A 57,671-nucleotide genomic window follows, 5' to 3' on the forward strand; every position below is an offset into this window, starting at 1 on the left:
GTATACGAAAAGGTCTACAGGCACTGGCTCCATCATAACCGATCGAGCAGGGGGCAGCGTGCTGCATCCGGAAAGTGTTAACGCACTGCCGTTACAGCAGGCCGTGTAGTTTTGTATCCTCGAGGGCCTCCCACAGTTCGTGCAGTGTATCCACATCCAGGGGAGAATCTGCCTCGCCAAAATTACGGCAATGGCCCTGTTCGAATCCGGGCCAGTCGCTGCCAGGATTTCCGGATTCGGCAAAGTTCAGCCATGCATTGCGCATGGTTTCACTAAGGATATGTGGCTCGCTCTGGCCACCATACAAGTGCTGTAACGAGGCATCGTCGTGTGTACCGAATACGTAGCCGAGTTCTGCGGCATGGCAGGCCCCCAGTAAAGGCTGCGCATTGAGTGGCTGGGCAAAGTGATAGTGATAGCGCTTTCCGCGGTGGGCTTTAAGCAGGCGCAACCCGGGAACAGTAAATACCATATCGGTCAGCATTAAATTCCAGGTGCGGCTCCACAGTGGCCAGGGGTTTTCCATCTGGGATTCTGCACGCCGGCGATAGTGATCCAGTAGCGGGGTCAGCAGGTGGTCGGGAAGAATCGACTGGAGGTGCCCGCGAATCTGCTGGTCATCCAACGTCAGGGTTTCCGGACGCGCTGCGCTGAACAGATTCCATTCGTCGCGATTACTGCCCACCATTATGGAAACTTCCGCGCCAGCACCCTGGCGCAGGGCGTCCACGGGAGACTGTATGATCAAGTCTCTATCCAGTACGGGTTTGAAAGGAAGGTGCCCCCACTGAGGACCGGTATCGGGGGCGTTTAACAGGGTTTCCTGCACCTGGAGTATCTCGCGGGTGGTCGGGGGCTGTTGTAAGGGCTTCCCGTTCCGTTGCGCCATCAACTCTGCGCAGAATCTGTCGGCCAGCTGTGCGGCTCTTTCCGGGGTGTGGAAGACACCGGGATTTCCACTTTGCACGATCGCCTTATGGAACAGTTGGCCTGTCAGTGGCTCCTTATCACTTCCCCGGGCCGCGAACAGGGAAGCGATACTCATGGCGCCTGCGGATTCTCCGAACAGGGTAACGTTGTCCGGGTTGCCGCCAAATGCCGCTATATTTTCGCGAACCCAGTGCAGCGCGGCGATCTGATCCAGTAGTCCCTCGTTACCTGTGGCGGGGATGTCACAGCAGTCTCTCAGTCGCAGGAAACCCAGCGCCCCCAGTCGGTAGTTCAGCGTGACGACAATCGCACGACCGCTGGCAGCCAGATACTTCCCGTTGTATAGGGACTGGCAACCTGAGCCGAGATAGAAGGCGCCTCCATGTATCCAAACCATGACGGGCAGGATTTCCTGCTGCGGTGCTGCCGGCGTGTAAATGTTGAGGTAAAGGCAATCCTCGCTGTCGGGTTCCTCACCATTGGGGCCCTTGATCTCGAACAGGGGAGAGGGGTTTTGTGGTGCGGGCATCCCGTACCGAGTGGCATCACGTATGCCTTCCCATCGGCCAGGTTTTTGAGGCGGCTGCCAGCGCCTTTCCCCCACTGGAGATTGCGCATAGGGAATACCGAGAAACTGCTGCACTCGGCCCGACGGGTCCAACTTGCCTTGCAGGGCGCCGCAGGGGGCATTGACGACGGGGTGCTGCCTGGAAGAGCGCGTGGTCTTGGCGGCGTTGATATTGGAGCCAGAAGTGGGGAGACCAGAGTTGGGCATAGCGGGAAGTATCCATTTCCATTCAGCTAAAACACTTTACTGGCAGCCTGAAACGCAGGCTGCGTACAATAGACTCAGTATAGAAGTTGTCATATTGGTAAGGGTTTCTGCCTGATTGTGACCAAACTATTTCCCGGTAAAAAAATACGAAATAGCTGGGCAGCCCGGTTGCAATGAATACAAACTCAGATATGATTAAAAATTCCTGTCAAGATATTGCCGTTCCAGCTTTCCGGCATCTGACGGACATCCTTTTTGATAACCCTCTGTGAGAACCTTGTGAACCTTTCTTTTGGCCTGAAACTAACGACCGAATGTCGCTGGCAGAGCACGCTTAGCTCTGTGTCGGCGTGTATGTGTTGGTCGCGTTCCTATTGTCAGGGAAGTGTTTCCGCAGTTTCGGATCTTGCTGGTGGTGTCAGTAAAGCCCTGATCGTATTTCCGCGTCTGATGTCCGTAAAAATGCTAGCCAAGCACCTGCGTAAACACCCGGCAACTATTGCTGTGTGCTCTGCTGTGGCGATCCGAGTGCGCGATATGATTACCTGACAGTGAACTGATTTAGTGTGCTGGAGGGTTTGGTCAAACCCTTCAGGAAAAACCCGGAGGGTTCTGCCCTCCGGGTTTTTTTATGCCGTGAATTTAGGAGAAATCGGCGATGGACAGGCAATGGTGGCAATCTCTTTACCGCTTACCGCCCTTGATATGGATAGTATTGATAGGCAGTTTCTTTGGGCGCGGCACCTATTTTATGGTTTGGCCGTTTCTGGCAATCCTCCTCCATGAAAAGTTTGCCCTGAGCCCGGGAAATATCGGGATCATTCTCAGTGTATCCGCCATGGCGTCCGCTCTACTGGGGTTTTACGTTGGTGCCATGTCGGATCGCTATGGACGACGCAATATCCTGATCCTGGGGACTGCGATCAATGCAGTGGCGTTTTTTATACTGGCCGTGGCGGAAAGCCTGTCCACGTTTGTTCTTTCGATCACCCTGTGTTCGATCGGCCGTGCGATCTGGGAACCACCCGCCGGTGCGTTATTCGGCGATCTGATTCCCGATAAAAAATGCCGCGAACTGGCGTTACAGTTTCGCTATTTCCTGGTCAACGTGGGTGCGGCGCTCGGACCGATTGTTGGCGTCTGGGCAGGCATCAGTGCGCAGCAGTCCACCTTTGGACTCACCGGAGTGAGCTATCTGCTGTTGTGCCTGGCGTTTATCTGGGCATTCAGCTATTCGGTTGCAGGAAAACACGCTTCGGCGCAGAAGCATACAGAGACCAGTTTCGCCAGTACGGTTCAGGTGCTGCGCCAGGATCGGGTTTTTCTTGTGGTTGTTTTTGCCAATATCCTCGCGCTGTTCATATACGCACACATGGACACGAGTCTGGTGCAATACCTGACCCAGATGCAGGCGCCTGCACTGGTCGGGTTGATATCCAGCATGATTCTGGTGAATGCGTTAACGATCGTGCTGCTGCAGTTTCCCCTGCTGCGATTGATGCGGGCACTGTGTGTCAACAATCGCATGATGGTCGGGATTATCATTCTGGCGGCAGGGCAGGTCTGGCTCGCGCTGAACCCGATCGATTGGCTCTATGGATGGTTGGGCGCAACTTTTATAGTGAGTGTTGCAGAGGCAATTCTGTTTCCCAATATGAGCGTTCAGGTAGACAGAATGGCTCCCAGTCATTTGCGAGGGAGTTATTTCGGTGCATCTTCCTTTTATTCCCTCGGATGGTCGAGTGCGCCTTTGGCGGGGGGATTCATCATCGAGTGGGCCGGTGGTAGCGCGCTTTACTGGGGCATGTTTGTTCTGTGTGGTTTCGTGTTAATCCTCTATCGTTACAGCCGCCAGTTAAATCGGACGCTGCCGGTTAAACCTTCGCAGCCGGACCAGCTTGCAGAAGTACTCGCAGAGATGAACGAAGCCAGGTTGGAGGTGGGAGATATTGCTGATCGGGAAGGAGCGCCGGTTTCAAAGCCCGCCGCCTGACCCTGCCGACCCTAAAGCCAATCGACCGTTGAAATGGCCCCGCAACCCGGGGCCTTTTTTCTTTCAATCTCCGCAAAGTTTCCGCTTGCATGAAATTTTGACGGCGAATTTCCTGTAAAGACGCAAATGTCTTCCTTCCGTTGGGGCGCCCTCCGGCATCCGTTAAAAGTTCCGCATAAACTGTGACGGGTGTCGAATTTGTATCGCTGAAATCTCTATATTGGCGCTGCAAAAATTGTCCATACATATATTCAATTGTCTGGTCACACGCCTCTGACTTGAAAAAGCCGAATAAGTGATCCATACCGAATTGTGATTGATTAAAAATTGATCGCTATGGGTGAAAAGTATACCCGCGGTTTGTGAGTTGGGAATACTGGATCACTGAATTTGGTCAGGGCCTCATCTGAGGATGTAGGGAAAACAGCAGGTAGGCAGGATGCAAACCCAAGTAGTCGACAAGTCGAGCGGCGTCCTGAGTTCGTTTGATTCCACGACAGTGGTTTTAGACTCTCCAGGATTCGTCAAGCTGGCGATGGCGCAGGAAGACATACTTTCCTTTTCTAGGTCTGGTGACGATCTGATTGTTCAGCTCGCATCAGGTGAAGTCATAACGATTGAAAATTTTTACCTCGCGGATGCGTCGAGTACCCAGAGTGATCTTTTTATCGAAGATCCAGAGTCGGGTGAGGTATTACTCGCTCAGCAGGGTGTCGATGGTTCCATATTTTCAATGGCGCAGGTCAGTAGTGGGGCGGATGTCGCCGGAGTGATCCCCCCCACTGGTGAAGTTGTTTGCCCATGGGTATGGGCCGGTCTCGCGGCGCTGGGAATAGGGGCGATAGCGGCTTCTTACGATAACGATGATAATCGTTCTACGTTCGAGGCATATAACCCGCCACCTCCACCTCCACCGCCGCCTCCGTCCCCCCCTGCGCCGCCGCCCCCGCCGCCTGCGGAGCCACCGCCGCCTGCGGAGCCGCCGCCCCCTGCGGAGCCGCCGCCCCCTGCGGAGCCACCACCGCCTGCGGAGCCGCCGCCCCCTGCGGAGCCACCACCGCCTGCGGAGCCGCCGCCACCGCCGGATGGCGACGCAGACGCGGACTCTGACGCGGATGCTGATGCGGATACAGACGCGGATGCCGATGCCGATGCGGATACAGACGCCGACGCCGACGCCGACGCCGACGCGGATACAGACGCCGACGCGGATGCTGATGCGGATACAGACGCCGATGCGGATGCCGACGCGGATGCGGATGCCGACGCCGATGCGGATGCTGACGCGGATGCTGATGCTGATGCTGATGCTGATGCTGATGCTGATGCGGATGCCGATGCGGATGCCGACGCTGACGCTGACGCTGACGCTGATGCCGACGCCGACGCCGACGCCGACGCCGACGCCGACGCCGACGCCGATGCCGATGCCGACGCCGACGCCGATGCCGATGCGGACGCCGATGCGGATGCCGATGCGGATGCCGATGCGGATGCCGACGCCGACGCCGATGCCGATGCCGACGCGGATGCGGATGCCGACGCCGACGCGGATGCCGATGCGGACGCCGATGCCGACGCAGACGCAGACGCAGATGCTGACGCCGACGCCGACGCAGACGCCGACGCCGACGCAGATGCTGACGCAGATGCTGACGCCGACGCCGATGCCGATGCTGACGCAGACGCCGATGCTGACGCAGACGCAGACGCAGATGCTGATGCCGACGCCGACGCCGACGCCGACGCGGATGCCGACGCCGACGCCGACGCCGACGCAGACGCAGATGCGGATGCGGATGCTGACGCCGACGCCGATGCTGATGCTGACGCAGATGCCGACTGCGATATAAATATCGATATCGACATCGATATTGATATTGACTGCGAGTGTGATGCGGACGCTGATTCAGACGCAGACGCAGACGCAGACGCAGACGCAGACGCAGATGCAGATGCCGATGGCGACGCCGACTGGAGCTACAGTTACGAGCTCAATCTGCATGGCTATGACATCGATATTGATATTGACGTAGACATCGATAAAACGGGCAGTCACAAAGATGGTGATTGCGAGATCGATATAGATGTCGATATTGATATTGACATCGAATGTGACGCTGATGCCGACTCGGATGCGGATGCGGATGCGGATGCGGATGCGGATGCGGATGCGGATGCGGATGCGGATGCGGATGCGGATGCGGATGCGGATGCGGATGCGGATGCGGATGCGGATGCGGATGCGGATGCGGATGCGGATGCGGATGCGGATGCGGATGCGGATGCGGATGCCGATACAGACGCCGATGCGGATGCCGATGCGGATGCCGATGCCGATGCGGATGCCGATGCGGATACAGACGCCGATGCGGATGCCGACGCGGATGCAGACGGTGATGCCGATGCGGATGCGGACGGTGATGCCGATGCGGATGCGGACGGTGATGCCGATGCGGATGCGGACGGTGATGCCGATGCGGATGCGGACGGTGATGCCGATGCGGATGCAGACGGTGATGCCGATGCGGATGCGGACGGTGATGCCGATGCGGATGCGGACGGTGATGCCGATGCGGATGCAGACGGTGATGCCGATGCGGATGCGGACGGTGATGCCGACGCGGATGCAGATGGTGATGCCGACGCCGATGGTGACAGCGACGAAGAGCCAGAGGATCTACCGAATGGTATCTCCTACGTAGCCTTTGAGTTACAAGATGGAAGAATCGTCAAGGTCGAATACGGCGAAGACACCGACATCAAGGATCCGAGACATCCGGAGACGTTGGAAGAGTGCATCCTGGAAGAGTACGGCTCGCCGGTAGTCGGTGAGTACATCATCAAGGCAGGTAACGAGCATTACGATGGAGACGGAAACCCGAGAGACCCTGAAGTCGATGGATGGCCAGTGAATATGGCCGGAAATGTGGGTGGTCCGGGTGTCGAAACTATCGCGCTTGAAGATCTCTGTGACGATGATGAGATGATGATGCAGACGGAAAGCGATGCATCCGGGTTTATGTCTGCAGAGCTCGCTTCAGAGCTGGATCAGATGGGTGAAGCGCATGGACTTGATCAAGACCAGGTCCAGGCACTGAAACAGTCGATCCAGGATCAGCTGGAGGATGCTCTGGAAGATGTAATCAGCCTGGCTGAACTTTCCGAAAGCAGTACGTCGGATGGCGGAGACTCGGATTCCCATCACCAGGATGGTGACGGGCAACCGTTGACTCTCGAGGACTTGGTCGAGGATCTCTTTAATGATGATTCTCTACCGGGGCTGGGTTCCAGCAGCTTCCTCGGGCAGAGTCTGACGGAAGTGTTTGATCCGGGAGAATCACCCGACAACTTGCCTCCGGATATGGATGACCCGATGAGAGATCTCTGGTCTCAAAATGGACACCATGATCTGTAGGTAAATTCACCATAAACAGCCCACTTTTTGGGCGCCATAAGCACCGGGCCAAAAGCCCGGTGCTTTTTTTTTGAACTAAACTTAGTGCGGCATTAGGTATAACTACCCGCACAGGTTTGCGCTTTCGGCATTCAGTTGCGGAATAAAAGTGAATAAATGTGAGCCAACAGTACGCGATGTTTTTGTCAGGGAAGGCTGCGCGTCGTATCGCCTGCCACATAGTCGGTGTTTCAGCTCTGCTGACACTGCCATTTTCATTGGCGGATGAGTCTGAGAATTCCTTTCAGACCATAAGCCCCAGTGACTTGCAGAGTGGATCTGACGCCAGTCCTTTCCTCAATGCACAGCCGCTCAACCCCTCAGTCACCGCCAGCTCAAATACCTGGCAGCTGGGTATCACCGAGGCCGTGCAAAAGGCCGTTGAGTGGCACCCGGCAATTGGCGAGTCCGTAGGCGTGTTACACCAGCAACAGGAAAATATTCGCAGGGCGCGATCCGGCTATTATCCGCAGGTCAACGTGGGTGTGATTGGTGGCTACGACAGCGAAACCAATGGTGATGGTGATGGGCATGCGGTCCAGTTATATCTTTCCCAGGTTCTTTATGACTTCGGGAAAATCTCCGGCAGCGTTGACTCTGCTACGGCCGGCGCGCGCGCGGCTCAAGCCCAGGTATTGCAGCAAATTGATGCTATAGCACGGGATACGGCGGAGGCAGCCATTGAAGTTCAACGTTATCAGGCATTACTTGAGTCCGCCGATGCGCAGATTCAGGGGGTGTCTGCTATTTCCCGCCTGGTCAAAATTCGCAGTGATCGTGGCGCGAGCACGCGTTCGGACGTCCTGCAGGCGCAATCGCGGATGGAGTCCGCCAGAGCCAATCGTCAGCAGTTGCAGGCGCAGCTGAACCGTTGGCGCAGTGTATTGCAGAATCTGATGGGCGTGCAGCAGAGCGTTGCGCTATCCATGGGATTGCCGGAACCAGTATTGAATGGCTGTTTGGTTGATCCCATGCAAGCCAATTACGCGCCTGCGGTACTGCTCGCGGAAGCGCAGCGGGCTGAAGCCGTAGCGCAATTAAAAGAAGCTCGCGCCCAGGCGTGGCCCACACTGTCTCTGGACGGCAGTGTAAACAGCTATCTCGATCAGGAATACGTAGACGCCAATGCGCTTAATGACCATGAAAGCGCGGTATTTCTCAACCTCTCCATGCCGATCTACCAGGGTGGGAGGATTTCTGCGAGCAAGGAAGCGGCGAGTTTTGCCATGCGCTCTGCAGAGGCGGCGAAAGACAATGCCCGGCTGACCGTGGCCCGGGATCTGCGCATCGCGCAGAGTCAGAGCCAGGGGTTGCAGCGGAGTATATCCATTCTCGAAGCGCGCTTGCGCGCAATTTCCGAGACGCGCGATCTCTACCGTCAACAGTACTCCTCCCTTGGTAGCCGAACCCTGATTGAATTACTCAATTCGGAAGAGGAGCTGCATCAGGCGCGGATAGAAAAAAACAATACCGAATACGACCTGCACAAATTACAGGTGGATTGCCTGTATACCGTAGGCGAAATCAGAAATGCATTTGATCTTCAGGGGCGTCCCATTCAGGGAGTAGAGGTACTGCCGTAAGCAGGATCGACGGCAGCGGTTTGCAGGAAGTGGCAGGAGCCGTATATGCAAGACTCCGAAAGTGAGCAGAAGGAATACACACCCTGGGTGCATGCGATACTGGCGATCGCCAGGCACTACCGGCTCGAGTTTTCTGAAGAAAATATCCGTATCGCTTCCCGTTGGGGGCAGCAGGAAACGGTGGAAGGCGTTGTGCGCAGCATGGCGCGGCAAGCGGGCCTGGTAGCCAGATTTACTGAGTTCGATAAATCCATGTTGAGCCCCTGGCGCTTGCCTCTGGTGGTCCAGTTACGCGGCGGACAAATTGGCGTTATCGAAACTACCGATGGCAAGGGACACCTCGCCGTTTCCTTCAGTGGCGACCGCGGTGCTGCTACGCGGATCAATGTCGAGTCCCTCGTTCCCCATATCATTTCAGTGGTGGTGTTGCGCCCGGCACACAATGTCGCTGACGCCCGTGTTGATGACTATGTGAAACCCCAGCAGAAACACTGGTTTCGCTCAATCATCCTGCGGGACCTGAAGCCATACGGGCATGTGATGATCGCCACAACGGTGGCGAACGTGCTGGCACTCGCGGGTATTCTTTTCTCCAAACAGGTTTACGACAGAGTCATACCGGCAGAGTCCACGCCGACTCTATATGTGCTGTTCAGTGGTGTCCTGGTCGCTGTACTGTTTGATTTTATCATGCGTATTAACCGCATCCGCGTCACAGATTTGCTGGGGAAACGTGCGGATATCCGTGTGTCCGACCTGGTATATGGCCATGCGGTGCGGCTCCGCAACAGCGCCAAACCAAAATCCACCGGTGCGTTTACTTCCCAGATCCGGGAGCTGGAGCGGGTGCGCGAAATGGTGACTTCGACCACCATTCTGGCAATGGCAGATATGCCATTCTTCTTTCTGTTTCTCGGGTTCCTCTGGTATGTGGCGGGGCCCCTGGCGTTGATTCCGTTGGGCGCTCTGGTGTTGCTGATTGTTCCCGGCCTGTTGGCCCAGAAAAAACTCGCGCGTCTCGCTGGTGAATCCATCCGCGAATCCTCTCTGCGCAATGCAATGCTGGTAGAGACGGTGCAGGGGATGGAGGATATCAAGGCGATGCAGGCGGAGCAGCGTTTCCAGCAACAGTGGAACCACTACAACGCCGTTACCGCAGAATCCAACCTGCGCCTGCGCGGCCTTATAGGTCGACTGGTGACGTGGACACACAATGTTCAGTCCAGTGTATTTGCCATCATCGTGCTGTTCGGCGCGCCGATGGTGATGGCCGGTGATATGACCACGGGTTCGCTGGTAGCAGCTTCTATCCTCGGTTCGAGGATGATGGCACCCATGTCGCAGATTACCCAGGTACTGAGCCGGTGGCAGCAGGCAAAGTATGCGTTAAAGGGACTGGATCACATCATGCAGCTGCCGGTGGATCACGCTGAAGGCAGCAAGCGCGTGCATTTGTCCTGCATCACCGGCAATTATCAGTTGCGTCAGGCGTCCTTTAAGTACGGCGCCGAGTGTGAGACTCCGGCGCTGTCTGTGAATGCGCTGAAAATTCGCGCTGGCGAAAAAATCGCGGTACTGGGGCGGAACGGTGCGGGTAAATCCACTTTGCTTCAGGCACTGTCGGGTATGCTGGAGCCGAGCGCTGGCGAGGTGATTCTCGAGGGTGTCAGCATGGGGCACATCGATCCCGCCGATACTCGTCGTGATATCGGCCTGTTGACTCAGAATGCCAATCTTTTCCACGGAACCCTGCGAGAAAATGTCACCCTGGGCGCCCCGGGAGCCACGGATAAGGAAATCATTGCTGCGTTGGATATGTCGGGAGCGCTCGATTTTATCCGCAAGCTTCCGAAAGGTATGGATCATGTGATTCTGGAAGGCGGGCTGGGGTTGTCTGGTGGCCAGCGGCAGTCCCTGCTGCTGGCGCGACTGTTTATCCGCAACCCCAGCGTGGTTTTACTGGATGAACCCACCGCATCGCTGGATGACGTCACAGAAAAACGGTTTATTGCCAAGCTTCAGCAGTGGGCGGAAGGCCGAACCCTGATATTTGCCACACACCGTACCAGTACCCTGAAACTGGCGGACAGAATCCTGGTGGTTGATAACGGGCAGCTGCTGATGGATGAAAGCAAAGAGGTGGCGTTGCAGAAGCTTTCCCAGAATGCCACGCAGAATGGAGCACGGCAGGGACAGGAAGTGTCCGGAGAAAAACTGTCGGACAGTGAACAGGTGAGCTGATGGCAAGAGAAGTAGCTATTACCGACCCCGAATCGTCGGCGATCAGCCGGCGGCAAGAGAAATCTTCCCAGGCTGCCAATGTCGCCATACTGGAAGCGGACTTTCACAATGCCGGTGCCCATTACGAAAAAGACTCTGACGATGCGCAGCTGACCCGATCGAGCCGGGTTATCTGGGTTTTTTTCCTGTTTCTCGTGTGTTTCGTTACCTGGTCTTACTTCGCCAAGGTGGATGAAGTGTCCAAGGGGCAGGGCAAAGTAATCCCTACTTCCCGGGCGCAGATTATCCAGTCGCTGGAGGGGGGCATTCTGGCCGATCTGAATGTCAAGGAAGGCGACATTGTGAAACCCGGCGAAGTGCTGGCGCAACTGGATCCGACCAAAGTGCGCTCCAATGTTGAAGAGGGAGAGGCACGTTATCGAGCGGCTTTGGCGAGTGCCGCGCGGTTGAGCGCAGAAGTAAATGGCACCGCCCTGCGATTCCCGGAAGAACTGAGCGGCTTCGAGGATCTCATCGCCAAAGAGCGCAGGCTGTATCAGACACGACAAGGCAGCTTGCAGGATTCCCTCAGTAGCCTGAAAGAGGCCAGGGACCTTATAGAGCGTGAACTATCTATTACCCGGGATCTGGTGAGTTCCGGCGCAGCCAGCAACGTGGAAGTGCTACGCCTCAGTCGGCAGAAATCCGAGCTGGACCTTAAGATCAAGGATGTGCGTTCGGAATATATGGTACGCGCCCGGGAGGAACTGGCAGGTGTGAGTGCTGAAGTGGATGCGCTGACTTCGGTGATCGAAGGGCGTGCAGATTCATTGACCAGGCTCACCCTGAAGTCACCCGTGCGCGGGATCGTCAAGGATATCGAAGTCACAACCATCGGTGGTGTCATCCCGCCGAATGGCCGTCTTATGGAGATTGTTCCTCTGGATGACCGGCTCCTGATCGAAGCCCAGATCTCCCCAAGGGATATCGCGTTTATTCATCCGGGACAGGACGCCAAGGTCAAAATCACGGCCTATGACTACTCCATCTACGGCGGCTTGGATGGGAAAGTAACCACTATCTCGCCGGACACCATCCAGGATGAAACACGACCTGGAGAGTACTTTTACCGGGTACTGATCCTGACGGACTCCCATGCTCTTATTAATCGTGCGGGAAAGGAGTTCCCGATTGTCCCGGGTATGGTAGCCAGTGTGGATGTCAAAACCGGCTCCAAAACCGTGTTTGATTACCTCGTGAAGCCTTTCAACCAGGCCGGTGAAGCGTTAAGGGAACGTTGAATCGCAGCCTCCCGGCCTGGAAGGCCAGCGAGGCGAGTTGCGGAGGGCAGGTATAGGGAAATGCCATGTATCGACAAATTTTTGCAGCCTTGTTGCTGATGATAGGCCTGTTGGAGAACGCGTCTAGCGATTCGAGAAGCCCCGGCGTCAAGTTGACGCTGGAGGCGGAGATCACTGTCACTAACGACACCAATGGTCCTCTCCATGGGTATGTCCATCGTATAGCGGCCCCGGTCGGAGATCACATGCAGCAGAAACTGCTCGGTATCCGGCACGATGAGGTCAGCGAATTTGAACGCAAATCGTTCAAGCATGAGGCCGGTGACTACGTGGAGCTGGAGTGGGATATTCCCGCCGACAGCAAGTCGACGAAAAAGGTTTATTTCGACTTGCTGGTTAAATCCTATGATATTTCTGGCGAACAGATGTCCGGGAAGACGTCGTCTCCTTGGAGAACTTCTCAGCGCGAAGCGCCTGACAGCATCTACCTTCAACCCGCGGAGTATATTGAGTCAGACAACGATCAGATCCTGAAACTCGCGCATCATATCCAGCGGACTTACAGCGATCCGGAGGCACAGCTGCGAGCCGCTTTCCTGACGCCCCAGCAAATGATCCAGTACCGGCGCCAGTCTACCCGTGGGGCACTCTATGCGGTGTCTGCCCGTCAGGGAGATTGCACGGAATACGCTGCTTTGTTTGTGGCGCTGGCCCGAGCCATGGGGTTTCCCGCGAGAATGACCTCGGAATTCCTGTTTACCGAACACCATACTTTCTCTCAGCCAAACCACCATGCCGCTGAGGTTTACTTCAACGGTCACTGGGTACCCGTGGATGCGAACCTGGCGCTGGACCCGAAATTCGGATACGGCTTTGGTTCCGGTGCCCACAGTAAAATTGTACTGAATAGAAACTCGGTCTGGGTCTGGTCCAATCTTTGGCCACGTGGAACCAGTAAACGACCCGGCAGTGTCGATGTAGATATGCAGTGGAAAATCTACGATATGCGGAGGGATTAAGCGTGTCCGGACAATTACCTGTGGATAGTGTGATACAGGAGACTGGAGAAAATGACTACTCCGATTCTCCTCTGCTGAACAACTGGGACGACGTGGGTATTCAGTTGTTATGTAACGCGGCAGCCCGCCAGGGCCTGGAGGTTCACTATCACCGGCGTCTGATTTTTGAGGTTTTCAATCAAAAACAAAGAGTCGTATTTCGTCAAAACTCGCCGGGAAACTCTGCGGTATTTACCTATTGTGCCCGCCAGAAGCAGATTGCCAAAGACATTCTCGCGGAAAATGGTGTGCCGGTGCCGTCAGGCGGGATATTTGAAAACTATGCGGCGGCGCTGCGGTATTTTGAGCAGGCCAAGACTGCGGTGACGGTAAAACCAAACGACGGATCCTCCGGTGCTGGGGTAAGCAGCAATGTTACCAGCGAAGCCGATTTCAAGGTTGCCTGGGCTTATGCGCGAAAGTACGGTCGACAGATCATCGTCGAGCAGAACGTATTTGGCCAGGATATACGGGTAATAGTGATTGCCGGTGTGGCGCAGGCTGCTTACGTAAGGATCCCTGCCCATGTGGTAGGGGATGGCGAAAGCAGTATCCGGCAGTTGGTCGATAGGAAAAATACACTGCGTAAAAGAAATCCCAGTCTGCGCCTGGACCCGATGAAACGCTTTGACTTGCTCGAACGGCAGGGTATCTCCTTTGATCACGTACCTGCCAGCGGTGAGAAGGTACAACTTACCACCGTGGCCAATGCGTCAGCAGGTGGGGAGACCGTTCAGATCTTCGACCGGCTAGATCGTGAGGTTCTGGCCGTCGCGGAACAGGCTGCACAATGCTTTCCCGGGTTGATTCAGGTGGGTGTTGATCTTATTTATACGGGTGATACGCAAGCTGGCAGCGCGGAGCAGCCCGAGTCGCTCCCGCCAGCCTACGTGATAGAGGTCAATTCCAATCCGGGTATCTGCGATGCAGTATTTCCCTCCTACGGTCGCCCGATCGACGTTCCGGGAAAGCTGATCTCGAGTGTGTTTTCCTCGGGGGCGCTGAACCAGGAAGGTCAGCCGCCGCTACAGATTGCGCTGGCCAGGCCTTATCGATATGGAGAGTTTGACCGCGCATTCCGACGTGGTGCACTGCGCTCGGTTGATCTGATCGCCCAGGCGGCCTACGCACACAACCTCCAACTGCAATCATTGTCGGATACGGTATTTTCCCTGGAGTCCCAAGAATCGCGATGTATGTTTCATGGAGGCATGCCGCAGAGTGTGCTGATGGTCACCAGAAAGATTACCCGCAATCGCAGCTGGATGGACGAGATACTTCCTCGCAGCAAAGGATTCAGCGAGGAAGGCAGCGCGCGCCTGAAACGTTTCCGTCTGCTGGTCGTGGGGCGCAAGCTGGTTTCCGTATTGCATATACGGGCAACCAATGGCGGTCAGGACTCAATGCGTGAAGATGTCAGTGATTTGGTTAACCCCAGCGTACTGCCTATTGTCGAGTCCACTCTCGCAGCGATTTATGATCCGTATATCGCTGGTATTGATCTTTTTGTGGATGATATTTCAGCGGAAATGAACGGACAGCAGTGGCTGGTTCAGGATGCTGTCTGTAATCCCCACTTGAGCTGGCACCACTTTCCTGATCGCGGGATGGGTAGGGATGTCGCCGGCGCCCTGGTGCAGAGTCTCTTCCCTGAGGTCGTAGCCGCGGAGCCCGAAATAAAAGGTGTACGCTTGCTGATCCAGGGTCGTGTTCAGGGCGTCGGCTTTCGCCGCTGGCTGAAGTTAATGGCGATCCGCCACAGTGTCAGCGGCTGGGTCAAAAACTTGCGCGATGGATCTGTAGAAGCGCTGCTCGAAGGTAGTCCGAGCGGCATTGCGGCACTTGAAAAAATGTGCCACAAGGGCCCCGCCGATGCGGAAGTCGATTCTGTCAATAGTGAGGAAACCCGCTGTACGGGCAGACTGGCATTTACCGCAATCGCCTGAATCCCGTGTTTGAATCTGAGTGCTTGCATAAAGGTTCGGATTGAGATGGGTGTGAGTAACCAGAAGGATATTGAGGTGGAGTAATGCACACCATTCGAACGGCATTTAGTACCCCGATTTTTATTCGGGATATCGAAGACTCTGACGGCGTTAATGATCGCCTGACGCATATTATCCTGGATATGGAGGCCAATACGCCCGGGATGAAGCGGTCAAACATTGGCAGCTGGGATTCCAAGAAGGACCTGCTCGAATGGCCGTTTGAGGAAATTCGAACGCTCAAGAAATGGATAGCCTCCGGCGTGAAGGAGGTGACCCTGAAGGCCACCAAGAATAAATTCAACCCCCATACCCAGGATATGCTGGCTCATGCCTGGGCGAACGTATCCCGTGCGGATAGTTACCGGAAGATCCACAATCACGAAGCCTGTACCTGGTCCGGTGTTTACTACGTAAAGTCGGATCTGGTCAAAGACAAAAGTGTCAGCAGTGGCAACATTGAGTTTCTTGACCCGCGGATGTTATGTATTTCCGCGGAGCTGCCCAACAGCAGCTTTGGAAGCCGGGTTCGCGTGGTGCCGCGGGCCGGCCGACTGGTTATCTTTCCCAACTGGTTGCTGCACTACGTCAACCCGGTGGAAGATGATTCACTGCGTATCTGTATCGCGTTCAATGTGAAGCTGGATACCAAGACCGTGCGCCGCCGTGCGGGCACAATGCAACCCATGTTTCGGCAGGCGAACGAGGAAATGTACACAGGTTTACAGCAAGGGGAGCCGCTGGCGGGCCTACAAGAACCGGTTCCAACGGTATCCGCAGGGGAGACCGAAAACGCCAGTCTCCCCGGCAGTCCTGATTAAGTTGACCATAGCCCGCCAGCCGTAGCGGCGGTAGTTGGGGGAGTCTACCTCAGGCGGTGACTCCCTCCCCCTCACTGATCAACTTTTTCAATACCGCTGGCAAACTGCCGAAGTCAGAATCCCGCCGGGATCCTTTGATCAGAATGAGGTCTCCCTCACTGGCAGTTTCCAGTAGAAAATTCGCCATTTCGCCAATGGTTCCGAAGTGCGGACCAAGTAGCGCTTCCGGTAGTTGCGTACGCAGATAGCGCATCTCTTCACCATGGGTCACGACCAGGTCTACACCGGATTCCACAAGTGGCTTGGCGAGACTACCGTGCAAGGCCTCGGCTTCGTCTCCCAGCGCCACCATGCGTCCCAATACGGCGATTTTTCGCTGGTTATCTGCCACAGCGATTTGTTTCAGTACAGAGAACGCATTCAGCATGGAACTCACTGTGGCATTCCAGCTGTCATCAATGATCTTGACGCTGCCTCGGGGAAACCCTAGCTGGATTTGATCCAGGTGACCTTCATCCAGCTGTAATTGCTCCAGTGCCGCGGCGGCCTCCGGGATCGGGCGGCCCATGGCGTAAACAGCGCACATGGCGGCGACCGCGTTGTTTACCATACCGAGACTGGGCGCAGGTATTGTCAGGGTGTGAGTTTCTCCCGCTACTTCGATCAGCACGCGACTGCCCTGGCTGTCTCCCTGGATATCGAGAATACGGACTTCGGCAGTATCACTGGTTCCGAAGATGATCACGCGTTTGGCGTGTTGTCGCGCTTTCTCCAGTACGTATTCGAAGTGCTGCAGGTGCTCGCCGACAATCGCTACCGAGCGGCCGATCAGTCCGTCGAAAATACGGGATTTCCACAGCGCGGTATCTTTTGTGCTTTTTACCCTGCTACTCGTTTGAGAGACCCCGATCTCGGTAACCATTGCAATTGTTGGGTGTATGCGCCGTGTGATGGGGCCCTGTTTCATCCACAGTGCGCTTTGTGCGACTTCAATAACCGCAGCTTGGTGCTCTGCGCTGAGACTGGCCAGCATCGACGGCGCTCCGACCCGGGAATTGTAATTGCCGAGACTGCTCAGCGCCTTCTGCCTGCCGCCCAGCATGTCCCTCAGCATTTTCACCGTGGAGGACTTGCCTGCAGTGCCGGTAATGGCAATTACATCGCCACTGTACCGGTAGCGGGCGGCCAACCCGAGTTCAATGATTGCCTTGATGGGATCCGCTACCTGCAACACCGGTAACCCTTCCGGTAATCCCGCAACCGGTCGCTGTACGATCACTCCGGAGAGGTTGTGGCCGGCACGCAAGGCGATTTCCGCTAGCTTTTCGTGCAGGTCCCAGGATGTATATTTTTCCGGGGAGCTGCGTTCATGGTAGGCGCGGTCGCTACTTTTATGAGCCACGAACATGGCGGGTGTGAGAGATTGTTCGATAAAGCTCTGCCCGGAAACCACACTTCGGGTAAACCAGCCCTGGGGCGGAGGCACCAGCCAGTCTCCCCCGGTCACATCAGCGATCTGTTGCGCGTTCCAGGTTTGTCCCGGAACCTGGCGAAAGATGCTCAGAGGAAACTCGTTGCGATAGGTTGGCGGCTCGCGTCCGTCGATGGTGTTGAACGCTTTTTGGTTCCTGCCAGCGACGCCGGGGCTTTTCGATGCTTTTTCCGGCGTCACGATTCTCAGAGTAATAAGCTCATCGTTGATGGGCACCGGATCGATAACCGTTTCCGAACCTTTTATGCCGATCTGGATCTGCAGTTCGCCGTTGCGTAATTGCCGGGAGGCCGGTGGCCGCAGCCCGTAGTAGTCTCGATAGATGACCCCGGTTTGCCAGCTGCCGGTGGGCATTTGCCAGTCACAGGGGTCGTGATCCATCGATTTGCCCCAGTAGGGCATGGAAGTTGGGGCAACCGGAACTGCGCGGATATCCAGGCGAAGGTTTTCTGTGGTTGTCTCTATGAGGGTCCAGAAGGTTTCCACAAAGATTAATTGCCGCCTGTCGATGATTTGCGGGCGGCTGCGCATCCCTATCAGACGCAAGGGACCAAATTCGCGCGCGGTAATCGCTGCATCCGAAGGCACCTCCCCAACAGTCCAGTTCTTGTTGGGGGGGCGCCTGACCTGGTCCAGTAACGCGAGGTTATAGCGGGTTTTCTGGGCGGGTGGCGAATCTGTCGATACCCGGTTCGGTGGGGTCAGTGGGCACTGCGCACTGCCATCCTGTAATAGGGACAACTCTGTCCCCAGCGCGCTGCACTTTTCCGCGTAACGCTGGCTTACCGCCAGTCCTTGGCGTCCGCCCAGCTGCTGGCTGAAACCGAAGCCGCAGCCAACCGGGAAGAACCTTATGTTTTCCACACCCCGTTGACTGAGTGCGAGTTGGAATATCCCGCTGTCCTTCAGCTTGCGATGCACGGAATCAAACAGCAGATCGCCGGCATCGTGAATAATCGGCCGGTTGTGGTAGATTTCTATTCCTTGCAGTACATGTGCGCTGGTGCCCAGTACCCCATCTGCCCCTGCATCAATGATGCTGTGACCAATTGAGATTTCGATCGCGGTAGGAGACTCTTCGAGGTTTGCACCCCAGTGCACTGCCACCAGCACTACTTGTGCCCGGGCGCGCACGGCAGCGATACGGGGTCTAAGCATGGCTGTCCAGGCTTCTGGGTCACGCAGGGGCAGGTAGGCACATCCCGGACTCCGGGTATTTGCGGCAAAGTGTTTCTGGGTGGCATCGATGGAAAAAATTGCCACATTCAGGTCGCCGGCTGGACGAATGGCGGGCGTCAGCGCGGCTTCCAGATTACTGCCGGATCCGGTGTGTGCGATCCCCAACTCATCCAGCCAAAAACCCTGTTCGAGTAACGCCTGGGTTCCGTAATCGCCGCTGTGGTTATTTGCGGTGGTCACCATGTCGATGCCGGCGTGGCAAAGAAGCCGCAACATTTCCGGGCGCGCGCGATAGTAGTAAGGTGATCCTTCTCCCTTATCCACACCTTGCTCACCGCTGGTAGCTACCACGCACTCCAGGTTGATTACACTCAGCTCTGCTTCACTCAGTGCCGGAATTTTTCCCAGGACGGTTTCCTCTCCCAGCTCCTCCAGTCGGTAGTGCTGGCGGCGGGCGAGATTGACGTCGCCGCCCCAGGCAAGTATGGGGTGTTCGCTTTTTACCGGTGCCGGCAGCGGGTTGCCTGTAGTCGCCGGGGAGAACTCCGGCGGGCAGCCGCCCTGCAGTAGATACTTCCTGAAGGCTACAAATCCGGAGAGGTAGTGTTCTACATCGTCGATCCGCACTCGGAAAGCGTGGTGGCGGATATAAAAGCTGCCGGTAATCTTGCCGGGGTTTTTGAAATACATGGCGTATTCCGGCCAGAAATACCCGTTCAACAAGTACATGGCGCGGGTGTGCAGGGCGCGGTAGAACTTTCGTAAATCCAGCTGTTTTAGCAGATGGGAAAATTCCTTCTCACTGCGCAAGCGCGTGACCATGCGCTCCGCGGCCATCATCAGTTCCAGCAGGGTAGGGAAGGTGGTGATACGCTCCAGCACAAAGTCCAGATACCCTGAGACGTTCTGTATGCCGAACTGATAATAGCGGGCTTCCGGGCGGTACAGCGTCAGTTCGTTGACACAGTAACTGAGCCAGTGATCGTGGGCTTCCCAGTGGTTGTTGGCAATGAAATATTCAAACGCTTTTTCAACGATGCCCAACCAACGGGAATCCTTGGTGAGACCGTACAAGCGCATCAGGCCGAAGGCCGCTTCGCCGTCGTAGTAGATGATCCGAAACGCATCCTTCACGGAGAGCTCCGGATATTTCAGTACATGGACAAACTTCCCGCTCGTATCATCCTGCATGAACTGTATGCCGAGGGCGAGCTGTTCCATTAGCTCACGATACTGCTGGCTGCCGGTCAGTTCGGTGTACTTCACCATTGCCAGCAGGCATACCGCATTGCCCCCCAGTTTGATTTCCCCGTTTGCCTCTACCAGAAATGCCGCTTCGTCACCGCCGGGCAAGCTGGTCTTTTTGATCAATTTGGTAGTGAGATGGTGCAGAGCCCGGTCGATGGACTTTTTAGCACGGTCCCCACCGGTGACTTCCCACCCTTCAATCATGGCGTAGGTAGAGCTGGCGTGGCGCAGGGTGTTGTAGGTACCGATGGCGCGATCAAAACAGCAGTGCCATCCGTATTCAAAGCGTCCGTTGGATAACACCTGGCTGGCGAGATAATGGGTGCTGGTGTCAATTAGCCGATGGCTGATGGCCTCATCCAGCTCCTCAATAATGCGGCGGCCAGCATTGCGGCCTGGCCCGTACAGGAGCTGGGGCGCGGTTTTGCTGTCGAGAAAAATACCCGCCGTGCTGAGCAGGGTGACCGGTGCCTGCTCTTCAAAGTTAAGCGGCGTGTTTTTTCCAAAACGCTGATCGGTATAAGCGCGAAACCGTTCTCGGTTAATCACCACGTGGGCAATCTTGTTGCCACCGTAGAGCATGGCGTTGCCGTTCAGCTCCTGCTCCAGGAAGGCCGTTTTCCAGTCCGGGTCCAATGCAAGGCCGTAGCGAAAGTAGCCCCGCTTGGTTATACGGAAACGTTTCTGCATGGCTTGCCAGTCCATGGCTTCACTGTCGGTCACCCAATCGATGCGCAGCCAGCGACCTTCCATCTTTGCACTTTTAAGCAGCTTGCGGGCCTGTGATGCCAGCTTCAGCCACAGTGCGTCCAGATTGTCTGAGCGTCCATGGCATACCCTGGCGCGTTGCTTGCCATCACTGACAGAAAAGAACAGGGTGTAGGGGGGCGGCAGTTCGGCGAGTTGCTGCTCGACAGCGGGGCGGGCGCGTAGCAGCAGATCGGACAGAGTGTTGGACTTGGCCATGGCGCAGAATCTTTCCTGTAACTCTTTATTGTTCGAGGCAGGGAAGAGAGCCGTCTTGTCGCCGTGCCAGATTTTGCTGGCACCGGGTAGCAGCAGGACTGGGAGCGCTTCCCTGGCAACGCAATCCATATCCCAGAGTATAGTTCTGCGACTCGCTTACGCCGGGAAAGCGACGACAGAAACGGCGGCAATTCGGCGCGGTGAGAACGCTGCTACAGATGAAGAGGACGCTAGGGGAGGGGGGGCGATAGTTGACGGGAGCGACGGGGAACGGCGAACCAGCGGTGCGCGGGTGGTCACTGGGACCACCCGCACTGGCGCGTGAGGATTACAGCTCAGCGGCGAGACGAGAGCCCTGGTCGATTGCCCGCTTGGCATCGAGCTCAGCGGCTTCATGGGCGCCACCGATCAGGTGGCTGGACTGTCCCCGTGCCTGCAGTTGCTCATGCAGTTCCCGCAGTGGCTCCTGTCCGGCGCACACCACGATGTTGTCCACTTCCAGCAGCTTTGCTTCTTCGCCGACGCGGATATGCAATCCTTGATCGTCGATCTTCTCGTAGCTGACGCCCGCAAGATTCTGCACCTGGCGGTGCTTCAGGCTGGTGCGGTGGATCCAGCCGGTGGTCTTGCCGAGTCCGGCGCCAACCTTGGAGGTTTTGCGCTGCAGCAGGAAAATCTGACGGGGGCTGGTGACCGGCGACTGGGGTTTGAGTCCGGCGCGGTGTTCAAGGTGGATATCCACGCCCCATTCGTCAAAGAACTCTTCCTTGTTGCTGGCGATCAGTTCATCGGCGTGATCTTCGCTGTGGGTGAGGTACTCCGCGACGTCGAAGCCGATACCGCCGGCGCCGATAATCGCCACGCGCTTGCCCACCGGTTTTTTCGCTTTCAGTACGTCAAGATAGCTGAGTACCTTCGGATGCTCGATGCCGTCGATTGGCGGGGTGCGCGGGGCAATACCGGTGGCGATCAGCACTTCATCGAAGCCTTCCAGATTCTCAGCGGTAGCGCGTGTGTTGAGACGTACCTCAACACCGGTCAATTCCAGTTTGCGCTTGAAGTAACGCAGGGTCTCTTCAAATTCAGCCTTGCCCGGGATCTGCTTGGCGATATTGAACTGCCCACCGACCTTGTCGTCAGCCTCAAAAAGTGTGACCTGATGACCGCGCTCCGCCGCTACGGTAGCCGCGGCGAGGCCCGCCGGGCCGGCACCGACCACGGCAATTTTCTTAACCTGCTCGGTGGGCAGGTAATTGAGCTCTGTTTCGTGACAGGCGCGAGGGTTTACCAGACACGAAGTGAGCTTCAACTCGAAGGTGTGATCCAGGCAAGCCTGGTTACAGCCGATACAAGTGTTGATCTCGTCCGCGCGGTTTTCCGCAGCCTTGTTTACAAACTCTGCATCCGCGAGGAACGGGCGCGCCATGGACACCATGTCTGCGTGACCGTTGGCGAGTACCTCTTCACCCACTTGCGGCATATTGATGCGGTTACTGGTGATGACCGGCACGCTCAGGTGCTGTTTGACCTTGGCGGTAATCTCGCTGAACGCTGCACGCGGTACGCTGGTGGCGATGGTGGGCACCCGCGCCTCATGCCAGCCGATGCCGGTGTTGATGATATTCGCACCGGCTTTCTCGATGGCCTGTCCCAGGGCTACCACTTCGTCGAAGTCACTGCCGCCCTCAACCAGGTCCAGCATGGACAGGCGGTAGATGATGATGAAGTCCTCGCCTACGGCCTCGCGGATGCGACGCACAATCTCAAGGGGCAGGCGGGTGCGGTTTTCGAAGCTACCGCCCCAGCGGTCGTCGCGGTGGTTGGTGCGCGCAACGATAAACTGGTTGATGAAGTAGCCCTCGGAGCCCATCACTTCCACGCCGTCGTAGCCGGCCTCACGGGCAAGGGTGGCACAGCGTACGTAGTCGTCTATCTGCTGTTCCACTTCCTCATCGCTCAACGCCTTCGGTGTGAAAGGATTGATGGGAGCCTGGATGGCGGAGGGGGCGACCAGAGCCGGGTTATAGGCATAGCGTCCGGCGTGGAGGATCTGCATACAGATCTTGCCGCCTTCGCTGTGTACCGCATCGGTAATGGCGCGGTGCTCTGCGGCTTCTTCCGCGGTGGTCATTTTGGAAGAGCCCTGAAAAACGCCGCCTTCTTCGTTGGGGGCAATGCCACCGGTCACGATCAGGCCGACGCCACCGCGGGCGCGTTCACCATAAAACGCGGCAAGGCGCTCAAAACCGCCCGGGTGCTCTTCCAGGTTGGTGTGCATGGAGCCCATCAGGACGCGGTTCTTGAGGGTTGTGAAACCCAGGTCCAGCGGGGCCAGCAGATTGGGATAGGCGTGAGTCATGGTGCGTGTTCTCTTTCTGTCTACGACGGGCCTGATAATGAATCTTATATGCAAAAAGTTGCATATCTTGGCTCAAGGATAGCAAGCCCGGTAATTTGTTGACAGTGACCAATCCGACCGAATCCTCTGGCCTCGCCGCATCCCCTTACACCTCCAGGGAGGCGACGCCCGGTGCGACGTCTAGCCAAACAGAGAAATGATCTGCTCACGCAGCCACTTGTTCGCCCCATCTTCGCCCTGGCTGCGGTGCCACAGCAGGTGCCAGTCCATTTGCGGAATCTGAAAGGGAAGTTCGAAACAGCTGGCAGGGTACTGCCGGACGAGGCTGGCCGGCACGGTGAGTGCCAGATCGGTCTTGAGAACAATCAATGGCGCCACCCGGTAGTGCTGCACCCGCAGGCGGATCTTGCGCCGGCGGCCGAGCTTGTTGAGTGCGATATCCGCCAACCCGGGGCCGCTGCGGCGACTGGAGACGTGGATGTGCTCGAGGGAAAGATACTGCTCCAGGGTCAGGCTGGACTCGCTGGCCAGAGGATGATCCGGGCGGAGCATGCACTGGTAGCGATCCGCCACCAGTCGCTGCTGGTTCAACTGTGTAGCGGAGACCAAGGGTATATCCAGGGCAAAGTCCAGGCTGTTGGCTGCGAGCTCCTTGACCAGCTGGTCTCGGGGTACGTAGAAGGATTCGACGGTGATCCCGGGTGCCACCTGCTGCAGGTGTTCGAGCAATTGCGGCAGTACCAGGGTTTCCGCCATATCGTTCATCGACAGGCGCAGGGTTTTCTGCGCTGTGGATGGCTCGAACTGATGGTGCTCCGTCACGCTACTGCTCAGCAGTGCCAGGGCCTGCTGAACCCGGGGCATGATGTTCTCCGTCAGCGGCGTGGGGCTCATGCCACTGGGGGTGCGAATGAACAGCTGGTCATCCAGCGCCCGGCGCAGCCGCGCCAGTGCATTGCTGACTGCCGGCTGGGTGATATGCAGACGCTCCGCCGCGCGGGTGAGGTTGCGCGTGGCATAGATCGCATCCAGCACCGGGAACAGGTTCATATCGATTTGCTGCAGTTGTACGGCCATTTTCCCGCCTTTCTCCCGCCAATGTGTGTCCCGTGCGTAAGCAACCGGCCCGCGCCATACAGTCATCACCACGGTGAATGATTGAATATTTACATAATAAACTTGGATGATCCAAAAGGAATCGCTAGCTTTATCTCCCAGTCGTCCCGTGGAGTGAATAACCCGGGACGTAATTCGAAACACCGTTTCCATCGTTTACTGTGCCAACCACGGGAGAGAGGCAGTGCCAGAAATCTTCGTTGTACGCCACGGCCAGGCGTCATTTGGTAGTGACAACTACGACCAGCTTTCCGAGCTCGGCTGGCAGCAGGCGCGCTGGCTCGGCGAACACTGGGGGCAGGACGGACAGCAGTTCGATCACATTGTCAGCGGCGATCTGCAACGGCATCGTGAAACCGCGCAGGGAATCTGTGAGGGGCTCGGCCTGGACAAGCACCGCGTCGAGGAGCTGCCGCAACTCAACGAGTTCGACTTCAAGAAAGTTATGCACGCGTACGGAGAAAAAGATCCCGCATCGGCACCTGGCGCAAATGCAGAGCGCGCAGACTATTACCGGTTTTTGAAGCAGGCCATGCACGCCTGGTCCTCAGGGGAGATTGACGGTGCGGAGAGCTGGCAACAGTTCGAGCAGCGTATTGAAGAGGTGCTCGGTGTTCTCGCCGCCGGTGCCCGCGGTGGCAGGACACTGGTGGTCAGCTCCGGCGGTGCCATTGCGATGATGGTTCGGCAGGTATTGGGCGCGCCGTCGCACAGTGTGACACAGCTCAATATGCAGATAAAAAATACGGCGATCAGTCACTTTTTTGCCGGTCGCAGCGGCTTGAACCTGCATAGCTTCAACCATGTGCCGCACCTGGATAACCGTGAGCGTCGTCAGTTTATTACTTATAGCTGATGAGTGGATCACCAAGCGATCGCGAACGAAAACAGCCTTGATACGAACGCAGAGAGAAAAGAGTTAGCCATGAACTTTGAATACTCCGAAAAAGTGCAGGGTCTCCTGCAGCGCCTCAAAACTTTTATCGCGGAAGAAGTTGCTCCCGCAGAACAGACCTATTACGAGCAGCTCGAACAGGACCGCTGGGGCGAACCCCCGGTGATGGAAACCCTCAAGCGCAAGGCGAAAGATGCCGGATTGTGGAACCTGTTTTTACCTGATGCCAAATTTGGCGCGGGCCTGACGAATCTTGAGTATGCGCCTCTGGCAGAGGAAATGGGCAAAGTGCTGTTTTCTTCGGAGGTGTTTAACTGCAGCGCGCCGGACACCGGCAATATGGAAGTGCTCGCCCAATATGCGTCGCCAGAGCAACAGGAGCGCTGGTTGAAGCCGTTGCTCGAAGGGAGTATCCGCTCCGCCTTCGCGATGACGGAGCCCAAGGTGGCCTCCAGTGACGCGACCAATATCGAGACCGAGATTGTCCGCGATGGTGATGATTACGTTATCAACGGGCGCAAGTTCTATATCAGCGGGGCGATGAACCACCGCTGTGAAATCATGATTGTAATGGGCAAAACCGCACCGGACAGTGAAGACCGCTATCGTCAGCAGTCACAGATCCTGGTGCCGATGAATACACCCGGGGTGAAGGTTGTCCGTCCGATGATGGTGTTTGGTTATGACGATGCACCGGAAGGACACGCGGAGATAATTTTCGACAATGTGCGGGTGCCGAAAGAAAACCTGATCCTCGGCGAGGGGCGCGGTTTTGAAATCGCACAGGGACGTCTCGGCCCGGGCCGTATTCACCACTGCATGCGTCTGATCGGACAGGCCCAGCGCGCGCTCGAGACCATGTCCAAGCGCGCAGAGGAGCGGGTTGTGTTCGGCCGTCCGATGATCAAGCAGGGCTCAGTACGGGAGGATATCGCCCGTTCCGCCTGTGAAATCGAACAGGCGCGACTGCTCACCCTGAAAGCTGCGGACCAGATGGATCGCTATGGTAACAAGGCAGCGCGAGACCTGATTGCCATGATCAAGATCGTAGCACCGCAGATGGCCTGTAACGTGATCGATCGTGCGATTCAGATTCACGGTGCTGCCGGGGTGGGGCAGGACTTCCATCTGGCGCGGGCATATGCCTACGCGCGCAGCGTCCGCCTGGCGGATGGCCCCGACCAGGTGCACATGATGCAGCTGGGACGTAACCTTGCCGCAGCCTATGCCGCGCAGGAGGATTGAATGTCGGAAGTAGAGCAGAAGTCCACTCCGCAGCAGACCGCGGTAGATCAGTTGGACATCGAACGTTTGCAGGAATATTTGACTCAGCAGGTGCCGGGGTTCTCCGGTCCGATAAAAAAAGCTGAAAAATTTTCCGGTGGTCAATCCAATCCCACATTCAAGCTGGAGACGGACGCGGGCAGCTATGTGCTGCGCCGCCAGCCGCCCGGCAAACTGCTCAAATCCGCACATGCGGTGGACCGGGAATTCCGGGTAATGAGAGCACTGGCTGATTCTGATGTGCCAGTTCCCAAGGTGGTCCACCTGTGCGAAGAGCACGACGTGATCGGCTCCATGTTTTACCTGATGGAGTACTGCGAGGGGCGTATTTTCTGGGATGCCGCTCTGCCGGAACTGGACAATGCGCAGCGCAGTGCATTTTACGAGGAAATGAACCGGGTGCTGGCAGCGCTGCATTCGGTAGATCTCGAAGCAGCCGGGCTTGCTGATTACGGCCGTCCTGGAAACTATTTCGAGCGACAGTTTGGTCGCTGGCAGGGACAGTACCGCGCGTCAGAACTACAGCCGATTCCCGCAATGGATCAGTTGATCCAATGGCTCGGGGAGCATTTACCGGAAGATGATGGCCGTGTGTCACTGGTACACGGGGATTACCGACTGGACAACATCATGTTCCACCCCACCGAGCCTCGCGCCATTGCGGTACTTGACTGGGAGCTGTCGACACTCGGCCACCCGTTCGCAGACCTCGCTTACCAGTGTATGCAGCTGCGTATGCCCGCCAACAGCGGAAATATTTCCGGGCTGATGCATGTGGATCGCAAAAGCCTGGGAATTCCGTCTGAGAAGGAGTATGTCTCGCGCTACTGTGAGCGTATGGGGATCGAGCGGATTGATAACTGGGCGTTCCATCTCGCGTTCAGCTTCTTCCGCCTCGCGGCAATTATCCAGGGGGTTGCCAAGCGCGCCCACGACGGTAATGCATCGAGCAAAAATGCGGCGGGGCTTGGCGCACTGGTTGAGCCGCTGGCAATGATGGCGCTGGATGTCATCAAAAACGAAAGTTAGCAATTACTCAAATAATGACACCGATTGTTGGGAGAAAATTATGGCGACCAATCTGTTTGACCTGAATGGGAAAATTGCCCTGGTGACCGGCGCCAGCCGCGGTATCGGCGAGGCGATTGCCAAGCTGCTGGCAGAGCAGGGCGCGCATGTACTGGTTTCCAGTCGCAAGATCGAGGGCTGTCAGGCGGTAGCGGACGCGATTAACCAAGCGGGTGGCAAGGCGGAAGCGCTGCCGTGTCATATCGGCAATATGGACGATATCGCGCAAGTATTTAGCCACATCCGCGATCAGTACGGAAAACTGGATATTCTGGTGAACAATGCCGCGACCAATCCGTACTTTGGTCATATCCTCGATACCGATCTTGGTGCCTTTGAGAAAACCGTTGCGGTCAACATCCGCGGCTACTTTTTCATGTCTGTTGAAGCGGGCAAGCTGATGCGGGAAAACGGCGGCGGCTGCATCGTGAATACCGCTTCCATCAATGCCCTGCAACCGGGTGTCGGACAGGGAATTTACTCCATCACCAAGGCAGCCGTGGTCAATATGACCAAGGCGTTTGCCAAGGAGTGTGCGCAGTTCAATATCCGCGTCAACGCCCTGCTACCGGGGCTGACCAAAACCAAATTTGCCGGTGCACTGTTCAGCCATGAAGAAATCTACAACACCGCCGTAAGTCATATTCCGATGCACCGACATGCGGAACCGGAAGAGATGGCCGGAACCGTGTTGTATCTGGTGTCCGATGCGGGCAGTTATACCAATGGCGAGTGCGTGGTCGTGGACGGCGGACTCACCGCTTGCGGGGGGCTCTAATCATGGCGCAATTCAATCTGGACCCATTGCTCGATTTCACAGGCAAGGTGGCGCTGATTACCGGTGCGGCCAGTGGATTTGGCGCGCTGCTCGCAGAAGAGTTGGGACGCCGCGGTGCGAGCCTGGTGCTGGGCGATATCAATGAAGTGGGCCTGAATTCCGTAGTGGAAAAATTGTCGTCTCAGGGGGTCGCCGTACAGGCGGTGGCCTGTGATGTGTCCTCGGAGGCGGATTGCGCCTCGATGGTGGCGCTGGCCCGAGAAAATTTCGGCCGTCTGGATATCGCGGTAAACAATGCGGGTATCGCGCCGCCCATACAATACTTTGAAGACGTAGAGGAAGAAACGCTCGACCTGCAGCACCGAGTGAATGTGAAAGGCGTGTTCTTCGGTATGAAGCATCAGCTGAAACTGATGCGCAGTCAGGGAGGTGGCATCATTCTCAATGTGAGTTCCATGGCCGGACTCGGTGGCGCACCCAAGGCCTCTTCATATTCCGGTGCCAAGCATTCCGTCATTGGTCTGACCCGCACGGCTGCTGTGGAATATGCACGCCACAATGTGCGTGTAAACGCGGTGTGTCCCTTCTACACCCTGACCCCGATGGTAACTGACATGCAGGCACCCGATGGCGCCACCGTGGAACAGTTGCACTCTGTTTTTGCAGCGGGTAGCCCGATGAAACGTCTGGGTAAGCCGGAGGAAGTAGTGAGTGCGATGGTGATGCTTTGTTCGCCGGCACTGAGCTATGTAACCGGCCAGTCCCTGGCTGTGGATGGCGGTGTTTCCGCATTCTAATTAAAAAATGATAGGGAGAGAGATCAATGTCGATAATCATAAAACCGCAGGATTTTGCCAGCGCGATTGGTATGGAGACGGATGCCACCGAGTGGTTCCAGATTGATCAGGATCGGATCAATAAATTCGCCGATTGCACACTGGATCATCAGTTTATTCACGTAGACCCGGAAGCAGCTGCGAAATCCCCATTTGGTACCACCATCGCCCACGGCTTCCTGTCACTTTCCCTTCTCTCTTACTTTGCCGAGCAACTCCATGTGGCTCTGGATGGCGTGAAAATGGGTGTGAACTACGGCCTGGATAAGGTCCGGTTTATCAATCCCGTGAAGGTGGATCAGCGCGTACGGGCGCGTGCCAAAGTACTCGACATCATTGAAAAAAAACCGGGTCAATTTCAAATCAAGATGGAAGTGACCGTTGAAATCGAGGGCGAGCAAAAGCCTGCATTGATCGCCGAGTGGCTGGTGATGCAATTTATTTGAGAAACAATAACCTGAAAAACGATATTCGATAAAAGTGTTAACGGAGAGAACCATGTCTATTTCATTCGAAGGTAAGGTGGCCATCGTCACCGGAGCTGGCAATGGCCTCGGCAGGTCCCATGCGCTCGAGCTGGCGCGACGCGGGGCAAAAGTAGTTGTCAATGACCTTGGCGGCGCCCGCGATGGCTCCGGCGGCTCGCTGACCGCGGCAGAATCCGTGGTGGCGGAGATTGAAGCCGCAGGTGGTGAGGCGATCGCCAACGGTGCCAATGTGACCGATTACCAGCAGGTTCAGGACATGGTCAAGGAAGCGGCGGAGCGCTGGGGCCGCGTAGACATCCTGGTCAACAATGCGGGCATCCTGCGGGACAAGTCTTTTGCAAAGGCGCCGATGGATGACTTCAATTTGGTAGTCAATGTCCACCTGATGGGATCGGTCAATTGCACCAAGGCGGTCTGGGAAATCATGCGCGAGCAGCAGTATGGACGCATCGTGATGACCACCTCCTCTTCCGGGCTCTACGGTAACTTCGGCCAGTCCAACTACGGCGCGGCGAAAACCGGTGTGGTCGGCCTGATGAATACCCTGTGTCTCGAGGGGGAAAAGTACGGCATCAAGGTCAACTGCCTGTCCCCGACCGCGGCTACCCGCATGACCGAAGACATTATCCCCGATCCAAAGGCGCTGGAGTTGCTGACCCCGGAATCTGTCACCGCCGGCCTGATTGCGCTGGTAGCGGACGATGCCCCGAATCGATTCATCCTCTGTGCGGGCGCCGGCGCCTACGCCAAGGCACGTATTCTCGAGACCGAAGGGATCTACCTGCCTCCGGAGCAGCAGACTGCGGAGAATGTGCTAGCAAACCTGGACGCAATCGCCGATGAACGCGGCCAGCAGGAACTTGTTGGTGGCCTCAATCAGACCGTCAAGTTTATTCAGAAAGCGGCACAGGGCACGGGCGTCAAGCTCGAAGGCTGATCGCGACAAACATTCAGGAGAATTCCCATGAAAGAAGCAGTGATAGTATCCACCGCCCGTACGCCCATCGGTAAAGCCTACCGCGGTGCGTTCAACAATATTGAAGGGCCGAGCCTGGCTGCACATGCGGTGAGTGCCGCGGTTGAGCGGGCCGGTGTCGATGCCGCTGAGATTGACGATTGTGTATTTGGTGTAGCCCTGCAGCAGGGGACTACCGGCACTAATGTCGCGCGCCAGATTGCACTGCGTGCGGGTCTGCCGACGACCGTGGCCGGTATGACCATTGATCGTCAGTGTTCCTCGGGCCTGATGGCCATCGCAACCGCGGCCAAGCAGATCACCCAGGATGGCGTACCGGTAACCCTTGCTGGTGGTATGGAATCCATTTCCCTGGTTCAGAATCAGCAGATGAACAGCTTCCGGGTGGCGGATCCCGCGCTGCTCTCGATGCATCCCGATATCTACCTGCCGATGATCGATACCGCAGAAGTGGTTGCCAAGCGCTACGGCATCAGCCGCGATCTGCAGGATGAGTATTCCCTGCAGTCCCAGATGCGCACTGCGGCCGCGCAGCAGGCGGGCCTGTTCGCCGATGAAATCGTCCCGGTCACCTGCAACAAGATTGTGGTGAACAAGGAAACGGGTGAGCAGTCCGAACAGGAAGTGACCCTGAGCATGGATGAAGGTAATCGGCCGTCCACGACCATCGACGGCCTGCGCAGCCTGAACCCGGTTCGCGAAAGCGGTGTAATCACTGCGGGCAATGCATCGCAGCTCTCCGACGGCGCGGCGGCCATGGTGCTGATGGACGGCAAGCTCGCCGAACAGCGCAACCTGAATCCGCTGGGTATTTACCGGGGCATGGCGGTCGCCGGCTGCGAGCCTGACGAAATGGGTATTGGTCCGGTTTTCGCGATTCCCAAGCTGTTACAACGTACCGGCTTGTCGGTTGATGACATCGGTCTGTGGGAACTGAATGAAGCCTTCGCGGTACAGGTACTTTACTGTCGCGACAAGCTCGGGATCGACAATGAGAAGCTGAACGTTAACGGCGGGGCAATTTCCATTGGCCACCCGTACGGTATGAGTGGTGCGCGTATGGTTGGCCATGCACTGCTAGAAGGCAAGCGCCGAGGCGTCAAGTATGTGGTTGTTACTATGTGCGTCGGTGGTGGTATGGGTGCTGCGGGACTGTTCGAAGTGGTTTGATATCCGCACTTCAAACTAGCATCTGAAATCTAGCGCTCAGTGAAAGGAGCAACCATGCGAGCACTGGTATGCGAGGCCTTTGGCCCGATAGATAATCTCAAAGTCCGCGAATGGCCTTTGGATTCCCCGCAACCCCACGAGGTTCAGCTTGAGGTACACGCTGCCGGGGTGAACTTTCCGGACGGCCTGATGGTTCAGGGTAAGTATCAGGTTAAGCCTGAGTTGCCCTTTGTTGCCGGGGGAGAGTGCGCCGGTATCATTCGCGAGGTTGGTGATGCCGTGAAAGGGTTCAAGGTGGGTGATAGAGTCATCGCCATGCCCGGTCTCGCCGCCTTTGCAGAATCGGTCAATGTGGATCACAAGCTGCTGATGCCGATGCCTGCGGAGCTGGATTTTCCACAGGCGGCAGGTTTCTGTATCACCTATGCCACTTCTTACTACGCGTTCAAGCAGCGTGCACGCTTGCAGCCCGGGGAAACCCTGGTAGTGCTGGGGGCTGCGGGGGGCGTAGGGGTTACAGCAATCCAGCTCGGCAAACTGATGGGCGCGCGGGTGATCGCCTGTGCATCCACGGATGAAAAGCTCGCTTTTTGTCGCGACCTGGGAGCGGATGAAACCATCAACTACAACCGGGAAAACCTCAAGGATCGAATCCGCGAACTGACCGATGGCAAGGGCGCAGATGTCATTTACGATCCAGTGGGGGGCGAATTTACCGAGCAGGCCTACCGCTCCATTGCCTGGGGCGGGCGCTATCTGGTGATTGGTTTTGCTGCCGGGGATATTCCGAATCTTCCCCTGAATCTTCCTCTCCTGAAAGCCGGGGATATTCTCGGTATATACTGGGGTGGTTGGGCCGCGCGTGATCCCAAGGGCAATATGCAGAATTTCAGCGAGTTGCTGGGGTTTGTACGGGAAGGACGCCTGCAGCCTTTGACCACAGAGGTATATGATCTGGATGATTTCTCCGAGGCATTTTCGGCGATCGGCGAACGCAGAGCGAGGGGTAAGGTTGTTTTGACCATGAACAAGCGCTAGCGTCGCGTTCAGGTTCCGAATTGAGCCGGGCCTAAACCTCTGGAACTGAAAAGGGAGTAGCGCGGTAAGCGCTACTCCCTTTTTTAATACTGCGTTGGTTTATATTGGATGCTCAGGGAAGGAGCCGGCAATGCTGTCTCGCTTTCGCCTGCAGGTCGGCCGGTAGCTTCTCCTCTGCTGGCGATCGTTGTTGTCGTCGCCATTGGGCGCACAGCTGGATATAACTGCCGGCTTCTACTTCGGCACGCAGTTTATGCCAGCCATCGGCTGTAGCTCGTAAACTGCCGGGCTTGGGGCGGTAGCGCTCCAGCCCTTGTTCCCGGTTGTTGCCCTGGGGGGCGATCTGCCCGGGTGTAGCGCCAAGATACTGGGCCGGGTGTAAAAGGGCGATGGCAATTGCGATCGCGCTGAAGCCTGATGCGGCTTTGGAGAGCAGCCGGCTATTGCTTGAGTTGATCCTTCTTACCGGTTTTATGGCGCGGGCATTGGCGAGCAATTTTTCGTCCATGGTGCGTGGCGAGTGGAGCTGGTCCGCGGCCCGCCGATAGGACGATTCCCACTGATTACTATTCATGTTCAAGCTACCTCTACAGAACGATCAGCAGTAGCGGGGGAGGCTGCTGCAACTTGTGGTGTTTTCCCCCAGGGGAGTGCGACGCGGGGTTTGCGAGGACTGACTTGCGTCCTGCCGGCCAGCTCCTCCGTGGCCTTGTTGTTGGCGTTCTCTTCGGCTGCGCGGGCCTCAGCTTCTTTAGCCAGGGTGACTGCAGATTTCCAGGGCTTACGGGCGCTGCCATTAAGTGCGCGTTCGATGCTGTTGCGACTTTGCTCCAGAATCGCCCTGCAGCGGGCGAGGGGGATTCTCTCGATATCTGCCACCGTAGCCAGTGAGAGGCCGCATTCGGTGAACAACAGGAAAATATTGCGCTGCGCTATGGGAAGCTGTTGAATAGCCTGGAGTATCTCGGAGCATTTCAGTGCGCTGTTTAGTGCATCAACCTGAGCGCAGGCGGATGTATCTCCGGGGGTATCTGCATCCGGGGTAGATGTACCGGGAGCACGTAGCAAGCGGTTCAGACGGATATACAGCCAATTTTTCAGGCGTCTCCGCTGCAGCTCAGGCGGGGTATCCAGGAAAGCGCTCCAGAATGCTTCCATCAGCTGTGTGCAGCGATGGGGTACCATCTGTGCGCAGTAGCGAAACAGCTCGTCTTTGTAGCGAAGATAGATTTCCTGGAATACTCTGTGATCGCGAGTGTCGCGATAACGGCTAGCCAGTTCCTCGTCACTGAGAATGCACAACTTTTCCGCAAACATGGGATTGGCCTCCTTGGCTTTATTTCCCATAGTCACTTACCCGGTTGTACATCTCCTGGGCGCTTCCATGCCTGGAGTACTTCGTTAAACGAGTAAATTATCTGTTAACGTTATTTCGCCCCGCCTTTACCGACAAGGTGCGAACTTCCTTTTTGCTCAGTGTTTACCGTGTCCGTCTTTGGGAGTCGATTTGTTCTCTGGGTCATCCATTTTTTCTGCGTGACCGGTTACGACTTTTTCCCTTCTAATTTCGCTACTTTGTGTTTCCGCTGTCCTTTCCTCTGCAGTTTCTGGCGCGTTACCGCGTTTCTTCCACGAGGCCAGGAACAGTGTGGCCAGGCCCAACAGGATTTCGTCAACAAACGGGACCAGGTCGGGAATGATCAGGTCAATCAGGAACAGCGCGCAGATCCACTTGAACAATTGTGGGTGCTTGAGCCTGCGGGCATAGTTCAGAAACCAGACCACCAGGGAACTCGGGATTACGCGCTTCATATCGATAGTGACTGGAACTGCTTTCGAGACCGTGATGGGAGTATAGCCCGAGGCCGCCTGACCAGCAGAACGCGCAAAGGTTCCGGGTGTAATATTGCGCATTATCTGGCGCGAAATGCCTCATGGCTGCTCAGAGATTAACCCGCTTGGGCGCAACACTAGTCTCACAAGTGAGCAGTATCAGGTGGTCGGTGGGCGTTGCCCCCGGAATGGCAGTGGCAATTGCTCGGGCCCCAATTCGGCGCGTAAATCCTTGAGTTTTACGCCCACCCCGAGCAGGCGAATGGGATCGTTGCGCTTGTCCCAGCTTTGTTGCAACAGTTGTTTGAATTCACTGATGCGCGCCGACCGACTGCCGCGTTCTTGGGTAGACTGCGCAAAGTCGGTGTACTTGACCTTTATGATGGCGGCACTGATTTCATAGCGGTCGCCCAGTTTCTCCATCCGCTCCTGAAGTCTGCCGAAAAGATGGGTCATCTGTTCCTGCCAGTCATCGAGACTTTTCAGGTCTTCGGTAAAAGTGTGTTCCACGCTGACACTCTTGCGCGAACCATCGCCGCTCACCGCCCTGTCGTCCACACCGCGGCAGAGCTGATACAAACGATTGCCAAACTTGCCGTATTTCTGCACCAGTTCCACCAGGCTAAATCGCCTCAGATCACTGCAGTTGTGGATCCCCTGGCGGTGCATCTTTTCTGCGGTGACGCGGCCGACGCCGTGAATCTTTTTTACCGGTAGGCGCAGGACAAAGTCTTCCACCGCATCCGGGTGAATGACCGTCAGTCCATCGGGTTTTTGCCAGTCGCTGGCGATTTTGGCGAGGAATTTATTGGGGGCGACACCCGCGGAGATAGTAATTCCCAGTTCCTGCTGGACACGGGCGCGGATCTCGCGGGCGATCAGGGTTGCACTGCCATTGCAATGCGCGCTGTTGCTGACATCCAGAAAAGCCTCATCCAGGGAAAGTGGTTCTATTAAGTCGGTATAGGTAAGAAATATTTCCCGAATTTGCGCGCTGACTTCCCGATATTTTTTCATGTTACCCGGCACTACAATCAGGTCAGGACAGAGCTTTTTCGCTTGGGAGGTCGGCATCGCTGAGCGCACACCAAAGCTGCGCGCCTCGTAGTTACAGGTAGAAATCACTCCTCGGCGGTCGCTGGCGCCACCCACGGCGACAGGACGACCCCGCAGGTTGGGGTCGTCCCGCATTTCTACCGAGGCGTAGAAACAGTCGCAGTCGCAATGGATGATTTTCCGCATGCTGTGATTATATACAGTATCTGCCCCCAGGCCACGCTCTATTCGATGAACTTGTAAAGGTCGCGCTATCAATGGAGGTGCACCATGAGTCATATGCCTTTAGTGGAAACGCCCGTGGAGGAACGGGTTCACGCGGTGCTGGATGATATTCGAACCACGCTGGGAATGGTGCCGGCGATATTCCGGGCCTGCGCCAACAATCCGACGCTACTGAGGATACTGTGGGAGAGATATCAGCATGTAATGCTGACCGGTGCCCTGTCGCCGAGGTTGAAGGAGGGAATCGCGTTGATGGTGGCAGCGGATGAACACAGTGATTACGGGATTGCTCTGCACAGCGCGGCGCTGGAGAAGCTGGGGGTGGATCCGCGAGAGGTATTGAAAATTCGCACCGACCCGGATCACGCGCACTATGACCCCAAAAATCACGCGCTACTTGAGGTGGCGCGACACGCGAACAACCGCCCGCACGATCATGCAGGCGAAGTGATCGACACGGCAAGAAAAACGGGGGCCAGCGATGCCGAAATCATCGAAGCGCTGGCGGTGGCGGGGTTGGCCTCGGAGGTAAGCCGCACGGCCGCATTTCTCTCCGTTCCTTCAGATTAAGTTTGATACTTTGCCACGCTATCCGATTTAACCAGGCCTTTTAAAATGGCCTTTCAGTGTGGTTGTTTATTGACCGTTTTATGCTGGAATCCCGGGTCACATAGGCTGTGTTTTTTTAGCGGGACGCCGTCCGGGAATTATTTCCCATAATTGACAATCTGTGCCTTTTCCTCGTTGTCAAGGGGAGGAAGCCTATCCATAATCTTCCGATCTAATAAAACAAGATTCGATTTCTGGGGGGTATATGGATCTGGCAAAGCTTGGTGCAATTCTGTTGTCAGGATTTGTTTTGGCTGCTTGTGGCGGCGGGGGTGGGTCTTCGGACTCCGGTGGTGGAGCTTCCAGTAGCTCTTCCAGCAGCAGTTCTTCGGGAAGCTCCAGTGGCTCCTCAAGCAGTAGCTCGTCGAGCAGCAGTTCCTCAGGAGGGGCCAGCAGCTCTTCGGGAAGTAGCTCGTCGGGTAGCAGTTCTTCCAGCAGCGGCTCGTCCGGCGGTACCGATTCGGCACCTCCACAGGCTGAAATCATTTTCCCCTGGAAAATTTCTCGCAGTGACCAAAAGACCCTCCTGGTGAAGGGGGTAGCTTCAGATGAGAATGGCATTAGGGCGGTTCGGGTCAATGGCATTGATGCTGAGCTAACCGTGGTCTCTTCGACCGCTCCTTCGCCAAAGAGCCCGAATATGGCACCGCTGCCGGCATTCTCCGGAACCGGTAGCGAAAGCGACGGCTCTGGCACCGATGTGACCTGGGAAGTTTCGGTTCCCGCGCAGGACGGAGAGTCTACCGAACTGGTTGTTGAGACCGAGGATGATCAGGGCAACCTGGATTCTGAAGCGGAAACTGCCCAGATTATTCAGAAAAAGGTCCCGACGTCTTTCGTCGTCGATGAGGTTCATCGGCGACTTATCGGGCAGGCAAACAACAAGTCTTTGCTCACTTACGGTCTGGACGACGAGAGCTACTCCAGTGTCGAATTGGCGGAGCCAAAGTTTTGCTCGGGATTGGGGTATCGCCCGGATCAGGAAAAGGCAGTCTGTGCGACCCTGGTTGAGGATTGGTTTCGCCTGACCCAGATCGATCTGGAAAGTGGAGAAGATCAAGTCCTTCTCACCGAGCAGTTAGCGCTGGACCCGGAAGAATGGTCGTTTGCAAATGTGCTCAAACTCGAGGTATCCGAAGATGGTGCGTCGGCCTATATACTGACCAAGTTTTTCTCCAGCGTGGATTACGCGCTCAATAAGCCAGTAATTTTCCGCTACGACTTTTCCGCCGGTGAATTGGTCACTTTGGTTGATGGGAAAGTAAACAATGGCGACAAAGTTACCACGGATACGTTTACCCTGGCGGATGAAGGGATCGTTGTTTTCAATGATGAGTTTGGCAGCGTAGATGCTGCTTACTTGATCGACTATGCCGGCGAATCCCTAACGCCCGTATCTCTGCTACCAGACTTGATTCTGGCTAACCTCGATGTGAATGCCGATGGGAGCTTGTTATTTACCGCCGGTTTTGACGGCATTGCCAAAACCGATGTTGCAGAGCAGAGCTCGGAAGTGATTTCTCTGGAGAGTGAGCAGAGCTTTTTTCAGGTAGATCAGATTCGTTCCGTGCGCCTGGATGAGGCCAATAACCGACTGCTTATTGGCGACGATGGCTTCGATTATGTATTGGCGATCGATACCGAAACGGGTGAGCGCTCTGAGTTTGCGGGTAACGGAGTGGGCACAGGCAAGCGCATGTTGGCGCTCAGGTCCCTGGCGCTGGATGAAGTCAATGCAAAAGCCTACATTCTGGACGATGGGGGCAACGCGTCTTCCTACTTGATAGAAGTGGACCTGACGACAGGCAATCGCTCTATCCTGGCGGACTTTGGTGATGTCTGCCATCAGATAGCACAGGAGGTTGTTTTGCATCCAGAGGCCAATCAGGCCTATGCAGTATTCGACGGTGTCGTTTACTCCGTCAGCTTGGCCGATGGCAGTTTTGCAGTATTAACCGGTGATGAGTGCGGCGCAGCCGGTTTCGCGTTTACCGGGGGGGACCTCGATATTGATAATGGCAGGTTACTGCTGACAGATACCGCACTTAATGGTGTGGCGGCGGTCGACCTTGCTACAGGTACATATAGTGTTCTGATCGAGTCCGACGAGGAACTCGATGTTCCCGTGGATCTGGTTGTTGATACCGCGACCAATAGTGCCTATATCGTATCGCAGGCAATTGATGGCCTGCATCAATATGACCTGGAAACCGGAGAACTGGTTGCTCTGCTGGATGCGTGCCTCGAGTCTTCAGTCAATGATATTCTGGACCCGAATATTGGCTCGGTTCAAAACGTGACGATGGACCCCGGTGGGCAGTATCTTTGGATTTCGGGAGATAGGGTAGGGAAGTACAATCTGCAGTCGCCCACGTGCCAGACAGAAATCGGCCGTACCCACAGCGTCCTGGACGTGAAGGTTACGTCCAAAGGACAGTTGCTGGGCACGGTGTTCAATCAGATGATTCAACTGGATTTTGAAACAGGTGAAGCCGTGGTAATTTCCAAGTAAGCGGCATTTTAGTACACAAAAAAAAGGCCACCGATTGGTGGCCTTTTTTGTTGCTGGGAGGTTAGCGCTCCAGCAGCTCCAGTTTCCCGGTCTTGCCATCCCACTCCTCGGCATCCGGCAGGGGATCTTTCTTTTCGGTAATGTTCGGCCACACTTCCGACAGCTCGGCGTTCAGCTCGATATATTCCTGCTGATCGTCCGGTACCTCATCTTCGGAGAAGATGGCATTGGCGGGGCACTCTGGCTCGCACAGTGCGCAGTCAATGCACTCGTCCGGGTGAATCACCAGGAAGTTGGGACCTTCATAGAAACAGTCTACCGGGCAAACTTCCACACAGTCGGTGTATTTGCACTTGATGCAGTTTTCCCCAATTACGAATGTCATGCTTGTCCCTCGATAATGCTATGGCGTTGCCGCTGCCCGGCCAGCTCTGCATGCCGACCGCGCCCTATTCTGAAAGCAGCGGATTTTAGCAAGGTCTGGCGCGATTTGTAGTGGCTTTTGAGTCGAATTGGTTGGGTACTTATAACAATTTGCGCAGGGCGTAGAGCTGTTCCAGCGCCTGGCGCGGTGTCATGTCGTCCGGATCCAGTGTTTCCAGAGCCTCCACAGCCGGGTGCGGGGCGCTGCCGAACAGGTCAACCTGGGCCGGCGCTGTGGGCTTCGCTTTGGCGGCAGGCCTGGTAGTCTCCACCGGTGCGACTGCATGCACACTGGCTGATTCTAGGGAGTTTTCCGGCTGAGCCACAGATTTTGGTCCAGGGCCGGAATCGCGGGTGGTGTTACCGGCCTCCAATGCCGCCAGGCGCGCCTTGGCTTCCTCGAGCACTTCTTGGGGAATACCCGCCAGCTTGGCCACCTGCAGGCCGTAACTCTTGGACGCCGGTCCCTCCTGGATACGGTGCAGGAACACGATAGAGTCGCCGTGCTCGGTGGCGTTCAGGTGAATGTTAGCGGCGTCCGGGCACTGCTCCGGCAGTTCTGTCAACTCGAAATAGTGGGTGGCGAAGAGGGTGAAAGCGCGGACCTTGTCGGCCAGGAAGTGGGCGCAGGCCCAGGCCAGAGATAGGCCATCATAGGTACTGGTGCCGCGGCCGATCTCATCCATCAGGATCAGGCTGTGCTCACTGGCGTTGCGCAGGATATTCGCAGTTTCGGTCATCTCCACCATAAAGGTGGAGCGGCCGCCGGCCAGGTCGTCGGCACTGCCGATACGGGTAAAGATGCGGTCCAGCAGACCGATACGGGCACTGTCCGCGGGCACAAAGCTACCGCAATGGGCGAGCAGGGCAATGAGCGCGGTCTGGCGCATGTAGGTCGATTTACCACCCATATTCGGGCCGGTAATGACCAGCATGCGGCGGGATTCGTGCAGGTCGATGTCATTAGCCACAAACGGGTCGTCCAGAACCTGCTCCACCACCGGGTGGCGGCCGCCTTCCACATGAATGCCGGGTTGCTCGGACAGTTCAGGCTGGCTCAGGCGCAGCTGGTCTGCACGCTCGGCCATGTTCGCCAGTACGTCCAGCTGGGATACCGCGGCGGCGGCTGTCTGCAGTGCCGCCAGGTGCTCGTTGAGGGTGGTGATCAGCTCCTCGTAGAGAAACTTTTCCCGGGCCAGGGCGCGGCTCTTGGCAGAGAGCGCCTTGTCTTCAAACTCTTTCAGTTCTGGGGTAATAAAGCGCTCGGCGTTTTTCAGGGTCTGGCGACGGATATAGTCTGCCGGTGCCTTGTCGCTCTGTCCGCGGCTGATTTCGATAAAGTAGCCGTGCACCCGGTTGTAGCCAACCTTCAGGGTAGGGATACCGGTGCGCTCTTTCTCGCGTACTTCCAGCTGTACCAGATAATCCCCGGCGTTCTCGCTGATCCCGCGTAGCTCATCCAGCTCTTCGTCAAAGCCCTCGGCAATCACGCCGCCCTCGCGTATCACTACCGGCGGGTTTTCGACCAGTGCGCGCTGGAGCAGCTCCACGGTTTCGGGCCATTGGCCCATCTCATTGCTCAATTGGCCGAGCAGGGCTGCATTGGTTTCGCTGAGCTGGCGCTGCAGTTCCGGGAACTGGGCCAGGGACATCCCCAGCCGCGAAAGGTCTCGCGGGCGCGCGGAGCGCAGGGCCAGGCGGCCGAGAATCCGCTCCATATCGCCGATCGGCTTGAGCGCTTCACGCAAGGGTTCAAAGCGGTAGTCACCAATCAGCGCGGCAATCGCCTGCTGGCGTTGCTGCAGCGTATTCAGGTTGCGCAGGGGATTGTTCAGCCAGCGGCGCAGCAGTCGGCTGCCCATAGCGGTTTTACAGGCATCGAAAACTGACAGCAGCGTGTTGTCGTCGCCACCATTCAGGTTGGTATCGATCTCCAGATTGCGGCGGCTGGCGGGGTCCAGGGCCACGGTATCTTCACTGCGTTCCGTGCGCAGGGTGCGGATATGGGGCAGGTCTGTGCGCTGGGTGTCGCGGGCATACTGCAGCAGGCAACCGGCCGCAGACAGGGCCGCGTGCATGTGGCTGCAACCGAATGCCTCCAGGTCCAGGGTGCCAAACTGGCGATTTAACAGGCGCAGGGCGCTTTCAAGGTCGAACTCCCAGGGCGCGCGGCGACGCAGGCCTGCGCGGCGCTCGATTTCAGCGGGCAGGCTGAGATCTTCCGAGACCAGCAGCTCGGTAGGGCTGAAGCGCTGGATCTGCTCTGTCAGTGCTTCCAGGGTTTCCACTTCCTGCACCGCGAAATACCCGGTGCCCACATCCAGCAGGGCGAGGCCGAAGTGGTCGCCCACCAGCACGCTGGCCGCCAGCAGGTTGTCCCGGCGTTCGTTGAGCAGGGCCTCGTCTGTGACGGTGCCGGGAGTGACGATGCGCACCACCTTGCGCTCCACCGGCCCCTTGCTGGTGGCGGGATCGCCAATCTGTTCGGCAATGGCCACGGAGACGCCGGCCTTGATCAACCGGGCCAGATAGCCCTCGGCCGCATGGTAAGGAATGCCGGCCATGGGAATCGGTTGCCCACCGGATTTGCCGCGGGCGGTCAGGGTCACATCCAGCAGCTCCGCCGCGCGCTTCGCATCGTCATAGAACAACTCGTAGAAGTCTCCCATGCGATAGAACACCAGCTCCTGGGGGTGTTCCGCCTTGATACGCAAATATTGCTGCATCATCGGCGTGTGTTCGGGCTTGGCGGTTTTAGCTGCGGTTGCGGGCATGAATAAAAAATCTTTATAAAACAGTGGGTTATTTGTTTTTCTGTGCCGGCCTCCGGGGCCGGGGACGGGACAGGAGCGTCCCGTAGTGGGCGAATGGCACAAGCGCGCAAGGATACCAAAGCGGCTTGCAAACCACTATCGGGTACGCCGCGAGACTGAATGGTCGAATGCGCAATAACGGGGGCAAAGGGCAATGGGGACGGGGCCTGGGAAGCCTCGCGTGCAATAAGGTGAAATTGGTAGAAAACGGTTATTTCCCGTTCTACTGCCGCCATCTTAAGCTGGTAAGAGGTCATGCTGGCAGTGCGTGCCGAAGGAGGTAACATGAATCTACATATTCTTTCCCTGGAGGGACAGTTTTATCTCGTTGAGGCCGTAGATGAGAATGGCAGGCAGCTCTTGACCGACAGGAAGGATAGACCTCACCGGTTCCATTGCCTGGAAGAGATCCGCGATCATTTTCACAGCCACAAACTCGAGGAAGTTTGGTTGGAGCAGCTGACCCCGTACGAAGAAATGTGCGGGCTAGAAGATGAGACTTCGCCGTTGAAAGTTCAGTTGCACTGGTAACTGGCAAAATTAGCTGGCGGCGGCAGCCGCCGTTCCCTGTCGCCGTGTCCAGGTGTCCTGCCCCGTTGGCCCTTTCTTTAATGTATCGCGTCCCCAGTCCTGTGAGGGCGCGGTCCAAATTTCGTATTGCCCTGTAAATCCATTTTTCACCCTATCGGGCAATCCGATGGGACCCGCGTTTATTTCTAATTGCAGGCGCGTCATGATAAGTCGCGAATATCAGAATTTGGGGGCGCATCGTGCTGGCAGTTGGTTTCCGCCTATGGGCATTGCTGATGGCAATGCTGCCGGGGTTTATTCTTGCGGAGTGTGGCACTGGTAACAGCCCAGGATTCGAACTTGGTGGTGCGGCCCGGCAACTTTCTGGGGGGGGTAGGTTTGCCAGTATGGAAGATGGTGGGCACGCGGTTACTCTGTCCATGGCGGATGTGCGGAAGTTTCTTACTCCCTGTCTTAACTCTACTTCTCTACCCATGGTGGAGTGGGCAAATCAGGCGGGTATCACTGCCGTCGTAAATGGTGGGTATTTTTATAGCAACACGCCACTGTCACTGGTTGTGGTGAATGGCGAGCGCTTGGCGGACAACGTGGCTGCCGTCACTCGCAACAATCAGTCTTTCCCGGTTTTGCGCAGTGCTGTGTGGGCAAGCGCTGAAGGTGAGGTGAAAATCGGCTGGGTGGGGCTGGATGATGCTGGCTCTTTGCGAGAGTTTTCCCAGCCGATGCCTTACCAGGAAAATCAGGCGGAGCCACTGAAGCCACCGGAGGATATCCTGGGCACCACGATCAATCCCGATTGGGCGATCGGCGGCGGCCCGCGTTTACTAAAGGGTGGCCTGGCAGCAATAAGTTACGACGAAGAAATTTTCTGGGGCTCGGGGGTGGTGCTCGACGATGTACGGCCGCGCACGGCCATTTGTATCACGCGTGAGGACACTCTTGTTTTGTATGTCAATGAAGGGATACGTCTGGACGCAATGCCGCAAAAATTACTCGGGTTGGGCTGTGTTGAAGCGATGAACCTGGATGGTGGCGGCTCATCTGCCATGTATGTGGAGGGGCGGGCAATCCTGGATCAGCAGAGGGCTGTGCCGGTGGTATTTGCGGTCCGGGCACCGCAGTAAGTAAGTGAGCAACCTCGGTAACAGCGGGAGAGTTCACTTTGTGCAGAGAATCATCATGTGCTTACGTCGAATGGTTCCGAGCTACCCGGAGGGTATTCTGGCACCGGACTTTGTTCGTGGGGCCACATGGCCGAGGCAAACCACTCGGTCACCACTTCCGTGCGAGTAATCGCAGTGCCCACGGTAACCGCCCAGGCGCCTATTTTTCGCGCTTCTGCGCAGTGTGAGGGGGTGTTGAAACGCCCTTCCGCCATGACGCGGGGAAAGCGCGCGCACAGAGCGTGCAGAAATGCAAAGTCCGGATCCGCTGGTACCGGACCGCCCGTATAGCCGGACAGCGTAGTGCCGACGATCGCCGCGCCTGCCGCATACACTTCCTCCGCATCGCGCAAACAACTGCAATCCCCCATGGCGATTTTTCCGAGCCGTCTGATCTCGGCGATCAGGGTAATTACTGGAGTGGGGCGAGCGCGGTTCGTGCCATCGACTGCAATGATATCGGCGCCGGCATCGGCCAGGGCGTGGACATCTTCCACTAGTGGGGTGATTCGCACCGGGCTGCCTGGTAGATCCCGTTTTACGATACCGACAATCGGTACATCGGGAAGCGCATGTCGAACCCTGGCCAGGCGCGCGGCGCCCTCGATGCGCAACCCTTCGGCACCGCCGGCGAGGGCGGCTTTTGCCAGACGCACCACCGTATCGTCATTGTCCATCGGGCCGCGGTCTACGGGCTGGCAGGAAACAATCAGTCCGCTGGTGAGTTTGCGGTCAATGGCCTCTAGCGGGTGCAGAGTGGTGCTTGTCATTATTCATATACCGTGGCCAGGCGTGTGCCATTGCGCTGTACCAGAACATTGAAGCGGTAGCGATCGGCACGGTAGAGACTTTTGGCCAGCTCGATAATCCGACCCTGTTCGTCATACACCGTGCGTTCGGCAAGTAGTGCGGGGCTGAAGGTTGGAATCTGCAATTGCTCTGCCTCCTCTTCGTCTACCACGGTGGCGCTGATCTGTTGCTTGGCCTGGTCCACGACGATTTCATATTGCCGGTGTAACAGGTCATACAGTGAGCTGGTATGCAATTCCTGAATGGCCAGGTCCGGGAAAATCGCTTTTGGCAGGTAAACCCGTTCGATGGCTACTGGGCAGCCATCAGCGAGTCGCAAGCGGCGGATCAGGAATAGCTCTGCGCCTGGGGCCAGGTTCATCTTGCTGGCCATTTTCACATCGGCCTGGATTACATCATTGAACAGCAGTTTGTTGGAGGGCTTCAGGCCAAGCTGCTGCATCTCTTCACTGAATGACATCAGTTTGAGCTGGTTGGCCAGCGGTTTGGCGAGCACAAAAATACCGGCGCCTTGGCGAATTTCAATGTGCTTCAGCTCCTCCAGGTATTTGAGGGCTCGGCGCAGGGTGTCACGGGAAACCTGAGTGAGTTCCGCCAGCTCGCGCTCGCCGGGGAGGCGCGCGCCCGGAGTTTGTTGGTCGATAAGATCCAGTAGCTGCTGGTGCAACCGCTGCTGCTTGCGAGTCATCGCCATAAGCAAACCCCTCCGAATGCTAATCGTCCAATTGGTATTTTTTTGTGCGGATAGATGGTCATACTCGCTAGATATTATACCAAATGGTTTGATTTTGGAAATTTTCTCCGATAAGGTCGTACCAATGTAAAGGGGGTCTAATAATGAAAATCATCCTCTGGAAGCTGCTCATTGCCCTGCCGCTCGCCCTGCTGGGGAGCAGTGCCGCCGCTGCCAGCAAAACGCAGATCCAGTTCTGGACCATGCAGCTGTCGCCATTTCACGACGAGTACGTTATTGGCCTGATCGACGAATTCGAGCGCGAGAATCCGGGTGTGCAAGTGAAATGGGTCGATGTGCCCTGGAAGGAAATGGAAAAAAAGGTGTTGGCCTCGGTAGCGGCGGGTACTGCGCCCGATGTGGTTAACCTCAACCCTCAGTTCGCCGCCAAGCTGGCAGAGTTCGGTGCGTTGGCCAACCCAGAGCGCTACTTGAGTGCGCAGGCCGTTGCGGAGTACCTCCCAAATATTTGGAATGCCAACCGTTTTGAAGGGGAGTCCTTCGCGATTCCCTGGTATCTCTCTACCACCATCACTATCTACAACCGCACATTGCTGGAGCAGGCGGACGTTCGTGTGCCCACGAACTATACGGAGTTGTTGTCCGCTGCGAGACAGTTACAGCAACGGTTGGGTAAATATGCGTATTTCCCAGCGCTGGACGGTAGTCGTCCACTTGAGAACCTGGCGGCGATGGGGGTGCCTTTACTGTCCGAGGAGGGTACGTCCGCTGGATTTGACAACGCGCAGGGCCTGGCCTTTTTCCGGTTTAACCGTGATTTGTACCAGCGGGGCTTGATTCCGAAGAATGTGCTGACGGAAGGGCACCGCAAAGCGGTGGATTTGTTTCAGTCCGGCCAGGTGGCCCTCATTACCACCGGTATGCAGTTTCTGCAGTCCATCAAAACCAATGCTCCGGCGCTCTATGCTAGCGTAGATGTGGCTCCCCAGATAAAGAACCCTGCCAGTAAAAGCAATGTGGCGGTCATGAATCTGGCGGTGCCAAAAATATCCGCTCATAAAGAGTTGGCGTTCGAGTTTGCCACCTTCGTCACCAGCCACCATAACCAGATGGCCCTCGCGCGGCGTATTCCCTTGCTGCCGTCCACGGTAGAAAGCTATCAGGATCCTTTTTTCCAGTTGCCGGAAAACCCGAGTCTCGTAGACCGGGCGCGAGCGATCTCCGCGCGCCAGGTATTGACTGGTGCCGTGCTGGTGCCGCCGCTGCCCAAGTACAGCAAGCTGAAAAACAGTTTCGTGTTCAATTTGCAGTCCGCCATGGTGGGCAGGCTGAGTGCTGAGGAGGCTATTGAGCGAACCAGTGATACATGGAGGCTATTTCTTCAGGCGCGCGATAGAACAGGTCACACCGCAGGGCGCGGCAATGAGTAAGTCTGTGCCCGTGTACATCGCCGCTGACCTTGGTGGTACCAAGATCCGCGTAGCGGCGTTTGGCCCCACACTGCGGCCACTGTTCAAAACGGAACTGGCCAGTGAGGCCGGTGCCGGGAGAGAGAGTGCGCTCAAGGCTCTGGCTTTCGCAGTCGAGCGTGCCCTCGAATGGCTGGCGCAGCACGCTGCGGATGCATCGGTCACCGGCATTGGTATATCCACTGCCGGGGTCGTCGACGCGCGCCGCGGTGTCGTTCTGGATTCGACCGAGGCGATCCCGGGGTGGCGTGGCACTGAGCTGGCGGCCTGGTTGCAGGCGCGCTTTTGCGTACCGGTGGCCGTGGAAAATGACGTGAAGTGCGCACTGCTGGGTGAACTCAACGCGAGTCCCGAGTTGGCCACCGGTCGCGTCGTTATGTTGACACTGGGTACCGGCCTCGGCGGGGCCATCGCTGAGGCGGGTGCTATCGTCGGCGGTGCCCACTCGGTGGCTGGACATTTCGGGCGTATGCCCGTACCCGACCCCTGGCAGCTGGGGGCATTTTGCCCGCTGGAAGCGCTGGTGTCCGGAACCGGGTTGGCCAATGTGGCGAGCCGTACCGGTGCCTGCGTGTACGCCAATGGCCGTGAGGTATTGGAGCAGGCGGCCGCCGGGGATACTCAGGCACTGTTGGGGCTCGATCGCTTTTGCGGCTATCTCGCGATGGCGCTGGAGCAAGTGTACTGGGCGCTGGACCCCGAGGTGGTGCTCATCGGTGGTGGTTTGGTAGAGGCGCGCGAGCAATGGTGGCCGCGCCTGCAGGAAAAGTGCGGGCACACAGGCCTGCCCACAGACGTGCGGCCTGCGCAGCTGAATAATGATGCCGGCATTTACGGTGCTGGTGCCTTGATTAAAGCGGTGGCGATTTCTGGAGTGGATACCAATGCGGACAAATGAGGTCAGTCGCGGCGAGATCACCGAAAAACTGCGCGGGGCAGGCGCTCCCTGGGACCGCTTGCGAAAACTACGCCTACCAAAAGCCGCCGGGGGACTTTCCCCGTTGGTACCTTACCTGTTTCTGTTGCCGGCCTGCGCGATTATCGGAGCCTTTGTTCTCTATCCCATGCTGCACGCCATCATGGCGAGCCTCACTGACTACAACATGATTACCGAGTCGCGGTTTGTGGGGGCCGACAACTACCGGATGTTGCTGCAAGACCCCTTCTTCTGGAACAGCCTGAAAAACACTTTGTTGTATCTGCTCGTGGTTGTACCGGTACTGGTGATAGCCCCCATTTTTCTCGCATTGCTGGTGAACCGATCGCTGCCGGGCATCAAGTTGTTCCGTGCGGTGTTTTATCTACCAGTGATTACATCACTTGTGGTTACCGGCCTGATCTGGAAGTGGGTGTATGAAGAGCAGGGCATCCTTAATTATTTCCTGCTGAGCACCGGCATCACCGATGACCCGGTTGCGTTTCTCACCGATCCTGCCAATGCGCTCTTCTCTGTGATGGCGGTAACCGTGTGGACGGGGCTAGGTTATTACATGGTGATCTACCTGGCCGGCCTCCAGTCTATCCCGCGCCACTTGTACGAGGCGGCGGAAGTGGAGGGCGTCTCCAAGTGGCGCCAGACCCTGTTCATCACCATTCCGTTGTTAAAGCCGTCGATAGCGGTAGTGGCGGTGATGTCTTCCATTGCCGCGATGAAAGTCTTCGAGGAAGTGTATGTAATGACCCAGGGCGGTCCGCTGGATAGCACCAAGACACTGGTGTATTTCATTTACCAGAGTGCGTTTGAGGAATTTGAAATGGGCTATGCCGCCGCGGCCGGCGTGGTGCTCTTCCTGCTCACGCTGGTCCTGTCCCTGGCCAATCTGTTTCTGCTGAGGAAGGATTGATGAGAACATCTCCTGTCGCGACTGCGTTGCGTTATGCGGGCCTGCTGTGTGTAGCATTGCTCACCATGGGGCCATTTTTGTGGCTGCTGTCCACTGCGCTCAAGTCCGGTAGTGAAAATATTTTTGCCTATCCGCCATCGCTGTTTCCGGAGCAGCCGACGCTGGAAAACTTTAGCCGCGTGCTGGAGACCCAGCCGTTCGTTGTGTACCTGAAAAACAGTGTCCTGGTGGCGTTGTTGTCGGTTACCGCCAACCTGGTTTTTGCATCACTCGCGGCTTATCCGCTGGCGCGTATGGAATTTCGTGGAAAAAATCTGATCTTTTTGGTTTTGCTCAGCTCGATGATGATTCCATTCCAGCTGTTAATGATTCCGGTATACAACATCGCCATCTCGCTTGGACTGCAAAACTCTTATCTGGGGCTAGTGTTGCCACACGCCTGTACGGCGTTTGGTGTGTTCCTTATGCGCCAGGCATTTCAGGGTATCCCCAAGGCGTTGGAGGAATCCGCACTGCTGGAAGGGCTGAACCGCATTCAGATCTGGTGGTATGTATTGGTACCCCTGGTCAAGCCCTCCCTGGCCACTCTGGCCGTGTTCAGCTTTATTGCGGTGTGGGGCGATTTCCTGTGGCCGCTGATTATTCTGGATGACCCGGCTTACTACACCCTCCCGCTGGGTGTAAATCGCTTGGCCAACACATTTTCCATGGACTGGCGCCTGGTGGCGGCTGGGGCCGTATTTTCCATATTGCCGATACTGGCGGTATTTCTGTTCAGCCAGAAATATTTTATTGAAGGCGCCATGCGTGGTGCGGTGAAAGGATAAGCGTGGGAGTCATCACATGACCAAAGATGTCGCGGTAGTGGTGCAGACCCACTGGGATCGGGAGTGGTATTACCCTCATCAGACCTTTCTCGCGCGCCTGCTTCGGGTCATGCAGCAGGTTGTGGAGCAGCTGGACAGCGGAGCACTGAAAAGCTTTCTTTTCGACGGTCAGGTTTCGGCGATTGAAGATTTCTATGCACACGCCGAACCAGCGCTAGCGGAGCGGGTACGCTCGCATGTGCAGTCGGGACGCATAGTGATCGGGCCCTGGTACATCATGGCCGATGAGTTCCTGTGTGCTGGCGAGTCACTGGTGCGCAACCTGGAAATGGGGATGGTGCGGGCGGCCACTCACGGCCGCTGCCAGGCGGTAGGTTACCTGCCGGATACCTTTGGACATATCGCGCAAATGCCGCAAATCCTGCGCGGCTTTGGTATCGACAACGCAGTGGCCTGGCGCGGTATCGAGGCGCCACAGTCAGAAATTGAATGGTTGGCGCCGGATGGCAGTCGTGTTTTTACCATATTTTTGACGGAGGGATACTACCAGCACCCTTTCAATACAGCGGACTGGCGCGATGCCCTGAACCGCTACCTGGAGAAAATCGTCAATCGCAGCGGCGGTGGTGAGTTGTTGCTGACTCAGGGAGGGGATCACCTGCTGACTATTGAAAACCTGCAACAGAAGGTCGAAGCCTACAATGCCGAGCAGGAAGATTTCCGTCTTACCCAGCGCAGCCTGGAAGCGTACATCCGGGGTGTGCACGCTGCGCATGCGGGTACCGATCTGCCCACGGTTACCGGTGAATTGCGGGATAATCAGTCGGCGTTCGTCCTCCCGGATGTGCTCTCCACACGGCAATATCTCAAGGCTCAAAACCAGTCACTGGAAGACCAATTTATCGGCCTCGTGGAACCGCTGCTGGCGCTGGCTGCACCGGTCCTGGAGCAGGCCCAGGGTTACCCGCAGTGCTATCTGGAGCAGAGCTGGCAGCTTCTGATAGAACAGCATGCCCACGATTCCATCTGCGGTTGCAGCGTTGACGAGGTGCATCGTGAAATGGAAATGCGCTTTTCCCAGTTGCACCAGCGACTGGATGCACTGATGCAGCAGGCCCAATTGGCGCTGGGTATGTGCAATGACCGGGTCAGCTTCCACCGTGATCACAGTGCCCCTGATCCGTTTGCCGACGATCGTCGTTTCACCCTGTTTAATCCGTCGCCCAAGCCGCGTGCCGGCTGGCAGTTGTTCTCGGTCTTCCTGCGTGGCGAAGTGCGAGAAGATCTGGTAGTAAAAACTGCCGCCGGCGATAGGCTGACATCGATTTTGGTCGCGCGGGAGTCCAGCAGGGAATTCCAGTCCCCGCTTGATGATTTCCCGGATCTGATCGCCGGTCACCGCTATACCGTTGCGGTCAATGTGGTGCTTGAGGGCATGCAGATGCTGTCCTGCGAAGTACACGACGTTGCCCGTGAAGCCAGTTTTGGAAACGGCCGTGTGCGAGAGGCGCGTGTAATCGAGAATGCCTTCTATCGCCTCTCGGTCAACGACAACCAGCTGATCATAGAGGACAGGCGCAGTGGTCGCCGCTATGACGACGCGCTATCGCTGGTCAGCGAGCTGGATGGGGGGGATACCTATAACTTCTCTCCGGTGGATACGCATCGATACCGCGCAGACATTCTGTCCTGTGAAGCGCAAACGCATACGGCAGCGGATGCCGCGCACGCGGTGCACACCCTGGTTTTGCGCCTGCGTTTACGTCAGCCCGCGGGGCTCGAACGCGACCGGAGTGTCTCTCCCGAGTGGATCGAAAGCGAGGGTGAACTGCAATTGCGCCTGATGCCGGGCGATGACTATATCGACGCACAGCTGGACTGGGACAATCGCGCACGTGATCAGCGACTGCGCTTGCAATTGTCCACCGGCCAAACCGTGGCGCACTCCTGGGCCGACAGTGCGTTCCACTGGGTCGAGCGTGAGAAAACCTATAGCGATGGGGCACAGGTCAGCGGCCAGCAGGAATCGCCAGTGGCAGTAATCCCCAGCTACTCAGCGGTAAGTGCCGGCCCCATTGGCTTCGTGCATCGCGGCCTGCAGGAGGCGGAAATCGTCGCTGCAGAACATGAAGACTGTCTCGCCATCACATTAATCCGCAGTGTTGGCTGGCTGTCCCGTCGCGATCTGAAAACCCGGGGGCTGGGCGCCGGGCCCGATCTGCCGACGCCGGAAGCCCAGTGTCTGCGCTCCCACCAGTTCCACTTCGCGTTTACTCTCCAGCAGCCAGAGCCACCATCGCTGCTGCAGCGCGCGGACTGCTGGCGCAAGCCTGTGTCACTGCTGCGAGGCAGCGGGCCCGGCCCGCTGCCCAATTTGCAGCTCACTGCGCCCGAGTTGCAGGTCAGCAGCCTGCGCTACGCCGTGAGGGAAGGGGTACCCGTACTGGAATTACGGGTTTGGAACCCGATGCCAAACGCCGTGAGCGCAACATTCAATTGCGATGTTTTCACGCGGGTGGATCTCTCCGGACAGGTGGATAAGACCGTTGACGCTGCTGCACTTGTCGCTCCCCATCAGATAGCCACCTTCGTATTCCCCTATGACAGGCTGGTGACAACTGACCCGAGCTCGGAGGTACAGCATGGCCAAATATAAAATTCTGGCACTTCCGGTTGATGGCCGGCCCGTGACCCGCGAGCAGGTACAGATGGTCGCGCGCATTGCCAACTGCGAAGTGCTGTGCCCGCCGGTGCAGTCCCTCGGCCATTTTCGAGACGCCGCAGACCGGAATCTGCTGGCAAGTTGGGTAGCGCAGCATGCAGATGCCGTTGACGGATTTATTTTCTCCCTGGATATGCTGATTTATGGCGGGTTGGTGCCCAGCCGTTTTATCGCGGACAGTCAGCAAGCATTGACTGCGCGCCTAGGACTTCTGACCGGGTTAAAGGCAAGCTATCCGGATAAACCCCTCTACGGCTTTTGCGCCACCATGCGCATGTCCAATAACAATGAAAACGAAGAGGAAAAACGCTACTGGGCCCAGTATGGCACCGATATCTGGGCCTGGTCGTTTCACAGTGATCGCTACGCCTGCACCGGGAATACACAGGACCAGGAGCGGGCTGCAATTGCCAAAAGCCGTATCCCGAAAGAAATTCAGCGGGATTACCTGGATACCCGCGCGCGCAACTTTGGCGTTACCCGGGAAGTCTTGGCGCTGGTGGAGCGCGGCATTATTGACCGCTTGATTCTGCCGCAGGATGACACCGCAGAATACGGTTTCAATATCGCAGAGCGCCGGCAACTGCAGCAGTGGGTCGCGGAAAGGAATCTGCAACATTCCATACTGATATATCCGGGCGCGGACGAAGTAATTTACACCTTGTTGGTGCACCAGCTGCAAACGCTCGAGCAGCGGAAATCCGGCAGGGTTGCCGCCCTGCGGGTGGCGCTGCGGCCACATCACCCCGGGGCGCTGGCTTCCATGGTGGCGCGCTACGAAGATCGCCCGGTCATGGAGTCCATTCGCTGCCAGATTCACGCGGCGGGCGCTGAGCTGGTCGCAGACGAACCCGCGGCGGATGTAGTGATTGCCGTGCACTGTCGCGGCGCCATGCAGGGCGACTGGGCAATGCAGTACCCCCTGGGGGAAGATCTTGGCCTGGATGCCCACTGGGTTGCGCAACTGAAACAGGACTTGAAAGAAAAGCGTCGGCCGGTCGCGCTACTGGATCTTGCCTATGCCAACGGCGGAGATCCGGATTTGGTCGCCGCGTTGGAGGAGACACCGGGAGCGGGGCTCGCTGACCTGCAGGCGTACAGCGGGTGGAATACCGCCAGTAACAGTGTCGGTAGTCTTGTCGCCCAGTTGTGCGCCGGTATGGGTGAGCAGGAATGCGCCGAGCAGAAAGCCTATAACCAACACCTGCTGGCGACTCGACTGCTGGACGATTATCTATATCAGTCCCGCCTGCGCCAGGCCCTGCGAGCCGTGCAACAGGAACGCGGCCTCGACGATGGCGACAGACTCGCATTGGAGCAGGTTTATGTCGCTACCGCACGGCAATGGCTGCAACAGCAGGGTTTTGCTTCTGTATCGCTGGAGAGCGTCTATTTTCCCTGGAGCCGCAGCTTCGAGATCGGCCTGCGCACTTCACTGGTTACCGCTGGTGCCGTGGAGTGTGCGGTATGAGTCGCGCACGCACAGCAGTAACCTCTACTGCCCGGGTCGACGCCCAGGCAGCCGTCGTCGGCGCCAGTCTTGGCGGTGTGATGGCGGCCTGGCAGTTGTGCCGCGCGGGAGTGAAAACCGTTCTGACGAGCGAATTTCCCTGGATTGGTGGGCAGATGACGAGTCAGGCGGTACCTCCTGACGAGCATCGTTACATTGAGTCGTTTGGCGCATCCGCCAGCTATATGGCTTTCCGCAAAGCCGTGCGTGCTCACTATAAGGCGCAGGATAGGTTTGTCGATAACACGGCGATGACCGAGGGCTGCAATCCGGGCGACGGCTGGGTAAGCCGACTCTGTTTTGAGCCCGCGGTTGCCGAACGGTACTTCCGCGATCTGCTGCAACCCTATGTGGATAGCGGCGCGCTTATCTTGCTGGAAGCGGTGCGGCCAGCGGCCGCGTTGCGCAATGACCGAACAATCGTGTCTGTCACCCTGCAGGGCGTGCGCGATCGGATTGGTTGCACCGAAGTACGTGCGGACTACTTTCTCGATGCTACCGATACTGGCTCCCTGCTGGCTCTGGCGGATCTCCCTTACCGGTTGGGAAAAGAGTCCCGTAGCGAATTCGATGAGCCGCAGGCACCGGAGCACGCGGACTCCTGTGATCAGCAGCCGGTCACTTTTGTGTGTGCCCTGCGCTGGCAGACAACGCCGGTGACACCGGTGCCCAGGCCGCCGGAATACGATTTCTGGCGCGCGCATATTTTGCCGAACTATAACTACCCGCTGTTTTCCGATCATATTCCCGGGCATGAAGGTTTCAGTGCGGTGCGCCTGCCATTTTTCTCTGCGGCCGCAATGGCCGGAGAACCCCGGGATCCGACACTGGATTTATGGCGGTACCGCCGCATTATTGCCGCCCACAACTGGCAGGGTGAAACGGTTACCGATGTCAGCCTGATCAACTGGGCGCAGAATGATTACGCGCTTCATCCGCTGCTGGATGGCGAAGTACGAAGCGAACGGGAAGTGGCCGAGGCGGCCAAGGCGCTAACCCGTTGTTTTGTGCACTGGTTGCAGACAGAAGCACCCCGCGAGTGCATAGGCGAGCAAGGCTATGGCTTTCCGGAGCTGGCACTGGTGGAGGGGCTCCTCGGTACCAGCGATGGCTTTGCACAGCAGGTCTATGTACGCGAGTCGCGCCGGATTGTCGGCCTGCAGACACTGAGCCAACGCGACATCCTGCTGTACGAAAATGACACTGACGACTGGCATCCGGCAACCTGCCGCAACAGCGTGGGTATCGGGCTGTACAACATGGATATTCACCCAACTTGTGTTTCGGGCATGGGCAGCAATGCGGTGGTGCGGCCATTCGAACTGCCGCTGGGGATATTTATTCCAGCGGATGTCGACAATCTGCTGCCGGCTTGCAAGAACATTGGTGTCACCCATCTGGTCAATGCAGCCACACGCGTGCACCCCATCGAGTGGCTGATCGGTGAGGTGGCGGGGTTGTTGGCTGCGCACAGTCTGGTCACCGGCGCTGCGCCCGCAGGCATTTACGAAAGTGCTGCACTGACAACTCAGTTTCAGAGTTTTGTACAGGAGCAGGGGGTGCCCGTGCACTGGCCGGGAGATCCGCTGGCTGCGAATAACACCTGATCCAATAAAAATTTACGTAACGTATTTCAGAGGTTGCCCATGGCAGACTTAAAACTGACTGCAGTCAAAAAACGATTTGGCAACACCCAGACTATTCATGGTGTGGACCTGCAAATCCAGCGAGGAGAGCTTGTGGTTTTTGTCGGCCCTTCCGGCTGTGGCAAGTCCACATTACTGCGCATGATCGCGGGTCTGGAAGCCGTCAGTGAAGGGCAGGTACATATCGGTGGGCGGGACGTTACAGGGCTACCACCCAGCCAGCGTCAGGTGGCCATGGTGTTCCAGTCCTATGCACTTTACCCACACATGACTGCGGAGCAGAACCTGAGCTTCGGTATGCGCATGCGCGGTGTGCCCAAGGCCGAGGTACAGCAACAGGTCGCGCGTGCCAGCGAGGTATTGCAACTGGAGCCCTACCTGAAACGCAAGCCTGGCGAGCTGTCCGGTGGCCAGTGCCAGCGCGTCGCAATTGGTCGCGCGCTGGTACAGGATCCAGATGTTTTTCTGTTCGACGAACCGCTGTCAAATCTCGACGCGGAGTTGCGGGTAAAAATGCGTACTGAGATTGCGGATCTGCACCGGCGCCTCGGTGCCACCATGATTTACGTCACCCATGACCAGACCGAAGCGATGACTCTGGCGGACCGGATCGTAGTGTTGCGCGATGGCCGCATTGAGCAGGTGGGCGCACCCATGTCGCTGTACACCAACCCGGCCAATCAATTCGTGGCCGGTTTTATCGGTTCCCCGAAAATGAACTTTCTGTCTGCACATGCGGTGTCGCAATCCGGCGGGACAGTGACTTTGCAACTGGGGGGCACACAGTTTGATCTGCCGGTGAGCGGGCATTTCTCAGCGGGTGCGGCGTCGCTGACCCTGGGGCTGCGCCCGGAGCATCTGGTGATGAACAGTACAGGCCCACTGCAGGGCCAAGTGCGCGCGGTGGAGCAGCTGGGCTCCATCAGTTTCGTCTACTGTCTGGTTGAAGGGCGGGATGTGTGTGTGCAGACACAGGCACTGCCGTTGCCTCGCGTTGGCGATAAGGTCGGGATTGGTTTCGATGGGGCAGATGCCTATCTGTTCGACGCGAAAGGTCTCTCCGTGTCTCCACGAAAAGCCGAAAAAACTGACGAGGCTGCCTAATATGATCCGTTTGTGGGTGTTCACCCTGCTGCTTCTTTGGGCACACCTGTGTGCCGCACAGGTAGTGTCGCACCAGTTGCCGGTAAACAGCGGTACGGAGTCGCTGCCAGAAGCCGTGCGCGGCGTCTGGCTGACCAACGTCGCCAGTGACGTGCTGTACACCCGGGAGGGGATTGAGCAGGCTGTTGAATTATGCGTTGAGCTTGGGCTCAACAGTATATTCGTGGTGACCTGGAACAAGGGCCAAACCCTGTATCCGTCGCAGGTCATGCAGGACTTCACCGGGGTTGCCATGGACCCCGAGCTTGACCCTAAACAAATGGGCCGCGACCCGCTGCAGGAACTGATCGATGCAGCCCACCGGCACAATATCAAGGTGTTTGCCTGGTTCGAGTTCGGGTTCGCCGCATCACACGGTGCGCAGGGGGGCGAGCTGATCAGGCGTAAACCACACTGGGCGTCCCTGGATGTCCATGGTGAGCTGGTAACGAAAAACGGCTTTGAATGGATGAACGCACTGGATCCCGAGGTCCAGGCCTTCATGACTTCACTGGTATTGGAGGTGGTGCGCAACTACGACGTTGATGGCATCCAGGGGGATGACCGCCTGCCGGCGATGCCCTCCGAAGGTGGCTACAATCCTGGGATTGCCGCCGCTTACCGCGATGAGACCGGCGCGCTGCCGCCAGCGGACAGTAAAAATCCGCAGTGGGTTCAGTGGCGGGCGAACCGGTTGAATCAATATGCCGCCGCCCTGTATCGCGCGGTCAAGGCGGAAGATCCTCATACCATCGTATCCTTTTCACCCTCCGTCTTTCCCTGGTCGCGTGAACAGTACCTGCAGGACTGGCCGAGTTGGCTGGC

The 57,671-nt window shown here is 57.0% G+C and carries 43 protein-coding genes (1 of these 43 running past the window's edge); 30 read left to right on the plus strand and 13 right to left on the minus strand.

The window, feature by feature from the left end:
- Nucleotides 1–91 precede the first annotated feature (91 nt).
- On the minus strand, nt 92–1,705 hold the full coding sequence (locus HUW35_RS13365) for a carboxylesterase/lipase family protein (RefSeq protein WP_181252770.1): 1,614 nt from the start codon (nt 1,703–1,705) through the stop codon (nt 92–94).
- A 658-nt stretch (nt 1,706–2,363) separates the two neighbouring features.
- Here HUW35_RS13365 and HUW35_RS13370 point away from each other — a divergent pair.
- From HUW35_RS13370 to HUW35_RS13405, 8 genes are all read left to right on the plus strand, one after another.
- Nucleotides 2,364–3,698 carry an MFS transporter gene (locus HUW35_RS13370; protein ID WP_181252771.1) on the plus strand — a complete coding sequence of 445 codons (1,335 nt, stop codon included), beginning with the start codon at nt 2,364–2,366 and terminating at the stop codon, nt 3,696–3,698.
- Nucleotides 3,699–4,137: 439 nt separating this feature from the next.
- A complete protein-coding gene (locus tag HUW35_RS13375) occupies nt 4,138–7,116 on the plus strand; it encodes a BapA prefix-like domain-containing protein (RefSeq protein ID WP_181252772.1) in 2,979 nt (992 codons plus the stop codon).
- 176 nt (nt 7,117–7,292) lie between these two features.
- Nucleotides 7,293–8,738, plus strand: a complete 1,446-nt coding sequence (locus tag HUW35_RS13380) for a TolC family outer membrane protein (RefSeq protein ID WP_181255713.1) — start codon at nt 7,293–7,295, stop codon at nt 8,736–8,738.
- A 45-nt stretch (nt 8,739–8,783) separates the two neighbouring features.
- Nucleotides 8,784–10,979: a type I secretion system permease/ATPase gene (locus tag HUW35_RS13385; protein ID WP_181252773.1), complete on the plus strand. Its 2,196-nt coding sequence runs from the start codon at nt 8,784–8,786 to the stop codon at nt 10,977–10,979.
- Entirely contained in the window at nt 10,979–12,259 is a 1,281-nt protein-coding gene (locus tag HUW35_RS13390; protein WP_181252774.1) for an HlyD family type I secretion periplasmic adaptor subunit, read from the plus strand. Before HUW35_RS13385 ends, HUW35_RS13390 begins: the two co-directional genes overlap by 1 nt.
- 245 nt (nt 12,260–12,504) lie before the next feature.
- Nucleotides 12,505–13,278, plus strand: a complete 774-nt coding sequence (locus HUW35_RS13395) for a transglutaminase family protein (protein WP_181252775.1) — start codon at nt 12,505–12,507, stop codon at nt 13,276–13,278.
- A gap of 2 nt (nt 13,279–13,280) precedes the next feature.
- Nucleotides 13,281–15,263, plus strand: coding sequence for an acylphosphatase (locus tag HUW35_RS13400; protein ID WP_181252776.1), 1,983 nt, complete (start codon nt 13,281–13,283; stop codon nt 15,261–15,263).
- Nucleotides 15,264–15,346: 83 nt separating this feature from the next.
- Nucleotides 15,347–16,123, plus strand: coding sequence for a TIGR02466 family protein (locus HUW35_RS13405; protein WP_181252777.1), 777 nt, complete (start codon nt 15,347–15,349; stop codon nt 16,121–16,123).
- 49 nt (nt 16,124–16,172) lie between these two features.
- On the opposite strand, the gene HUW35_RS13410 is transcribed toward HUW35_RS13405, so the two are convergent.
- From HUW35_RS13410 to HUW35_RS13420, 3 genes are all read right to left on the minus strand, one after another.
- Nucleotides 16,173–21,008, minus strand: coding sequence for a CapA family protein (locus tag HUW35_RS13410; RefSeq protein ID WP_181252778.1), 4,836 nt, complete (start codon nt 21,006–21,008; stop codon nt 16,173–16,175).
- Nucleotides 21,009–21,336: 328 nt separating this feature from the next.
- The gene (locus tag HUW35_RS13415) at nt 21,337–23,367 is read right to left on the minus strand and encodes an NADPH-dependent 2,4-dienoyl-CoA reductase (RefSeq protein ID WP_181252779.1); all 2,031 of its coding nucleotides are present in this window, start codon (nt 23,365–23,367) and stop codon (nt 21,337–21,339) included.
- A 180-nt stretch (nt 23,368–23,547) separates the two neighbouring features.
- Nucleotides 23,548–24,444 (minus strand): LysR family transcriptional regulator, encoded by an 897-nt coding sequence (locus HUW35_RS13420; RefSeq protein ID WP_181252780.1) that lies wholly within the window; start codon nt 24,442–24,444, stop codon nt 23,548–23,550.
- Between the two features lie 223 nt (nt 24,445–24,667).
- Between HUW35_RS13420 and HUW35_RS13425 the strand changes: the two genes are divergently transcribed.
- From HUW35_RS13425 to HUW35_RS13465, 9 genes are all read left to right on the plus strand, one after another.
- On the plus strand, nt 24,668–25,339 hold the full coding sequence (locus tag HUW35_RS13425) for a histidine phosphatase family protein (protein ID WP_181252781.1): 672 nt from the start codon (nt 24,668–24,670) through the stop codon (nt 25,337–25,339).
- Between the two features lie 69 nt (nt 25,340–25,408).
- Nucleotides 25,409–26,623: an acyl-CoA dehydrogenase family protein gene (locus tag HUW35_RS13430; protein ID WP_181252783.1), complete on the plus strand. Its 1,215-nt coding sequence runs from the start codon at nt 25,409–25,411 to the stop codon at nt 26,621–26,623.
- Nucleotides 26,624–27,691, plus strand: a complete 1,068-nt coding sequence (locus HUW35_RS13435) for a phosphotransferase (RefSeq protein ID WP_181252784.1) — start codon at nt 26,624–26,626, stop codon at nt 27,689–27,691.
- Nucleotides 27,692–27,731: 40 nt separating this feature from the next.
- Nucleotides 27,732–28,508 carry an SDR family oxidoreductase gene (locus HUW35_RS13440; protein WP_181252785.1) on the plus strand — a complete coding sequence of 259 codons (777 nt, stop codon included), beginning with the start codon at nt 27,732–27,734 and terminating at the stop codon, nt 28,506–28,508.
- 2 nt (nt 28,509–28,510) lie between these two features.
- Entirely contained in the window at nt 28,511–29,305 is a 795-nt protein-coding gene (locus HUW35_RS13445; RefSeq protein ID WP_181252786.1) for an SDR family NAD(P)-dependent oxidoreductase, read from the plus strand.
- 26 nt (nt 29,306–29,331) lie between these two features.
- On the plus strand, nt 29,332–29,790 hold the full coding sequence (locus HUW35_RS13450) for a MaoC family dehydratase (RefSeq protein WP_181252787.1): 459 nt from the start codon (nt 29,332–29,334) through the stop codon (nt 29,788–29,790).
- Between the two features lie 52 nt (nt 29,791–29,842).
- Nucleotides 29,843–30,769 (plus strand): SDR family NAD(P)-dependent oxidoreductase, encoded by a 927-nt coding sequence (locus HUW35_RS13455; RefSeq protein WP_181252789.1) that lies wholly within the window; start codon nt 29,843–29,845, stop codon nt 30,767–30,769.
- A gap of 27 nt (nt 30,770–30,796) precedes the next feature.
- Nucleotides 30,797–31,978 (plus strand): acetyl-CoA C-acyltransferase, encoded by a 1,182-nt coding sequence (locus HUW35_RS13460; RefSeq protein WP_181252790.1) that lies wholly within the window; start codon nt 30,797–30,799, stop codon nt 31,976–31,978.
- 54 nt (nt 31,979–32,032) lie between these two features.
- Complete coding sequence (locus HUW35_RS13465) at nt 32,033–33,016, plus strand: NADPH:quinone oxidoreductase family protein (RefSeq protein ID WP_181252792.1); 984 nt, start codon at nt 32,033–32,035, stop codon at nt 33,014–33,016.
- Between the two features lie 112 nt (nt 33,017–33,128).
- Here the strand turns inward: HUW35_RS13465 and HUW35_RS13470 are convergent, their stop codons facing one another.
- From HUW35_RS13470 to dinB, 4 genes are all read right to left on the minus strand, one after another.
- Nucleotides 33,129–33,590 carry a hypothetical protein gene (locus HUW35_RS13470; protein ID WP_181252793.1) on the minus strand — a complete coding sequence of 154 codons (462 nt, stop codon included), beginning with the start codon at nt 33,588–33,590 and terminating at the stop codon, nt 33,129–33,131.
- A 2-nt stretch (nt 33,591–33,592) separates the two neighbouring features.
- On the minus strand, nt 33,593–34,363 hold the full coding sequence (locus HUW35_RS13475; protein WP_181252794.1) for an RNA polymerase sigma factor: 771 nt from the start codon (nt 34,361–34,363) through the stop codon (nt 33,593–33,595).
- A gap of 126 nt (nt 34,364–34,489) precedes the next feature.
- Nucleotides 34,490–34,828 (minus strand): DUF6116 family protein, encoded by a 339-nt coding sequence (locus tag HUW35_RS18745; RefSeq protein WP_255463298.1) that lies wholly within the window; start codon nt 34,826–34,828, stop codon nt 34,490–34,492.
- Between the two features lie 180 nt (nt 34,829–35,008).
- Nucleotides 35,009–36,091, minus strand: a complete 1,083-nt coding sequence (gene dinB / locus HUW35_RS13485) for a DNA polymerase IV (protein WP_181252795.1) — start codon at nt 36,089–36,091, stop codon at nt 35,009–35,011.
- A gap of 84 nt (nt 36,092–36,175) precedes the next feature.
- On the opposite strand from dinB, the gene HUW35_RS13490 reads away from it, so the two are divergent.
- Nucleotides 36,176–36,700, plus strand: a complete 525-nt coding sequence (locus tag HUW35_RS13490; RefSeq protein WP_181252796.1) for a carboxymuconolactone decarboxylase family protein — start codon at nt 36,176–36,178, stop codon at nt 36,698–36,700.
- A 192-nt stretch (nt 36,701–36,892) separates the two neighbouring features.
- Here HUW35_RS13490 and HUW35_RS13495 read toward each other — a convergent pair whose 3' ends face one another.
- Complete coding sequence (locus tag HUW35_RS13495; protein WP_181252797.1) at nt 36,893–37,225, minus strand: hypothetical protein; 333 nt, start codon at nt 37,223–37,225, stop codon at nt 36,893–36,895.
- Between the two features lie 43 nt (nt 37,226–37,268).
- Here HUW35_RS13495 and HUW35_RS13500 point away from each other — a divergent pair, with 43 nt between their 5' ends.
- On the plus strand, nt 37,269–39,251 hold the full coding sequence (locus HUW35_RS13500; RefSeq protein WP_181252798.1) for a hypothetical protein: 1,983 nt from the start codon (nt 37,269–37,271) through the stop codon (nt 39,249–39,251).
- A gap of 61 nt (nt 39,252–39,312) precedes the next feature.
- On the opposite strand, the gene fdxA is transcribed toward HUW35_RS13500, so the two are convergent.
- Both fdxA and mutS read right to left on the minus strand, forming a co-directional pair.
- Nucleotides 39,313–39,636, minus strand: a complete 324-nt coding sequence (fdxA, locus tag HUW35_RS13505; RefSeq protein ID WP_161858105.1) for a ferredoxin FdxA — start codon at nt 39,634–39,636, stop codon at nt 39,313–39,315.
- Nucleotides 39,637–39,775: 139 nt separating this feature from the next.
- Entirely contained in the window at nt 39,776–42,448 is a 2,673-nt protein-coding gene (mutS, locus tag HUW35_RS13510; RefSeq protein ID WP_181252799.1) for a DNA mismatch repair protein MutS, read from the minus strand.
- Nucleotides 42,449–42,772: 324 nt separating this feature from the next.
- On the opposite strand from mutS, the gene HUW35_RS13515 reads away from it, so the two are divergent.
- Complete coding sequence (locus HUW35_RS13515) at nt 42,773–43,018, plus strand: DUF6482 family protein (protein WP_181252800.1); 246 nt, start codon at nt 42,773–42,775, stop codon at nt 43,016–43,018.
- 386 nt (nt 43,019–43,404) lie between these two features.
- The gene (locus HUW35_RS13520) at nt 43,405–44,142 is read left to right on the plus strand and encodes a phosphodiester glycosidase family protein (RefSeq protein ID WP_181252801.1); all 738 of its coding nucleotides are present in this window, start codon (nt 43,405–43,407) and stop codon (nt 44,140–44,142) included.
- A 53-nt stretch (nt 44,143–44,195) separates the two neighbouring features.
- Here HUW35_RS13520 and HUW35_RS13525 read toward each other — a convergent pair whose 3' ends face one another.
- Nucleotides 44,196–44,951: an N-acetylmannosamine-6-phosphate 2-epimerase gene (locus tag HUW35_RS13525; protein WP_181252802.1), complete on the minus strand. Its 756-nt coding sequence runs from the start codon at nt 44,949–44,951 to the stop codon at nt 44,196–44,198.
- Complete coding sequence (locus tag HUW35_RS13530) at nt 44,951–45,685, minus strand: GntR family transcriptional regulator (protein ID WP_181252803.1); 735 nt, start codon at nt 45,683–45,685, stop codon at nt 44,951–44,953. Before HUW35_RS13530 ends, HUW35_RS13525 begins: the two co-directional genes overlap by 1 nt.
- 143 nt (nt 45,686–45,828) lie before the next feature.
- On the opposite strand from HUW35_RS13530, the gene HUW35_RS13535 reads away from it, so the two are divergent.
- The 9 genes in view from HUW35_RS13535 to HUW35_RS13575 are tightly spaced (at most 39 nt apart) and all read left to right on the plus strand, a layout consistent with a single transcriptional unit that may run on beyond the window.
- Nucleotides 45,829–47,115, plus strand: a complete 1,287-nt coding sequence (locus HUW35_RS13535) for a sugar ABC transporter substrate-binding protein (protein WP_181252804.1) — start codon at nt 45,829–45,831, stop codon at nt 47,113–47,115.
- Nucleotides 47,108–48,052, plus strand: coding sequence for an ROK family protein (locus HUW35_RS13540; RefSeq protein WP_181252805.1), 945 nt, complete (start codon nt 47,108–47,110; stop codon nt 48,050–48,052). The genes HUW35_RS13535 and HUW35_RS13540 overlap by 8 nt, the downstream gene beginning before the upstream one ends.
- On the plus strand, nt 48,039–48,998 hold the full coding sequence (locus HUW35_RS13545; RefSeq protein ID WP_255463299.1) for a carbohydrate ABC transporter permease: 960 nt from the start codon (nt 48,039–48,041) through the stop codon (nt 48,996–48,998). Before HUW35_RS13540 ends, HUW35_RS13545 begins: the two co-directional genes overlap by 14 nt.
- On the plus strand, nt 48,998–49,825 hold the full coding sequence (locus HUW35_RS13550) for a carbohydrate ABC transporter permease (RefSeq protein WP_181252806.1): 828 nt from the start codon (nt 48,998–49,000) through the stop codon (nt 49,823–49,825). Before HUW35_RS13545 ends, HUW35_RS13550 begins: the two co-directional genes overlap by 1 nt.
- 16 nt (nt 49,826–49,841) lie before the next feature.
- Complete coding sequence (locus HUW35_RS13555) at nt 49,842–52,481, plus strand: glycoside hydrolase family 38 (RefSeq protein ID WP_181252807.1); 2,640 nt, start codon at nt 49,842–49,844, stop codon at nt 52,479–52,481.
- The gene (locus tag HUW35_RS13560) at nt 52,468–54,018 is read left to right on the plus strand and encodes a DUF4127 family protein (RefSeq protein ID WP_181252808.1); all 1,551 of its coding nucleotides are present in this window, start codon (nt 52,468–52,470) and stop codon (nt 54,016–54,018) included. The genes HUW35_RS13555 and HUW35_RS13560 overlap by 14 nt, the downstream gene beginning before the upstream one ends.
- Complete coding sequence (locus HUW35_RS13565; protein ID WP_181252809.1) at nt 54,015–55,664, plus strand: FAD-dependent oxidoreductase; 1,650 nt, start codon at nt 54,015–54,017, stop codon at nt 55,662–55,664. Before HUW35_RS13560 ends, HUW35_RS13565 begins: the two co-directional genes overlap by 4 nt.
- Before the next feature lie 39 nt (nt 55,665–55,703).
- On the plus strand, nt 55,704–56,807 hold the full coding sequence (locus tag HUW35_RS13570; protein ID WP_181252810.1) for an ABC transporter ATP-binding protein: 1,104 nt from the start codon (nt 55,704–55,706) through the stop codon (nt 56,805–56,807).
- A gap of 1 nt (nt 56,808) precedes the next feature.
- Nucleotides 56,809–57,671: the 5' portion of a glycoside hydrolase family 10 protein gene (locus tag HUW35_RS13575; protein WP_181252811.1), read on the plus strand. Its footprint extends 307 nt past the window's final position; only the first 863 of its 1,170 coding nucleotides appear in the window; it begins with the start codon at nt 56,809–56,811; its stop codon lies beyond the right edge, outside the window.

Source organism: Microbulbifer sp. YPW1 (genome assembly GCF_013367775.1).
GTDB lineage: Bacteria > Pseudomonadota > Gammaproteobacteria > Pseudomonadales > Cellvibrionaceae > Microbulbifer.

Excerpts from the sequence above, each read along its gene's own strand:
- HUW35_RS13365 (WP_181252770.1), bottom strand. The coding sequence starts at position 1,705 with ATGCCCAACTCTGGTCTCCCCACTTCTGGCTCCAATATCAACGCCGCC.
- HUW35_RS13370 (WP_181252771.1), top strand. The coding sequence starts at position 2,364 with ATGGACAGGCAATGGTGGCAATCTCTTTACCGCTTACCGCCCTTGATA.
- HUW35_RS13375 (WP_181252772.1), top strand. The coding sequence starts at position 4,138 with ATGCAAACCCAAGTAGTCGACAAGTCGAGCGGCGTCCTGAGTTCGTTT.
- HUW35_RS13380 (WP_181255713.1), top strand. The coding sequence starts at position 7,293 with ATGTTTTTGTCAGGGAAGGCTGCGCGTCGTATCGCCTGCCACATAGTC.
- HUW35_RS13385 (WP_181252773.1), top strand. The coding sequence starts at position 8,784 with ATGCAAGACTCCGAAAGTGAGCAGAAGGAATACACACCCTGGGTGCAT.
- HUW35_RS13390 (WP_181252774.1), top strand. The coding sequence starts at position 10,979 with ATGGCAAGAGAAGTAGCTATTACCGACCCCGAATCGTCGGCGATCAGC.
- HUW35_RS13395 (WP_181252775.1), top strand. The coding sequence starts at position 12,505 with ATGCAGCAGAAACTGCTCGGTATCCGGCACGATGAGGTCAGCGAATTT.
- HUW35_RS13405 (WP_181252777.1), top strand. The coding sequence starts at position 15,347 with ATGCACACCATTCGAACGGCATTTAGTACCCCGATTTTTATTCGGGAT.
- HUW35_RS13410 (WP_181252778.1), bottom strand. The coding sequence starts at position 21,008 with ATGGCCAAGTCCAACACTCTGTCCGATCTGCTGCTACGCGCCCGCCCC.
- HUW35_RS13415 (WP_181252779.1), bottom strand. The coding sequence starts at position 23,367 with ATGACTCACGCCTATCCCAATCTGCTGGCCCCGCTGGACCTGGGTTTC.
- HUW35_RS13420 (WP_181252780.1), bottom strand. The coding sequence starts at position 24,444 with ATGGCCGTACAACTGCAGCAAATCGATATGAACCTGTTCCCGGTGCTG.
- HUW35_RS13430 (WP_181252783.1), top strand. The coding sequence starts at position 25,409 with ATGAACTTTGAATACTCCGAAAAAGTGCAGGGTCTCCTGCAGCGCCTC.
- HUW35_RS13435 (WP_181252784.1), top strand. The coding sequence starts at position 26,624 with ATGTCGGAAGTAGAGCAGAAGTCCACTCCGCAGCAGACCGCGGTAGAT.
- HUW35_RS13440 (WP_181252785.1), top strand. The coding sequence starts at position 27,732 with ATGGCGACCAATCTGTTTGACCTGAATGGGAAAATTGCCCTGGTGACC.
- HUW35_RS13445 (WP_181252786.1), top strand. The coding sequence starts at position 28,511 with ATGGCGCAATTCAATCTGGACCCATTGCTCGATTTCACAGGCAAGGTG.
- HUW35_RS13450 (WP_181252787.1), top strand. The coding sequence starts at position 29,332 with ATGTCGATAATCATAAAACCGCAGGATTTTGCCAGCGCGATTGGTATG.
- HUW35_RS13455 (WP_181252789.1), top strand. The coding sequence starts at position 29,843 with ATGTCTATTTCATTCGAAGGTAAGGTGGCCATCGTCACCGGAGCTGGC.
- HUW35_RS13460 (WP_181252790.1), top strand. The coding sequence starts at position 30,797 with ATGAAAGAAGCAGTGATAGTATCCACCGCCCGTACGCCCATCGGTAAA.
- HUW35_RS13465 (WP_181252792.1), top strand. The coding sequence starts at position 32,033 with ATGCGAGCACTGGTATGCGAGGCCTTTGGCCCGATAGATAATCTCAAA.
- HUW35_RS13470 (WP_181252793.1), bottom strand. The coding sequence starts at position 33,590 with ATGAATAGTAATCAGTGGGAATCGTCCTATCGGCGGGCCGCGGACCAG.
- HUW35_RS13475 (WP_181252794.1), bottom strand. The coding sequence starts at position 34,363 with ATGGGAAATAAAGCCAAGGAGGCCAATCCCATGTTTGCGGAAAAGTTG.
- HUW35_RS18745 (WP_255463298.1), bottom strand. The coding sequence starts at position 34,828 with ATGAAGCGCGTAATCCCGAGTTCCCTGGTGGTCTGGTTTCTGAACTAT.
- dinB (WP_181252795.1), bottom strand. The coding sequence starts at position 36,091 with ATGCGGAAAATCATCCATTGCGACTGCGACTGTTTCTACGCCTCGGTA.
- HUW35_RS13490 (WP_181252796.1), top strand. The coding sequence starts at position 36,176 with ATGAGTCATATGCCTTTAGTGGAAACGCCCGTGGAGGAACGGGTTCAC.
- HUW35_RS13495 (WP_181252797.1), bottom strand. The coding sequence starts at position 37,225 with ATGATTTCAGCCTGTGGAGGTGCCGAATCGGTACCGCCGGACGAGCCG.
- fdxA (WP_161858105.1), bottom strand. The coding sequence starts at position 39,636 with ATGACATTCGTAATTGGGGAAAACTGCATCAAGTGCAAATACACCGAC.
- mutS (WP_181252799.1), bottom strand. The coding sequence starts at position 42,448 with ATGCCCGCAACCGCAGCTAAAACCGCCAAGCCCGAACACACGCCGATG.
- HUW35_RS13515 (WP_181252800.1), top strand. The coding sequence starts at position 42,773 with ATGAATCTACATATTCTTTCCCTGGAGGGACAGTTTTATCTCGTTGAG.
- HUW35_RS13520 (WP_181252801.1), top strand. The coding sequence starts at position 43,405 with ATGGAAGATGGTGGGCACGCGGTTACTCTGTCCATGGCGGATGTGCGG.
- HUW35_RS13525 (WP_181252802.1), bottom strand. The coding sequence starts at position 44,951 with ATGACAAGCACCACTCTGCACCCGCTAGAGGCCATTGACCGCAAACTC.
- HUW35_RS13530 (WP_181252803.1), bottom strand. The coding sequence starts at position 45,685 with ATGGCGATGACTCGCAAGCAGCAGCGGTTGCACCAGCAGCTACTGGAT.
- HUW35_RS13535 (WP_181252804.1), top strand. The coding sequence starts at position 45,829 with ATGAAAATCATCCTCTGGAAGCTGCTCATTGCCCTGCCGCTCGCCCTG.
- HUW35_RS13540 (WP_181252805.1), top strand. The coding sequence starts at position 47,108 with ATGAGTAAGTCTGTGCCCGTGTACATCGCCGCTGACCTTGGTGGTACC.
- HUW35_RS13545 (WP_255463299.1), top strand. The coding sequence starts at position 48,039 with ATGCGGACAAATGAGGTCAGTCGCGGCGAGATCACCGAAAAACTGCGC.
- HUW35_RS13550 (WP_181252806.1), top strand. The coding sequence starts at position 48,998 with ATGAGAACATCTCCTGTCGCGACTGCGTTGCGTTATGCGGGCCTGCTG.
- HUW35_RS13555 (WP_181252807.1), top strand. The coding sequence starts at position 49,842 with ATGACCAAAGATGTCGCGGTAGTGGTGCAGACCCACTGGGATCGGGAG.
- HUW35_RS13560 (WP_181252808.1), top strand. The coding sequence starts at position 52,468 with ATGGCCAAATATAAAATTCTGGCACTTCCGGTTGATGGCCGGCCCGTG.
- HUW35_RS13565 (WP_181252809.1), top strand. The coding sequence starts at position 54,015 with ATGAGTCGCGCACGCACAGCAGTAACCTCTACTGCCCGGGTCGACGCC.
- HUW35_RS13570 (WP_181252810.1), top strand. The coding sequence starts at position 55,704 with ATGGCAGACTTAAAACTGACTGCAGTCAAAAAACGATTTGGCAACACC.